Here is a 57671-nt window from a genome sequence, read left to right as displayed (position 1 = left end):
TCAATGAGTCATTGCTTTTCCCAAACGGCGTCATTCCTATACCGGTTACAGCAACACGAGTCATCCTTTCACACCCTCTTCATAGGACTTTTTTAATTCTCTTCTTAAGATCTTTCCATAAGGGCTTTTTGGTAAAGATGGAACAATTTCTATATATGCCGGTTTTTTATAACTTGCCATATGCTCCTTACAGTGAGATACGAGCTGACTTTCTTCCACAGTCATGTTGTTTTTTAAAACAACATGAGCATAAACGGACTCACCCCACTTCTCATTCTCGACACCAAAGACACAAGCCTCTTTTACTGCTTTATGAAGATTAAGTGCTTCTTCCACCTCTCTAGGGTAAATGTTCATACCACCACTAATAATGACATCGTTTTTCCGATCAATTAAATGCAAATGCCCAAAAGGATCGATCCAACCTAAATCCCCTGTATAAAACCAACCATCTTTTATAGCATTGCTTGTTGCCTCTTCATTTGCCCAGTATTTATCCATTACTAAAGGTCCTTTACATGTAATTTCTCCAACTTTACCTTGATGAACTTCATTTCCATCTTCATCACGGAGAATCATTTCCACCATTGGACCAACTGCACCACACGATGATAGGTAATGTGGAAGTTTGTGTTTTGGCATAATCGTAATGGCCATCGGCGCTTCCACCAACCCGTAAGTCTCAGCGAATATTGGACCCAGTTTGTCAAGAGCCACTTGTAATTTTTCAGAAGCGATTGGTGCTCCTGCCATATTGATTGATTTTAGAAAACGTAGCTTTCTAGGTTCAAAAGATTCCTCTTGAATCATTAAATTAACGATAGTCGGAACCATAAATATGGTTGTTACTCGCTCTTTTTCAAGCTGATCTACAATAAATTTCGAATCGAATTTGTCAAAAACGACTTGCTTTAGTCCAAAGAAAAGAGCACATTGCGCTAAGAAATTACTACCGTGAGTTAATGGGGCAACGTGACCAATGGTATCCTCATAACCCAGCTCGCATGCCATTATGAGTGATTGTGCAGAAGCGATAATAGCACGATGAGATAATACAGCTCCTTTAGGTCTACCTGTCGTTCCCGATGTATACATAATAGCAAAAGCATCTGTATCTATGACAGAACAATCTGGGTATTCAGAATCGGCGTTTGCTAAAAAGGATTTATAGTCGTTTTCGAACGTAACCCGATCTCCTGTGAAGTTAATAGTTTTTAATAAGGAGATTTCACCGATAACTAAATTCGCCTTGGCGTTCTCTAAAATAAATTGTATCTCTTTTGGATGAAGCTTTGTATTAATGGGTACTTTAATCAGTCCTGTCATGGCTACAGCAAGATCAATGACAATATGTTCGACTCGATTTGCTGATAAGATGCCAATTCGGTCTCCCTTTTGGAAGCCTCTAGATAGTAAAGCCGAAGCTAGTTGACATGCCTCTTCTTTTAGCTGTTGATACGTTAATTCACGTCGTTTATCAACAACAGCTATTTTTTCTGCATATTGGGTACATGTTTTTTTTATTATCTGTGAAAGCGTTATCAAAAAAGCGCCTCCCTTATGTAGATTTAGAAGTAAATGAGATGGTTTTATAATTTAAAGCAGCATTGTATTTACGTACGGCTGTTACATCATGTGAGTAGATGATTGTAAATTCGACAGTTATACAAACTTTATTAAAGCCTCTTAAAAAATGACCAGCATGAATACTTCCATCCATACGCTCGACAATACCGTGTAAATGCATATCAAGCTCGCCGCTCTCATCTTGACAAATAAATCCAGTCGCTTGGATTAACTCGACAGGCTCATCAATCATGAAAGGTTCCGCATAACCGTCTGGTTTATTTTTTTCATTTACTTTAAAGACAGTAAATCCAGTTGTATCTAAGGAACCAATACACGTAACCATTCCTGAATGAATGTGTTTTTCTTTACAAATGGCAAGGATGCCGTCCATTAAATCTTCTGCAACATCTAATGATCCATATACGACTTGATTGTTCATCGTTACTTGACTACTCATACGTGTATCCTCCCCCTATTGTTAGCCAATAGCAGAACCTCCACAAACTTTTAGAACTTCTCCTGTGACATAATCTGAATATGAAGAAGCAAAGTATACTACGGCACCGGCAATATCCTCTGGGTTTCCCATACGATTAATGACTTGATTACTTAAAGGATAATCAAGATCCTTTGTAATTTCGGTTTTGATTGGTCCTGGTGCAATACTATTACATGTAATGCCAAGTTCACCGACTTCTTTCGCAATCCATTTTGTTAACGCGATGACTCCGCCTTTAGAAGCAGCATAAGCAGGACCAGATCGGGCAGATTTTTTTCCATTGTTATAGGACAAAGGGCCACCCATAATACCTGAAATAGAACTGACATTAATAATTTTTCCGTAGCCTTGCCTTTTCATATAAGGATAAATAGCTGCTTTTGACATAAGGAACGTTCCACGTAAATTGGTATTAATGTCTCGATCCCACATCTCCTCTGTCATCTGTTCAAGGTCTAATCTTGAGCATGTACCTGCATTATTGACAACGACATCAATTGATCCAAACCGATCATAAACGTCTTTCATTAATTGTTCAATCATTTCACCATTTTTCACATCAAGACTTACACTCATCACTTCACTTTTGCTACTTTCTTGAAGCTGCTTTACTGTTTCTGCTGTCTCCTCACAATTTAATAGATCCACTAATACAACATGAGCACCTTCTTTTGCAAGTGCGATGGCAGAAGCCGCTCCAATTCCTCTCGATGCACCTGTAATGATTGCAACTTTTCCTAACAATGCCGCCATGCTTGTCATCCTCCACTGTCACGTATTGGTTGGACATCTAATCACTCCAACCAAGTGTGTATGATATTTTTTTTGCATAATTGACTAATTGATTAATGGTTGCTTCGGTCTTCTCGGGATCTAACCGCATTTCTACACCTGCAACACTTAATGCAGCTACCACCGTACCTGACGAATCATAAATGGGTGCTGCCATCCCCTTTAAACCAATCAAATATTCTTGATTATCAATGGCATACCCTTGCTTCCTAATTAACGCTAACTCGTCGAGTAATGGTTGTTTTTCTGTAATCGTGTTATTCGTCTTTTTCTCAAGCTGCACTGTACGTAGATACGTTTCTAGAAGCGATTCATTTAAATGTGCTAAAAATAGTTTGCCTGAAGCAACCGTATAAGAAGGCACTCGATCTCCAGGACCTAATACGATTCGAACGGTCTGCGAGCTTTCTACTTTCGATAAGTAGGATACAGAAAAATTGTGGAAAGTCGAGATTAGCACACTCTCGCCTGATTCCTTCGCAAGCGCTTCCAAAAAAGGACGTGAATCACCAACAAGGTCGTAATGATTTTCGGCCATTTTTCCTAAATCAATAAACTTATAAGACATTCGATACTTATTAGTAGGCAACTTTTCAACTATACCACTTTCAAGTAATGTAACTAAAAACCTGTGTAACGTGGTTTGGTTAAGCCCTAGCCCTCTAGCTAATTCAGTTGCTGTTTGCGGCTCTTCACAAAGCGATTCAATAATATCAAATGCCTTACCTAAACTTTTGTTTTGATACTGCATCGTCCACACTCTTTTCAAATAGTGAAAACATATTTTCTTTATATGAAAACCATAATACATAATGAATTATCTGTCAATATAAATATTCTGATTTATTGAAGAGCTAAAAAGCTTGTCAACATGAAGTTCACAAGCTTTGTTCATTTTTTATTGTGGCAATGTAGAGTTACTAAATAATCCCTTGAAAGGTTAGTACTATTTGTGCGATCACGGCAGAACCAATCAACGTTCCAAATAACACACAAGTTGAAACGATCATGGCTCTCCACCCCATGGAAACGAAGTCTGTCCATGAACGACCGATTGCAATTCCAGCATAGGCTAAAATCGGTGTAGCAATGGAAAGCAAATTAATTTCGTTTGTGAAGGCACTAACACTTTCTCCCCAAGGCGTTTGAGGTAGTGATGCAATGATTCCAATAGCAATGACATACACCACACTGGGAACGTTAATCGGGATAAGCTTATTTAATAATTGCCCAAGCCCTGCAATAACAATTAAAATAAGCATGCCTGCCATAGATTGTAGCGAAACCATTCCGTCTCCGATGACATTACCGACGTAAGCGACCGAGCCAACTACAAACATTAAAAGAAAGTATTCATGCAGATTTTTCATTCTTTTCCCTCTCCGCCTTTCCATTTTCTGAAGACTGTATAAAGTTTCTCGGTCATTGGTAATGCGATAAACATACTGACAAATAAGCCTGTAGAATAAGTTAGTAAATTACTGGCTCCAGCAAAGGCAACAATTTGTGGTTCTAGTTCCGGGTAAAGACCAACAAGCGATCCAACAGCAGCTGCCATCATACTTCCACTTCCAACGCCAGCCGCCATCGCGAGGCTTAGTGGGTGAAGAGGCGTAAAGCTTGCTAAAAAACCAGCAATTAACCCATAAAACATGGCACCAAATACTGTCCCAAAGATATAAACTGTGGTTACTCCTTTTCCTTCAGGTGATTCAAATCCGTATTTGTCATAGATTAACCCAAGATTCGGCTCTCGACCAACAGAGTGGGTCATGCCAATGGCTTCCCGCTTCATATTAAACAGTAATACTGCGATTGGCAGAGCTAAAAAAATAGTACCGAAATTTCCCACCTCTTGTAGCAATAGGGCTGGACCTGCGGCAATTAAATCTGCTAGACCAGGTCCAATCGTTACACCAATTTTTGCTATAAGCAGGGTTACACTTAACGTAATAATTGGTTCAGCATGTTTGGATTGTTTTTCTTTCACTAGAGGTGTGAAGAAAAGAAGTAAACCTATTACAATAGCAAACAACATAGGGAGTAGCATAATAACACCAGGACCGATCTCGATACGAATGGTACCAATAGTTTCTGCAATAAGGACGACTCCTAGCACTAATAGGTGAAGTCGCCAATCTTTAATAAGGTCCATCATGGCCAATCAACCTACCTCCTTACTTCGTTTGCAATAAGTGAATAAACAGCAGTTGAATCCAATGAAGCTTTTTTTTGTTGCAATGCCAGGCGATAAAGCTGACTTACAATTGAAGATACAGGCTGTGGGGTAGTCGATTGATTCGATAGTTTCATGTAAAGTTCAAGATCTTTCGCCATGTGTGCCAACGAGAATAAGACGTTATCAAAGGATTCGTCTTTTAAGTTCTCACCAAACACTTCCATAGCACGGGAATGTCCTGAACTTGCCTCTAATACAGAAAATAATGTTGAGGCTTCTACCCCTTGCCCCTCTGCTACAACCATTGTTTCACTAAGCAAGCTAATCATGCCTGCAACAATCATATTATTGCAAAGCTTAACCGTCTGACCTGCTCCAGATGAACCTATATAACGAATCTCTTCACCGATTACTTTTAAATAGGGCAAAGCAGCTTCATAGGCTTCTTTCTTTCCACCGACCATCACCGTCAATGTGCCAGCTTGAGCTCCAGCTGGTCCACCACTAACTGGACAATCAAGAAAATGAACGCCATACGCACTTGCTTCTTGCTGTAGGTTTTTCGCTGTATCCGTGTCCGACGTCCCTACATCAAATACAAAAGTGTCTGAGGAAAGATGAGCAAAAAGTCCGTCTTTTCCACTTAAACTATCAACAAGAAGCTTTGGCGTTGGTAGTGAAAGAAAAACCGCACGAACATCTGCTGCAAATGCCTTTGTACTCGAAACAAAGTGAGCACCTAACGATTCTAACTCCTTTTGGGCCTTACACATTGGGTCACTTACATAAACTGTATAATTAGCTGCTAGCAAGTTTTTCACCATACCAGCACCCATTGCACCACAACCAATCATTCCAATAGCTGTCATGTTCTTCCTCCCTTAAGGTTTCATATAAACTGCTTTTGTGTCTAACCAAAAATCAAGAGCTGTACTACCTTGTTCACGCAAACCAATACTGGACTGTTTCTTTCCGCCAAAAGGAAGTTGATTTTCATAATAATTTGATGGTATGTTTACATGAACAACCCCAACTTCAATTTGTTTAATAAATGCTTGAGCTTTCGCTAAATCATTTGTATAGATGGATGAAGATAAACCAAATGATGTATTATTCGCAAGTTGAATGGCTTCTTCATACGTTTGAACAATCATGACAGCCACTACAGGGCCGAATATTTCTTCTTGAGCAATCGCCATATCACTTGTTACGTGACTGACAACAGTAGGCGCTACAAAATATCCTTTATCAAGCCCATTTTCAGTGAGTCGTTTACCGCCACATTCGATCCTCGCCCCTGCTTCTTTCGCACTCTGAATATAGTGCAAATAGGTTTGCAGTTGTTTTTCATTGGCAACGGCACCATTATCAATTCCTTCCTCTTGTCCATATCCAACACGCACTGCTTGAGCGGCTGCTTTAAGCTTTTGTAACACGACTTCTGCAATCTCCTCTAGCACGATTACTCGGCTTGTTCCTGTACAGCTTTGGCCGTTGTTATACATACCACTAATGATAATGCCTTTAATGGCTTCATCAAGATCGGCATCTTCTAGGAGGATCGTTGCATTCTTCCCACCAAGTTCAGCTTGCATTTTTCCGCCACGTGCTGATACAGTTTGTCCAAGTTTTAGTCCAACTGCTGTGGAGCCTGTAAACGAAATTGCTTTTAATGAAGTGTTTTCGCCCATTTCTTTACCAACAATATTCCCATCACCAAAGACTACGTTTAATACTCCCGCTGGCATACCTGCTCGTTCAAATAGCTCAACTAGCTTAGCGGCAATACGCGCCGTATCATTTGGCGGCTTGTAAACCACTGTATTCCCTGCAAGCATAGCCGGTGCAATTTTATAGACACCTATACCTAATGGAAAATTGAAAGGCGTAATGACTCCTACTGCACCCAATGGTTCTTTAAGAGTATAGGTGAAATAATCCGGATCAATAGAAGGAAGAGTTTCTCCTGCTAGGCGATTCGCAGCACCGCTAAAATGTTTTAAAGCTTGAATTGTAGCATCTACTTCTTTTTCACCTGCGTGTATCGTCTTACCTACTTCTTTTGAAATTAAAAGGGCTACGTCTTTTTTCTCATCTTCTAGTAAGCGTATAAGTCGATAGAGAACATCAGCGCGCTGTATTGGTGTAATCGAACGCCAATAAGGGAACGTTTCTTCCGCTACTTTAATCGCAACGCGGGTATCATTTACAGTAGAATCGGGAAAGTAGCCAAGAATGTCGTCTGTGTTTCCAGGATTGATACTTGCAAAGGGTTTTTCACTTTCTGAAGGAATCCATTTTCCTCCTATGTAATTATGATATGTATCTGCCATATTCGTTTCACAACCTCCTAATTAAACATACACTTATCGTAATATTCAAATTAAATAAGATGTATAGAGATCGTCACAAAAAAAGATACGGATCTATAGGAACGTTCACATTGCAGAAACAAGTATAATCATTTATCATCTACAACGGTTTATTCTCGCAATTTACATAATTTCAATGCAACAACTAGATCTAACCAATCCTCTTCAACGTCAATGGATTTATAAGTAAGATCTTCGATTTTCTTAAATCGTTGGTATAACGTATTTGGATGAATGAACAAAGCATCTGCTGTCTCTTTTCGGTTTCGATTGTGATAAATAAACATCTCCAACGTCTCCATTAATATAGGGTAGTCATGTAACGTTCCAAGATGATCGCAGACAAACGATCGTTTGTGGGTCCCTTCTATTTGTGTTAAAAGTCTATTTAGACCGAGTAACGGGTAACACTTTATTTCTCCCTTTCCCGCTAATTTCCACGCATTCATCGCTTCTTGAAAAAGTTGTTTATAAAGCATGATCGGTGCAACACGACTAATTCCTAAACTGTCACTGTCACCTTTTATCAGCTTACCTAATGCATCTGGAACCGTTTGCTCTTTTTCTAAAAAGAGAACCCAACATTGGTCATACGAAATCAGTTTCCACTGTTTAGAGAAAGTCGATACAGATGATTGAATAGTTTGATGCTGGGAATACAAATTTCGTTCTTGCTTTTTCCAAACGACACACGTTACCAAAGTAACAGATGTCATTTCCCAAAAATCTTCAGCATAATCATTCGTCTCTAAAAAATGTTTGAACCGGTCTTCATTTTTTGCGAGTTTCGTCGTCAAATGTTTATCCTCATAGGTCATAAGGATTCCAATAGCTTTAGCAGCTTCTTCAATATAATAAAGCTCCTCAACTGTGGGCTGCTGTTTCATTAATAGCCAGCCTCTATGAGAATGGTAGCTTTTTATTGGAAATGAGACATATCCCTCCATTGCAGTTTCATTATAAAGTACGGAACGATCTTGTAGTAAACGAGATAAACGCCGTACAATTTTCTCTAGATTCCCACCTTCGTGAAGAACTTGATAAAAATAATTTTTTGCCTCTTGTTTCACCGTGTACGTATGAAGCTTACGTTTATGATGTTCAAATTCTTCTTCTTTTTCTAAGGCAATAAGCGCATACTCTAGCAACTCGGATACAAGGTATAGATCTTGTAAGGTAAATGAAGACAACGATTGACAACGATTGACTGTTAATGTGGCAAAACACTCTCCATGAAGAACAATGGGTATGCTCATAGAGCTGTAAACGGTCTGATAAGCAACGCCTTCAAGATAATATTTTCTATTAACATCTGAGATGTTTGACATGGCTCGCTCTACTTCTGTTGGTTTCAGGAAAAGTACCGGTGTTTGTTCGTTGTACACTGAACCAGTTATCGACTCTCCAGGAGAAAAGGCTACTTGATAAAGCTGTGGTGAATGATTTCCTATACTGCTCTTCAAACGTAAGACATGACTTTTTTTATCGTACGTATAAATTAATACCATATCTGTATCTTGAATAACCGTTGCTACTGCATTAGTCAAAACATGAAGAATCTGATCGACTCCCTGCGCTTTCATAAACGCTCGTCCAGCTTTTCGTAGCTCCTGCTCATATCCCACTTTAAATTTCCTCCCTTTCTCATTTCATGTTTATTTAAAGATATTTATTTATTATGAAGGATTACTGCTACAACATCTACTGAAATTCAAGTAAGTCTTAAACTGCCGATTGTGGACTTCCATTTATAGGCTAATTTGAACATTCCATTAGCCTACTTCATAGTATAAAAGAAATTAAAATAAGGAGACGATAAATTATGTATAACCATCATAGATCTTCACGCTTGCCTCATTTTCATCAACCTTATAGGATGGGCATGCCTTCATATTCGTATCAAACAAGGACAGACTTCGGAAACTCCCCTTTTACAGTAAATATATCAGACGCCGCTAAGCAAAATCAGTATTATCGAACAGCTCTTTGGACGGGAGAGCATTTACAGGTGACATTAATGAGTATAAATGTAGGTGATGATATCGGCCTCGAAATTCATCCAGATACAGATCAATTTTTACGAATTGAACAAGGTCAAGGTCTTGTTCAAATGGGGAGTAACCCAAACCACCTTCATTTTGAATCTGGTGTATCCGCTGATAGTGCTATTATGGTTCCTGCTAACACGTGGCATAATGTCATTAATACAGGTCCTGTTCCACTTAAATTGTATTCAATCTATGCACCTCCCCATCATCCCTTTGGAACGGTTCAGCCTACAAAGGCAGATGCAATGGAAACATAAAAGAAAAGGAGAAATGTTTCAGAAACATTTCTCCTTTTCTCTTTTTTATTTAATTTATAGACAAGCCTGCACTCGCATACCCTGCTACAGTATTCAATAACGTAACTCCGGCCGCAGTAGCCGAAAAGACGATTAATAAACGGTCTCCTGTCGTTACTGGGATAGATAAACCAGTTGCATTCCCTGTTGAAATCGCTCCAATCGCTAACGTACCCGTTAACGCTGGCGCTAGAGTAACAGAGGCTCCCGGTATTGCTGTAAGGGTATTTGTTGCTGCCGGCCCAGCCGAACGAAAGACTTGCGCTGTTATTGTAACGGTTGTGCCAATTAGTGTTAAAGCAGCAGTAGTACTAAATAATGCTGATAAAGAGGTAATCACACCGTCTCGTGGTACTAAAAATGCAAAGTTTAATAATGTGCCTGCAGCTCCAGTTAAATCAATGGTATTACCCCCAATTAAACTTAACCCCGTAACAGAGTTTCCAAATCCAACTAAACTCGTTGTACCGACTAAGCCACCTGCGATTGTTGTTAATGCCGTTGGTAATCCAGATGCAAATGGAATGATTGCACCTACACCATCTAAACCTGTCGCTCCTGTAGGTCCAGTCACGCCAGTTAATCCTGTTGCCCCTGTAGCACCAGTTACACCATCTAATCCTGTTGCTCCTGTAGGCCCCGTGACGCCAGCTAATCCAGTCGCTCCTGTTGCGCCAGTAACACCGTCTAATCCTGTTGCTCCTGTAGCACCAGTGACACCGTCTAACCCAGTTGCTCCTGTAGGTCCAGTCACGCCAGTTAACCCAGTTACTCCTGTTGCGCCAGTAACACCGTCTAATCCTGTTGCCCCTGTAGCACCAGTGACACCGTCTAACCCAGTTGCTCCTGTAGACCCCGTGACGCCAGCTAATCCAGTCGCTCCTGTTGCGCCAGTAACACCGTCTAATCCAGTCGCTCCTGTTGCGCCAGTAACACCGTCTAATCCTGTTGCTCCTGTAGCACCAGTGACACCGTCTAAACCTGTTGCTCCTGTAGCACCAGTGACACCGTCTAATCCTGTAGCTCCAGTAGGCCCGGTGACGCCAGCTAATCCAGTCGCTCCTGTTGCGCCAGTAACACCGTCTAATCCTGTTGCTCCTGTAGGTCCAGTAACACCGTCTAATCCTGTTGCTCCTGTAGCACCAGTGACGCCAGTTAACCCAGTCGCTCCTGTTGCACCAGTAACACCGTCTAATCCAGTCGCTCCTGTAGCACCAGTGACACCATCTAATCCTGTTGGCCCTGTAGGTCCAGTGATACCACTTCCTGGTCCAGTAGGCCCTGTCGGACCAGTTGGTCCGGTGATACCGGTTATTCCACCTGATGGTCCAGTAGGCCCAGTAGGTCCTGTTGGACCAATTAAGTTACCATCACCGCCGTTTGTGGCTGTTCGCATGAAATATTGAATGTTCGAACAAGGGTTGCCAAAATTGTATCTTGAGAATTTATACTTCATCATACCAATCTCCTTGAAAAACCTTTTTCATCTATCTTTATGAAAATCTGGTTTAAGTGGAACGCCATTAGCCCAATTTTAGTCCGTTTTTCTCTTTTTTCTGATGATAAAATAATAAATTTAAAAAAACGCTTGCAAAAAAAGCATACCTCCTCTATTATTTACTTACCGGTAGGTAAATAATAGAGGAGGGCTTTTTATGGGTAATAAAGAACAAACGTATCAAGATATTATGGAGACTGCTTTTAAGATGTTCTCAAAAAAAGGCTTTGATCAAACGAGCTTGACCAATATTGCCACAGAGGTAGGCATTTCGAAGCCAGCAATATACTATTATTTTAAATCGAAGGATGAACTAATTAAAACGTTGTTTGACACACTCGTAAAAGATATTCAATCCGTTACGTTAATCAAGGTAGAAAACATGACTGCTCAAAATGTTAAAGAGCTGATGTACGATATTGGAGAAAAGGCGATAGATCGGCAAGAAAAAGAGCGATCATTTAATCAATTGTTTAATCATTACATTTTGCTTGCTTCACGTGACGCTTATTATGCAGATCAACTTGTTCGTATTCAACACTATTTTTTCAATACCTTTTATGATGCACTCAAACATGCAGTCCAGATTAATGCTATTAAGGATGAGGCGATTTTAATTAAATCACAAGTACTTGCTTTACTTTTTGATAACATCACAAATTTCATCTTAACTGGTATGGAACTAGACTATAAAAAAATTTGGAAAGAAGCTGTAGATAATACATTAAGAGGTATTGAATAGAATGAGCAATAGTCGTCATACACGATTAGACGGACTAGACTTAGCTCGATCATTCGCGATGTTCGGCATGCTTATTATGAATTTTATCGTTGTTACAGGTGCACAAGGGAATGGACACTTCCTTTTAGTGTCCATGACAAATTTAGTCGAAGGCCGTGCAGCAGCAACCTTTGTCACATTAGCAGGCATCGGCATCTCTCTTATGACAAAAAAAGCTCGAGTCACTTCAGATCTACAGTTACGTAAAAATAATAAGATTTCTTTAGTGAAACGTTCTCTTTTCTTATATATAGTTGGCATGCTTTTATACACACTTGGATGGGACGGAGACATCTTGCATTATTACGGTGTATATATGGCATTCACTGTACTTATTCTTTTCTCATCACCAAAAACCATTATCACGATTTCAATTGTTTTTGCAGGTATTGCTCAGTTTTATCAAATTTTTTTCAATTACATGAACGGATGGCATCCTGATCATCCATTTCTAGCCTATCTCGATTTTTGGACGTTAAGTGGGTTTCTAAGGAATTTATTTCTAAATGGCTACCATCCCGTTTTTCCATGGATCTGCTTCTTAATGATTGGTTTGTTAATCGGAAGATTAAACTTACGTGACAACAAAATAAGAAATAAGATACTGCTTTACAGCACGACTTTGTTTATTATTTCCGAACTATTGTCTCGTCTACTTATTTCTTTCACAACAGATACCTTACTTGACGTGACGAGCGCAACATTTCTATTTGCAACTGGCCCCATCCCTCCAAATCTCTTTTATTTACTTTCAAACATAGCTACAGCACTTGTCATCATTGTTTTATCCTTATATATAGCTGAAGTCTATGCTGACAATTGGTTTATTCGTTCACTTATTTTTACTGGGCAACTAACGTTAACTCATTATGTAAGTCATGTGGTCATCGGCATTGGACTTCTGCTGATCTTTGATAAAGTCGTTCTCTTTAATGGGTTTGAAAGCCAGCCTCTTTCCTTTACCGTTCTTTACGCTTGTGTCTTTTTCGCAGCAAGCATTCTTTTTTCTACTTACTGGCGCTTACGATTTCGTCGTGGTCCTATTGAAATAGTCATGCGCAAATGGACATAAAAAAATGAGTAAAAAGCCACCCTGAATCGTTATGCACAATTAGGGTGGCTTAGATTTGTAAATACTAAAGCCTTTTCGTCTTGTTTATTCTTTAATTGACCAGTGTCGCATGGAGGATGTGAATCCGAACGGTCGTGTCTTTCGTTTGTTCGCTCACAATAGTCCAATTAGGTGAAAGCATTGATGTAAATTCCTGTAGTTGTTCTTGACTTAAGAGAATATCGTCAAAACGCGATTCTGTCATTTTGTAGTCCGTACCTTCTTCTAACCCATACTTTAATCTAAGCAAGCGTTTGATTCCAAAGTTAGAGGCAAATTTAATTTTATAGCCCGTTTGAATAGCTTCTTCTATCTGCGTAGCGTTTTCAGTAGCATATTCAACAAGGTCATGATAGTCAAAGGTTTGGTCGAATTCATTTAACCCTTCCGTGTCTTCGTGTTTAAGAAGTTCTAGAAGCTTTTCATTTTTCATTCCATTCGCACGGAGTGTTTCAATCATAAACGCATTCCATTGAGATATGGCGGGTAACGTCATTTCATTTCGTCCCTTCTATTCCGTTAATTCAATATCGTTCACATCATATAACTCGTCTAGCCTCGGTGTATAGTCTAACCGGTCATTGACACCATAACGCCCTTGAAGTTGGAATAAATAAACCGCTCCACGATCCTCAGCTAATAATTGTTGTACTTCCTGATACTGTTCAGTACGCTCAGCTTCATTCATATTATAAGCAGCCTCTTCTAACAATTCATCAATGTCTGGGTTTGTGTAGGGAGCAACACCACCATCTTTAAAAAATTCCAGTACGCTACCATCAAACATATCATTTCCCCAGCCCACAAAGATCGCCTCATCTAATTCTTGATTAAACAAGCGGTTTGCGAATTGACTTTGTTCAATTAGTTCTATGTTCGCGGTAATGCCGACATCGGAAAGCATGCCCCCCACCACTTCAGCCATTTCTGTATAGTAGTTATTGACAGACAAGTTAATGGTAACACCATCATCGTAGCCAGCCTCTTCTAATAGTTCTATTGCTCGATCTGGATCATATTCATACGTATCGTATAAAGATTCATCTGCCCCAACATTTCCTGGTGTAATATGAGTACGAGTTGCTGTTGCACTTCCATTTAAGATTTCATCAATGATGACTTGATTTTCAATGGCTAAATCGATTGCTTCTCTTACAGCAGGATCAGAAGTAGGCTCTCCTTCTTCATTTGACAGCCAGAGTTGAATAACCCGTTGAATTGGCTCAAGGGCTACATGGGTCCCTTCATTATTATCAATTCGATCCATATCAGCTGTAGGAATGTTGAAAGCAATATCAACCCCATTTGTTAAAAGCTCTGACACTCGAGTAGAATCTTCTGGCACAACGCTAAAACGAACACGCTCCCAGTTTGGTTCCCCTTCAAAGTAATCAGCATACTTGCTTAATTCGACAGCTTCATCTTGCTGCCAACTTTCGTATTGAAATGGACCTGTTCCTACTGGCGATTGGAAAAAGCTTTCTGCCCCAACCTCTTCAAAATAGTCTTTCGGTAAGATACTTGCAGCTGGAACAGAAAGGCGATTAAGTAGCTGAGGATCAGGCTCCGCTGTTGTTATTCTCACTGTATATTCGTCTACAACCTCAACCGTTTCAATCTGGTTAAACGTTGAATGCTGCTGGAGCGAAGTGTCATTTGCAACGCGTTCAAGTGAAAAAGCAACGTCATTAGCAGTGAAAGCATCACCGTTATGAAATGTCACATCATCACGAAGAACAAATTCCCATGTTGTTTCATCAATTGGCGTCCACTCTGTTGCTAAATCTGGAACGATATCACCTGACTCATCTCTTTGTACAAGTTTGCTGTAAAGATTAACTAATACAGCCGATGTTGTAATAACACTATTGTTATGCGGATCAAATGTTGTTATATCTGCTGGATTTGCAATCGTTATCAGTTCATAACCGTTGGCTTCTTCATTTGTTTCTGAAGTGTTTCCATTATCAGGATCATCAAAACCACATGCAGACAACGCAAGAATAGATAACAAGGTACTTGATAGAATCACTTTTTTCATTTTGTATTAACCTCCGATAGTAGTGTTTTGTGTCGATCTTTTGGGTGCGACGGTGGCACAGCTTGTAGTAACAATTTCGTATAGGCTTCAGTTGGTTCATGGAATATTTGTTCAGTTTGCCCAATTTCTATAAGCTCACCACTTTTCATAATGGCAACTCGATCACTAATATGGTTGACAACAGCCAAACCATGGGCAATAAAAAGGTAGGAAAGTCCATGGTTTTTCTGTAATTCTTTTAATAAATTTACTATTTGTGCTTGCGTTGAAACATCTAAAGCAGAAACCGCCTCATCGCATACAATGACATCCGGCTTTAACGCTATGGCTCTAGCTATACTTAGCCTTTGTCGCTGACCACCGCTAAATTCATGAGGATAGCGATTTAAATGCTGGCTACCAAGACCAACTTCTTCAAGTAAACCGAGAGCACGTTCGGTACGATCTTTATTCGCTAGCCCCTGGTGAATGGTTAATGGTTCTGTCACAATTTCCTTTGCTTTCATCCTAGGGTTAAGGGAGGCATACGGGTCTTGAAAAACAGCCTGGACGTTGGCTTTCATCTGTTTTCGTTCTCGTTTTGATAACGTGCTAATCTCTTTTCCTTGATAATAAATAGAACCGCTCGTTGGGTGAAGAAGTTGCAAAATCATTTTTGCAATCGTTGATTTACCAGAACCTGACTCACCAACAATCCCAAGCGTTTCACCTTTAAACAAGCTAAAGCTGACGTCATGAACGGCTTGAATCGTTCCATTCTGACGTTTACTGCTAATTGAAAACGTCTTGCTCAGTTGGTCCACTTTTAATAACGGTTCCGTCATTCAATCCCCTCCTTCTTCACGTGAATACAACGCACGTAATGAGTCGCCGCTTTTTCTTCTAAATCAGGTACGGCTTCTATACATGCTTCTGTGGCCCACGGGCATCGTGGGTGAAACGAACAACCGATTGGCAGGTTTACAATGTTAGGCGGATTCCCTTGAATGGCATGTAATCGCTCATTTTTTGTATCAAGGGTCGGCATGGCTTCCATTAATCCAATTGTATATGGATGCTTCGGTCGATCAAATAACTCATGTACCGTTGCTTCTTCAACAATTCTGCCCGCATACATCACGAGAACACGATCAGCCATTGTCGCTACCACACTTAAATCGTGGGTGACAAATACAACTCCTGTGCCATTTTGTTCATTCAATCGTTTTATTAACGATAAAATTTGTGCTTGTGTTGTTACGTCAAGTGCTGTTGTCGGCTCGTCTGCTATAAGCAATTTAGGATCACATGCTAATGCAATCGCGATCATAACTCGTTGACGCATGCCACCTGACAGCTGATGAGGAAAGCGCCTTGCTGTTTCTATTGGGTTGGGAATATCTACTTGTGTTAATAAATCGATCGTTTTTTCTTTTATTTTCGCTTTTGATATCGATGGGTAGTGAATGGTTAAAACTTCCCCAATTTGAGACTGAATACGTAACATAGGATTTAATGAAGACATTGGCTCTTGAAAAATCATCGACATTTCGGTCCCACGTAGCAACCGTCTTTCCTTCGAAGATAATGCATTTAGCTCTTGACCGTTATACAAAATAGAGCCGCTTACTGTAGCGTTTTTTCTCAATAACCCCATAATGGATAAAGAGGTTACACTTTTACCACTCCCTGATTCGCCAACTATCGCAACGACTTCACCAGGGTTCACATGGAAAGAAATGTCTTTCACGACAGTTGTTTCTCGTTTTCCTGCGCGAAAAGAAGTCGATAGATTTGTTACGGAAAGCAAAGGGTCACGCGGCTTCATTATCATCCCCTCCTTTTTTCAAGCGTGGATCAAGATAATCACGGAGCCAATCACCAACAAATGTGAAAGCAAGAACCGTTATCGTAATGGCAATACCTGGAAATGTAGCAATCCACCAGCTTGTGGCGATGTAATTTCGTCCATCGTTAAGCATACTTCCCCACGTAATACCTGGTGGCTGTACACCAAAACCAAGAAAACTTAATGACGATTCAGTTAAAATAGCTGTACCGACACCGATTGTAGCGATAACGGTGAAAGATGAAAGAACGTTCGGCAATATGTGTTTGCGAATAATGTACATACTACTCGCACCAAGTGTTTGAGCTGCTTGTACATATTCCCTTGCCTTCACTGCAAGAACGTCTCCACGAACGACTCGCGTATAATTCACCCAGCTCGTCAATCCGATAACGAGTATGAGGGTAATTAAATTTGCATCAAGCATGACCATCGCAACAAGAACAAGCAAAAGCGTTGGTATGGCTAACATTGCGTCTACTATTCGCATCGTTAATGCGTCAATCCAGCCCCCGAAATAACCAGAAACCAGTCCAAGGGATAACCCAATTAGAGCAGCAATCATAACAGAGATAACACCAACTAAAAGAGAAACTCTCGCCCCAAAAATGAGACGGCTAAACATGTCTCTACCTAAATGATCTGTACCAAGTAAATGTGCACTGGATCCATTCTCCATCCAAGAAGGTGGAATTAAGCGCGACGTCGCTGTAATTTGCGCCGGATCATAAGGCGCAATCCAAGGCGCAAACACCGCTAATAAGACAATAGAACCTATTATTAGTAAACCCAGTAGACCAAGTGGCGAGATAGAAAGTAAGAAGCGACGGCGGATTGTGTCATTTGTTTTTGTTAAAGCTGCCATATTCATCGCTCCTAGTTATATTTAATACGGGGATCAAGCACCCGGTATAGTAAATCTGTAAGTAAATTGATCACAATCGTAATGAGTGCTATGACAAAAACAATCGCTTGAATAACAGCCATGTCGCTGTTTTCCATTGCTGTAAGCAATAAACGCCCAATACCAGGCCAAGAAAAAACCGTTTCGACTACTATGGCTCCTCCTATTAACTGAGGGAATTGCAAACCGATGATCGTCACTACCGGAATAAGTGCGTTAAGAAAGACATGTTTTCCAATAACAATCCTTTCTTTTTGTCCTTTTGCTCGAGCAGTTTGAACATATTCTTGTTCAATTACTTCAAGTACACTTGCACGAGTTAACCGGGTCATTTCTGCTGCAAGTGCAATGCCTAACGTAAAGGCAGGCAATACAAAATGCAAAGGAGATGCGGCTCCTGATACAGGAAAAATTGGAAACAGAACAGCAAAAAATAATATAAGCATGATGCCAATCCAAAAGTTTGGCATAGCTTTTCCGACTATAGAAACCCCAGAAATCAGAAAATCTAACACCGTATTTCGCTTTAATGCTGCATAAATACCAAGGGGAATTGAAATCAAAATGGCAATGACCATTGCAATAAAGGAAAGTGTAAGTGTTGCTATTAAACGGCTAAACACTAAGTCACTAGCTGGCTGCTGGTATTGAAGCGACATGCCAAAATCACCTCTAAGTAAATCCCCTAAAAAACCGATGTATTGAGTAAGAAAAGGTTGGTTTAATCCGAGTGATTCTCTTAACGCTTCGCGATCAGCGGCAGTTGCATTTTCAGGGAGCATCATAGAAACAGGATCACCGGCAACATAAACAAGACAAAAAATAATAAAGGTTAAAATGAGTAAGCTTGGGATGACTTGCAGAAATACTTTCTTTAATAATGACATTCATTCACCTCCCTTAATGAGAATGAGACGACGGAAACCCTCGTAGTCCGAAAAATTCAAATGAAACGATTTGTTGTGCTACCTCTTCTGCAGTTAATGTCGTAACCGCATCACCTTCATGAAAAAGCCAGCGCTCAATTGTACCGAACACTAAGCTAGCAAGCATTGCAGCTAACGTCTGGTTAGAATAAGTGGTAGGAAGCATATGTAGTTCTTGAGCACGGGCAATGTTGCTCGCAAATGCTTGCTCTATCGCTTGTAGCGTAGACGCAATTTGGCTACGAATCTTTTCATCACTATCTTGCCCCGTTTTTAAAAGCAATTGCATATAATCCTTATTTGATTTTGCATACGTGAATAGCGTTATCATTAAATCTTGTGAGGAAGCTGTCATGTCGCTTAACGTTCCGACTTGTTTTCGGTAACCAGAATAAATGACGTTTAATAAATAGCGTTCCCCTTCTTTTAAAATGTGTAGAACAATCGCTTCTTTATTCTTAAAATGCCAATAGAATGTCCCCTGAGCAACACCGGCTTCTTTAACAATGTCCGATACCTTTGTTTTATGAAACCCTTTTTGTGCCAGCAATGGCAAAGCTGCATCCATTAATACTTGTTGATTTTCAGTCGTATTCATGTCTAATCCTTTCTCTTGATTGACGAGTCAGTCAATTATCCAATAATCCTAATATATTTACTCGGGTTTAGATTGTCAAGTATTTTATTCAATAGATGGATCAAATTTTTAAACAACGGAATCGACCACCATTTTAAGAAATAGGACTTGTTCTACAATTTTCTTAGACAGATGGTTGTTTTTAACGAGCGCTTTTACGTTAGGTGGAAAGCTCCTCGTTACCAACCGATCCCTCCTTATTCGGTATTACATGAAGTAAGTGCTTTTTTTAATCGCTTAATACCTTCTTGTATGTCTTCTTCATGTAAATGACCATACCCTAGCACTAGCTCGTTTAAATGGTGACCTTTTTTGATGGAAAAATCGTCTACTATGATGGCATTCACTTGGTGTTTTACTAAATCATCCGCCTGAATTCGTTTGCGATCATTAAAGCGAACGACTAAGTGCATCCCCGCTGCTTGACCTAAAATATCGCATTGTGAAAAGGTGGCGTTAATAGCCTCTACAAGGACCTTTCTTCTTTTAGCATACAGCTTTTTCATTCGTCTAATATGCTTTTCAAATAACCCCTCCTGAATAAAAGTGGCTAATGCTACTTGTTCTAATGAAGACGTGTGACGATCCGTAAACCACTTTTGCTTTCTTGCAGATTCTACTAAGTGAAATGGTAAAACCATATAACCAATACGCAAACTTGGCGATAAGATCTTGCTAAAGGTGCCTAAATAGATAACATGCTCTGTATCAAGGGATTGCATCGCTTGAACAGGTGTGCCTTCATAAATAAATTCACTATCATAATCATCTTCAATAATATAGGTTTCCATTTTTCGTGCATATTCAACTAACTCAATTCTTCTCTTAACTGGTAATATCGCGCCAAGGGGAAATTGATGCGATGGAATGGTGAAAACAAATCGTGGTTTATGATTTTTCGGAAGTTGAACTGGTTTAATTCCGTATTCATCTGTTTGAATCGGTTCAATCTGGGCACCAGCTTCTGTGAAAATGCTTCGCATTTCCTCTGTAACCGGGTCTTCCACACAAACCTTTTCTCCAACTGGCTGTAGCAATTTTGTTAAAAATGAAAGTGCCTGTGTAGCTCCTGTTGTAATAACAATTTGATCAGGTAGTGCTTCTACACCTCTTAAGCGCCCGAGGTAGTTAGCAATCGCCTCTCGGAGTTGGACATGGCCAAGTGCAGACTGATAACCAAATACCGTTTCATCTGCTGTAAGACATACCTGTTTGTACGTATTTGCCCACGCTTGTCTTGGGAAATAATCGAGGGCTGGCTGACTCGCTTTAAAGTCAATCATTGTTCCTTCCGACTGATGAATTTGTTTTTCAAACTGTGGTATGTGTCTTCGCTCTTTTTTAAATGCAAGCCCTTTAGATACGTACGTTCCTGACCGAGGAATACGGTATATATAGCCTTCCATTAGCAGTTGCTCATATGCTTCATTTACTGTATTACGTGATACACCTAATGAATGTGCTAATTCTCGTGACGATGGTAGCTTTTCATTTTCACGCAGTTGACTAGCCAATATTCTTTTTCTTAATTCCTCTTCAATTTGAACAGCTAGTGTCTGTTCTTCGTTTCGTGCTAATGCAAACCAAAGCATGGCATTCTCCTTCTGGTACTATTAAACTAAGCTAGATGTGGATCTTCATTGGTCCAGTATATCATGGTACGCTTTGATTAAGATGAATAAAAAGGAGCGTACGACTGATGAAAACAATCGGTTTAATTGGGGGCTTGAGTTGGGAATCTTCGGTTTCTTACTATCAATATATTAATCAATATGTAAAAAAAACATACGGCGGGCTTCATTCTGCAAAATGCTTATTGTATTCCTTTGACTTTCAAGAGATCGTTAATTTACAAAAAGCTGGAGAATGGGCAGAAGCGACTGAGCGAATGATTGAAGCAGGGAATAAATTAAAAGCAGGTGGAGCCGACATGCTTGTTATTTGTACAAATACCATGCATTTAATGGCTGACGAAGTAGAAGCTGCGACGAGTCTTCCTGTTATTCATATTGTTGATGCACTAGCAGAAGCCATTAAAGCACAGGATTTGAAATCAATTGGTTTAGTAGGTACACAGTTCACAATGGAAAAACCTTTTTACCGTGAACGAATGGCTCGGCATGGTATTGAACTAATAGTTCCAAATGAAGACGACCGTAAAAAGGTCCACGATATTATTTTTAACGAACTATGCGTTGGAACAATTTGTCCAAATTCTAAGCATTACTACTTATCTGTTATTGATCAGCTTGCCGCAAAAGGCGCAGAAGGTGTGATACTTGGTTGTACCGAAATACCACTACTGATTAATCAAAACGATTGTGCACTTCCATTATTTGATTCGACACAACTCCATGCTGAAAAAGCCGTTTCACATGCTCTTGAGCTTAATGAAAAAAAAGACCATTGATGGTAGTGACCCCAAAAAGTTAAAGTTTTATTATGAAGCTGACTGGCTGGCTTGAGTGCGGTATTGTACCGGGCTTAAACCAGCCAGTTTTAGTTTTATTCGATCGTTATTGTAGTAAGCTATGTATGCCTCAATTCTTTGCTTCAACTCTCCGTAAGGTAAAAGATCTTCTCCATAATACATCTCTTGCTTCATAATCCCGAAGAAGTTCTCCATTGAAGCGTTATCTGCGCAAGTCGCTTTCCTAGACATACTCTGAAACATTCTGTGTTTCTTTAATGTTTTTACCCATCGATTGTGCTGATAGTGCCACCCTTGATCAGAATGGAGTGTAGTCCGATAGGGAGCATCTTTCTTAATGATAGGGATCGCTTTTTCAAGGGATGCAAGCACAAATTCGAGTGTTGGTCGTTTGGACATGCTACTTGAGATAACCTCGCCATTACTTAAATCCATGATCGGACTAAAATAGAGTTTCTCTCCATCTGTGCACTTAAATTCGGTGACATCCGTTGTTAGTTTTTGTAGATGTACAGGCGTGTTAAATCGTCGATTTAACCGATTCTCTGCCACTTTACCCGTTGTTCCTTTGTACGATTTGTAGCGTGATTTTCGCATGAATTTTTCTGACTTTAAACCAAGTTCGTTCATTAGTCGTTGAACCTTTTTGTGATTGATGATGTACCCATTTGACCGTAATTGTAGATGAATCCGACGATACCCATAGTTTCCATCGTGTTGCTCAAATATCAGTTGAATGTCTTTCTTTAGAGCCTTGTCTGGATCTTCATTCTCAAGTCGTTTCAAGTGATAGTAATACGTTGCTTCTGGAAGATCGACTCGAATCAATACATCCTTTAATCGGAATTCTTCATTGAGCTCGAATGCCAGCGCTGTTTGTGCTTTTCGAGAGATCCTTCCGGATCCTCTCGAAAAGCTTTCAACTTTTTTAAATAGGCAATCTCCAAACGGAGAAGCTCATTTTCACGCTCTAATTTTTGTTCTCTCGTTTGGCTGTTCTCTTTATTTAATTGTTTCTTATGGGAGTTTTTAGACATGGATGGTCGTCCTTTCGGTTTGTGTTCCAGTCCTTCCAACCCAAGTCTCTCAAAAGAGAGTCTCCAACTGACAATCAGGGATGGATTATTGATCCCAAACTGATTCGCTGCTTCTTGGAGAGAAGCTCCTGTATGCTTCATAAAGTTTAATACATCTTTTTTGAAATGAACAGGATAAACGGTTTGTGTTTGTTTTCGAGTAAGTCCGTTTGGACCCAAAGTACGATAAGCGCTGACCCAACGAAGGATAACAGATTTCGAGGGGATCCCATGCTTCTTTGCCAGCAGTTTATACCCTAAAGATCCTTGATGGTATTCTTCAACGATTCTTCGTTTAAATTCGTCACTATATTTTGCCATAGAAAAAACACCCCAGTCGTTAGATTTCTCTCTAACATTTGGGGTGCAGCACCTGATTTGGTCTTTTTTTCTACTTAAAATGAAACTCATATAAGAGACTTATTCTTCCTTTTTGGCCATTTGTCTATTCATAGCATGAATGTGTTTCATACCTTCAAAAAATAAATATTCTTGACGTAAAGTCATTTCAAACTCTTTATCGTCTTTAGTCAGCTGAGCTAAATATCTATTAGAGGAACGCAATCTTTTATCAAGTTCCTCTTTTTTGCAAGTAACTGAACCATGCCCAGGTACATGAATAGCTATCGTATGCTGATTTAAAATGGTTTCAGCTAACACCATTGTTTGCAGGTAGTCTTGGTAGCTACTAAATATAAAGGGAAACTCAACATCAGACAAGTAATCTCCAGAAAGAAAGATCCCTTCTGGTTCAATAACGGTAAAAAGAGAATCATCTGTATGACCAGGGGCGTGATAAAATGTTATTGTTTGTGAACCTAATCGTAGCTGTTGTTTATTATGTGTTACCACAACTTCAATAGTAGGATAGGTAGGTTTGTAGCTCCGGTTTAAATAATACGTTTGATCAAACGCTATTATTTTTTCTAAAATGGCTTCTTTTTCTGGGTTGGTGACAAATTGACTAGTCGCTACTCCTTTTGCTTCTGGGAATGCTCCAGCACCAATAATATGGTCAAAATCACTATGAGTATAAATAATATAGAGTGGTTTGTTTCCAAAATTGAGTTTAAGATAATCCTTTATTTGATCCACTTCAGTCGGTAACCAGTTGGGATCTGTCATGATAATGGCATCATTCGTTTCCACAATCGCTGCGTTTGTCTTATATAGTGCACTTTGGAACACTGTTAGATTGCCTGTCTTGTATTGAATCATCTAAGCCCCCGCTATTCCTTTTTCGCCCGATGGACTTTTAACTTCTTCCCCTTCACCGTTGCTGTCCGTAAATGCTCAAGAACATAAGTCCCTTTATTATTTAGAATATCAACAAAGCTTGCTGTTTGTTCAACGCTTATAACACCAATATCGTTAGCATCTACGTTTGGTATAGAGGTGATGGTACCAACAATGTCTCCAGGACGAATCTTCTTTTGTTTTCCACCATTTAAATAAAGTTTTGTAATCCCTTCGTCAATCCGCTTCTTATTCGTCGAAACGTGAACGTTCTTTTTCTCTTGGTAAAAACTCAATTGCTGTTCCACGGAGACAATCGGCTTCACTTGTTCAACAAATGAAAAACCAAGCTCTTCTTCAAGTAATAGACGAGCTTCCTTTTCCACAGGTTTCATTAATAAAATGGATTTACCTATAGCGCCGTTTCTTCCAGTTCTGCCTGTTCGGTGAATATAGTCTTCAACCGTTTGTGGAAAACTTGCATGTATGACAAGGTCTAATCCATGTACATCAATTCCGCGAGCCGATAAATTGGTTGAGATTAAATAACGACACGAACCTGCTTTAAATTGAGACATAGCCTGTAGTCGTTTTTCTTGCCTCATCCCACCATGAAGTTTTGCCAAAGCAGGAATAGAAGTATGTAACGTACGATAAAGTTGATCAACGTCTCTTTGTGTCTCACAAAAGATTAGTGCATGATCCGGTCGTTCAGCGCTAAGCACATGGCGTATCAGTATGTCCATCGGTTTAGTCGACTCAACAACTGCATGGTGAATGGCCGGAGTCACTTCTTTCTCTTCATTTACAAGAAAGTGTGGTTCACTTAATGCTCGTTCTATTAACTGCTGCAATGCATCTGGAAAGGTTGCTGAAAACAGCAGGTTTGTTCGCGTTTCTGGTAAAAATTGAATAATTCCCTCTAGTTGATCAAGAAAACCACGATTAAACAGCTCGTCCGCTTCATCGATAACGAGATACTGTAGTTTTGATACATCCAGCGTCCCTTTTTGCAAGTGATCGAGGATACGCCCAGGGGTTCCAACTACAACATGGGTTTTTTGCTTTAAACTCCACTTTTGTTTTTCAAACGACTGCTTCCCAAAAATTTCTTTTACTTGAAGTCGTTTAAATCGACCGATAGCTGTTAGATCCTCTTTTACTTGAACGGCAAGTTCTCTCGTTGGTGTTAGAATCAATGAATGGACTTTGTTCTCGTCCCAATCAATTTTATCGCATAGTGGAATTCCATATGCAGCGGTCTTTCCACTACCTGTTTGGGATTGCACAACATAATCTTGATTTTCATTTCTTATGACCAACGGAATCACTTTCTGCTGTATAGCTGTCGGGTTTATATACTGTAAAGAAGTCAATGCGCGCTTGATTTCCGCGCTTATAGGATACGTAGAAAATCGTTTGTCTTTCATGGAACACCTCATTCTCTTAAGCATACGCTCTTTTCCATAAAACAGGAAAAGGGCTTTACTTATACTTGTGTAGCAACGCTTTCGGTATGTGACATTGATCATTCGGATGTTTGTCTAGTCGATCTTGATGCTCTTCAGCACTCTTTACATAGTTTTGGAGAGGGCTTACTTCAACCATAATTCGACTAGCATCAGCTCTTGCGGCAATAAATTCTCGTGCTTCGTTTACATGCTCGATTTTTTCACTATAGACACCTGTTCTATATTTCACTCCACTATCTATACCTTGTTTATTCACACTATACGGGTCAATGATTTCAAAGAAATAATCCATTAAATCAGTCACGGATACAACAGTAGGATCGAATGTCGTTTTTACACATTCAGCGTAGCCATCATAGGGCCCTTTAAGAGACTGACTTGTTCCGTTTGCCCTCCCAGCTTCTGTTCCGTATACACCTGGTAATGTTTTAATAAATGCTTGCACACCCCACAAGCAGCCACCTGCAAAATAAATCACTTCCACTGACTACTCTCTCCTTTTTACATTCTGTTTTATTCGAATGTCCCTTACAAGATTACCATAAGACGTTAAGAAGACGAAAAAAAACATTAAGAGCCCTTGCATAAGACGTACCGTCACCATCTAGAATGAACTGTATTCTAGTTGAAAAGGATGATTCTCCATGGAAAAACCATTAATTAAAAATTACCCCTTTATCTTTTTATTTATTGCCAGTTTCTTAGCGATTATTGGCTTTAGTACGTTTTTTATGACCACAACATGGTTTGTTATTGCTGAGCTAGGTTCAGCGAGTTCTCTCGGTATTATTCTTATTGCAATCACAGTACCACGTATTTTAATGATGGCGTTTGGAGGGGTTCTAGCCGATAAATTTAAGAAAACCACGATTATGTTTAGCACGAGTACCATTCAAGGCTTCCTCTTACTGATCGTATTTTTGTTGCATGCTACGGACCAACTAAGTTTTAGCTATCTTCTGATAATAGGCTTTTTATTTGGAACGTTAGATGCGTTTTCAGGGCCAGCAGGAACCTCATTAATACCAAAAATGGTTGAAAAAAATCAAATCAAACAAGCCAATGCCATTATCCAAGGATTAGGCCAAATTGGCTTTGTAGTCGGTCCTATTGTTGCAGGAACCATCATGGAGTTTGGTGGTATCACTTCGAGCTACTTAACAGCAATGATCATCGTTTTTTTGTCTGCTTTCTTTATGTTTCCACGATTTTTAAAAGAGGGTCCTGTTGAAAATACCGTTAAGCAAACACCTTTTAGAGATCTTCTTGAAGGCTTTTCTTATGTAAAAGCAAATTCCTTTTTAGTAACAGGAATTTTCATTTTAATTACGTTAAACTTTTTTGCCTTCGGTGCGATTTCCATTGCCATACCGATTTTAGTTGAAACGTATGGAGGATCACCCATTAACCTTAGCTATATTGAAGCCTCTTTAGCTATTGGCATGCTCGTAAGCACAGTCATAATCGGCACTGTTAAACTTCGTAACCGAGGGTTAACATCAATCCTCGGGTTGATCGCAACATTGATTGTCGCATTAGCCTTTAGCCAAATTCCTAATTTAACAGCTGTAACCATCTTAGCATTTATGCTTGGATTCACCATGACGTTTGTCGCCATTCCATTCTTTTCTTCTGCGCAAGAAGATACGGATCCTCGTATTATGGGGAGAGTAATGAGCATTATTTTTCTCGCTATGAACGGCTTTGATCCACTTGCATATGCAGGGGTGACACTACTCGTATCAAGGGGAATAGACATTCAAACGATTATTTTCGTTTTTTCTGTCATTGGGCTACTAATAGCTTTGCTTTTATTTTGGAAAGGAAGAACGTATCGATCGTACCGGTCAAACATTTAACGTTACTGGGTGGATTTGAAACAACCATTTCGTAGGTTCTGGAACGGATAAACAAACAAGAGGAAAGAGCTGAAACTGTATCACATATTCAGTGATCCTCTTTTTGTTTAAAGGTTGAGCCTCTTGATTCATGGGCATCGATAATAGTGAAAAAAGCATGTTTATCAACTTCATAAATCGCTTTTTTCAACTGAATAACTTCCATTCGTTTTACAACAACATAAAGCACATCTTTTTTATCCCCTTCGTAACCTCCTTGCGCTTTTAAGCGTGTTACCCCTTTTCCTAACCGCTGTGTAATAATCGTTGTTAATTCTTCGTAATGACTCGACACAATCATCACCGCTTTTGTTGCATCTAGCCCTTCAACAACTGTGTCAATTGCCTTTGCGGCAACATAATACGTTAAAACGGAATACATAGCGTTCTCAATTCCGAAAACAAAGGCCGCCCAAGCAAAAACAAAAAGGTTAAAAACAAGAACGCACTCACCAACAGTGAACGGTAATCGTTTTGTAAGAATTAATGATAAGATTTCAGTTCCATCCATGGCCCCGCCATTTCGTATAACGATCCCAACACCAATTCCTAATAACAGCCCTCCAAAGATTGTTGCTAATAAAGGTGTATCAGTAATTGGAGCAAAATGAAACTGATGTAAAATCGCCTCTGTAACGGCTAGTCCGACAATACCTAGTAGAGAGTAAATAAAAAAACCTTTCCCTAAATGTTTATAACCAATGTATAAAAAAGGAAGGTTGATGATAAAAACGAGTAGTCCAAAATTGATTGCTGAGAGACGATTTAGAATTAGCGATATGCCTATTATTCCGCCATCTATAATATGATTCGGCAACAAAAATAATTCAATTGCAACAGCAGCAATGATAGCTCCAATCACAACAAATAGCCATCGTAACGAGAAATAAACCATTTGTATACACCTCTTCCTCTCCTCTACTATGGACAATTGGAGAATTATTATGCAATTTTACCCATATTATCGTCATTCTTTAGACTCAATTCTTGTGAACAAACAATGAAATCAAGTATGAACCTTCAATGTGGAATCATTTCAACCGATTTAAATGGTGAGACGTATTCTTAAATTAACATTAAAAGGAGACATACATGGATAAGTCATCATTCATTGGTATATTTTTTGGTATTTGTACACTCGTGCTTGGTATGCTTTTAAAAGGTTCAAGTCTTGAGGTTTTGTTAAATCCTGCCGCCATCGTCATAATTGTGCTAGGAACATTTGCTTGCGTTTTTATTGCATTCCCTTTTGCAGATATAAAACGAATCCCTAAGTTATTTCGGGTTCTTTTTTCAGATAGAAAGGGTATGACTCAGCAGGAAATTATCGAACAGTTCGTTGATTATGCTTCGATTTCGAGACGAGACGGTATGCTCGCGTTAGAAGGAAAAATTGATGAGATTGAAGATCCTTTTTTTAAGCAAGCCATTCGAATGATGATTGATGGACAAGATCCTGATTACATTCGTCATTCTTTACATGAACGAATTGACGCTATGCAAGAGCGTCATGCTTCTGGAGCGGCGATATTTAGTCAAGCCGGAACATATTCTCCCAGTCTTGGTGTGTTAGGAGCTGTTTTAGGTCTCATTGCTGCGCTAGGAAACCTAGATGATATTACTATGTTAGGCGAGTCTATAGCGGCAGCGTTCGTGGCAACATTACTCGGTATTTTCTTTGGATATGTGCTTTGGCATCCTTTTGCAAACAAATTAAAGCGAAAATCAACTATGGAAGTATTGCATCAGCACATGATTATTGAAGGCACAGTTGCCATTATTGGAGGAAGTTCTCCTCGTTCAGTTGAAGAATATTTAAGTGTATATCTAGAAGAAAAGGAACAACAACGAGGAAAAGGAGGCGTGAGAAGAGACGATGTCGCAGAAGCGGAGATTTAAATCTCGGTCTGAGGAACATGTGGATGAATCTTGGCTCCTCCCTTATGCAGATATGTTAACATTGCTTGTTGCTCTATTTATTGTTTTATTTGCTATGGGTCAAGTCGATCAAGCTAAATACGATGAGCTCCGGGTTGTTCTCTCAGAAACGTTAGGTGGAAAAGGTGTTCTTGATTACCAAGACTCAATTGTTGAAGACGAAAGTCCGACACAAGAATCGACAGAATCGGTTGAAGCTTTACTAAGTGAAGCAGCAGAAACTGAAAAAACGGAGTTAGAAGAGTTACAATCCCGCCTAAATGGGTATATTGAAGAGAAAGCACTTGCTGATCGGTTACAAACAGAACTTGGTGCTTCAGGTCTGCTTATTACCATTAATGATGGCATTCTTTTTGATTCTGGTAGTGCCGAATTGAGACAGAATTCTCATGAGTTAATGGACCAATTGTCCGCTATGCTTGCTTCCGATCCCCCACGCTATATTCAAATTTCTGGTCACACTGATGATGTTCCGATGGGTGGCGCAAATTTTGAATCAAATTGGGATTTAAGTGGAGCACGTGCATATAATGTAATGAAGCTATTCTTAGAATCTGACTATTTAAAGCCCGGTCAGCTTTCCTATTCAGGCTACGGTGAATACCACCCTGTTGCTACTAACGAAACAACAGAAGGAAGAGAACAGAACCGTCGCGTTGAAGTTCTTGTTCTCCCGTTAGAAAACCTTGCTGAACCAGCTCTATAAAGATGTCAGTATTGTTCACACCGCTACGTTTCCTTTGACGTGCGGTGTTTTGCTTACCTGTCTGGATTTGACAGTAAAATAAGCACTCTTATACAATAAAGGATAGAAAGAAAGCTTACACGATGTTGGAAGAAGGTGTGTCTTTGTCTAAAGAAGTTGGTTGGATGGCGTTACGAACACTCATCATCATCCTATTTCTTATACTTTTTGGTTGGCTTGTTGCTAGAGTCTTTTCACTTACATATCCATTCTGGTTTGCGGCTTTGTTTGCATGGATGCTCCAGCCTGTAGCACGATTTTTTCAGTATAAGTTGAAATTTAACAAAGGGTTTGCCAGTCTATTTGGTTTACTTGGCGGCATATTAGCGATAAGTGCTGTTTTAACTGGTATTGTTTTTCTTGTTTACTTTAGCTTGCGTGAGTTTTTTGAACAAGTCCCTATGTGGATAGAAGAAGGGGCCGCTAAAATTCAGCTTTACTTTAACGAGACCATTTTGCCATTATGGCATGAATTTCTTCGCACAATCGATCAGTTTGATTCAGGCGGCACAAGCCCACTATCAGAGGGGATAAATCAGCTTGGAACGTCGATTAGCAATATTGTTGGTAACATCGGACAGGCTGCTTTAGATGTGGTAGCCAATATCTTAATTGGTTTGCCTAGTTTTCTTGTTGCGTTTCTATTTATCATCTTAAGTATTTATTTCATGGGGAAAAGCTGGAGTTTTTATCAGTCTGTTTACGATCGACATGTTCCTCGTAAAGTTCGTTCTAAAGGGAAAGAATTTGTCCAAGCGACTCGTATTCGTTTGTTTGGCTTTATACGTGCTCAACTAATATTAATGGTTGTTACCGCGTTAATTGTTTTTATTGGCTTGCTCATTCTTAATGTTGAAAATGCATGGATGCTAGCCATTGTTGTAGGGATTGCAGAGTTACTTCCTTATCTTGGAACAGGCACTATTTTAATCCCGTGGTTCATTTACCTATTTGTAACAGGAGATATGTCTGGTGGCCTTGGTATTGCGATTCTCTATGTCATTATCGTGATCGTTCGTCAAATGCTTGAGCCAAAAGTTCTTTCTTCCAATATGAACTTAAATCCAGTTGCTGTACTCATTTCACTTTTTGCAGGATTACAATTGTTCGGCGCTTTTGGTCTGTTCTTAGGTCCTGTTTTGCTGGTGCTCATCGTTATTTTAAATGACATTGGCTTTTTCCGCACCGTCATTTACTTTATACGGTTTGGTTTTGAGGATACTAATAGTAAGTAAATAAAAAACCTCTATTCGTTGAAGAACGAATAGAGGTTTTAACTATTGATTGCTTTGTTCATCTGTTTTCTCATCATAATGATGTTCTGCATCGACTTCACTAGAATGTTCGTCGGCATCTTGCTCTCTGGCTAATTCTCTAGTGGTCTCTGTGTCACGATCCAGTTGCGCATGATGCAAACCAACAGCACGATCTTCTTCACTACTATCCGCAAAAGGCTCTTCCGCTTCTTCTTGAGCTTCTGTTGTACGTTTCGCATACGGCAATGCTTCTAATCGCTCATATGGAATTTCCTTGCCTGTATCAATACAAGTACCGTAGCTACCATCTTCCATTCGCTCCAAAGCTTCATTAATTTCGGCTAATCGATGTTCATCGGCTTCATTGATGGTTTGTGTTCGTACTCGATCCTCATATTCTGACGCTGTTTCTGCTAAGTGATTGTCTACTCCGCGAGCAATATCGCCTCTCATTTCTGACATTTCCCCTTCAGGTGTAGACGTTCGCTTCTCTATTGACTCTTTCATCGAATGTAATTCTTTTTTCAAATAGTTTAATTGATCCTTTGTTAATGACATCATCGTTCCTCCAATCATTCGTTATCCTACTCTTTCCCTTACAATGCGCACTTTAAACAGGTACAAGGAAAACAAATAAGCACTGCTACCCTTAAAGCGATAGCAGTGCTATGTTTTATTCGTGATCGGTGGTGTCCACGACCACTTTTAATTGTCGCGCTTTCCCGCGATCGTTTTCATCAAATGCATAGGATCCATTCGAATAGCGATCCGCTTTTCGATACTTAGTCGGATCAACAAAAATCTGTTCATCTTGATCGGTTTCTACTAAAAACAACGTTGTGTCCGGAGTGATTTTTTTAAACCCAACAAGGCGGTGGGGATTTGATTTCAACTCACGAAGTAAAACCGATCCACGTTTATTTCGACTTGATTTTTCAAATTCAGTAATGGCCATTCGTTTAACAGAGCCACGCTGCGTGACACAGAGGAATTCGACTGTATCTTCTAATTCGAAAGTTTCAAAGCCAACGACGTAGTCCCCAGGCTTAATGTTCATCCCTTTTACACCTGCTGCGCGTTGACCAACGAGGGAGATATCATTTTCTGAGAACCAGAGCCCATAGCCAAAATGTGTGGCAGCAAATAACTCTTTTTTTCCATTCGTTTTTTCAACTGATACGAGAGAATCGTCTTCTTTTATCTTTAAAGCCATTAGTGGTTTAGAGTTACGTTGTGCTTGATAAAGCTTTAACTCGGTCCGTTTGATCATCCCGTTTCGGGTCATAAACAAAAGTGACTCATCAGTATCAAAAGAAGAGATAACAAGGGTTGTTACTAATTCGTCATCAGAATCGATGGGAATGATGTTGGCGATATGCTGACCATCATCCTTCCAGCGAATATCTGGCAGCTGATGAATCGGTAAGTACAAGTAGTTTCCCTTCTTTGTAAAAAGAAGAAGGACGTCAGTGGTGGACGCAACAAGAGATTGAAGCACTGTATCACCGGCTTTCATTCCAGGAGCATCTTTACTAGATGCTGTGTACGAACGAATACTCGTTCGTTTGACGTAGCCTGCGTGAGTAATCGTCACACGTACATCTTCTGTTGCCACCAGTTGATCCATATTGATCTTTAACTCTTCTATTTCTTCCTTAATGACCGTTCGTCTTTCAGAATGAAACTGTTTTTTTACTTGGACTAATTCTTTTTTTATAACTTGAATGAGCTTTTTTTCACTTGCTAGTATGGCTTCTAATTCCGCAATTCGCTTTTTCAGTTCGTCCGCTTCTTTTTCAAGGGTCGTAATATCCGTGTTTGTTAAACGATACAATTGCAAGTTTACAATTGCTTCAGACTGAGGCTCTGTAAACGCAAATTGTTCTTGCAAATTAAGTTTTGCGTCTTTTTTATCTTTTGAACCGCGAATCACAGCAATCACTTCATCAAGAATGGAAACTGCTTTTATTAACCCCTCAACAATATGAGCACGCTCTTGCGCTTTTTTAAGCTCAAACTGTGATTTTCTTGTGAAAACATCTTTTTGATGATCAATATAAGCTTGAAGAAGCGCTTTTAACCCCATCAATTGTGGTGTTTTATTATAAATGGCAACCATATTAAAATGGTACATCACCTGCAAATCAGTATGTTTAAACAAATAGTTTAAAATAGCATTTGCTTCTGCATCTTTTTTTAATTCTACGACAATGCGCATTCCAGTCCGATCAGTATCATCACGCACTTCTGCAATCCCATCTACTTTTTTATCAAAGCGGATTTCGTCCATTTTCTTTACGAGGTTTGCTTTTACTACTTCATAAGGGAGCTCCGTTATAACAATTTGCGTTCTTCCACCTCGAACTTCTTCAAATGCTGTTTTCGCTCGTACGACAACTTTTCCCTTGCCTGTCTCGTACGCCTTCCGAATTCCATCTAAGCCTTGAACGATACCGCCAGTTGGGAAATCTGGCCCTTTTATAATGGTTAGAAGTTCATCAATGGTTGTTGACGGTTTTTCCATTAAACGAACGGCACCATCAATGATTTCAGGTAAGTGATGAGGTGGAATATCGGTTGCATAACCTGCAGAGATACCCGTAGAACCGTTAACCAGCAAGTTTGGATACATGGCTGGCAATACAACAGGTTCTTCTATGGAGTCATCGAAGTTCGGAATGTAATCAACCGTTCCTTTATCCAAATCACGCATAAGCTCAGCACTTATCTTCGAAAGCCTTGCTTCGGTATAACGCATCGCAGCTGGAGGGTCGCCATCAATCGATCCATTGTTTCCATGCATATCAATTAAAAGCTGACGTACTTTCCATTCTTGACTCATCCGTACCATGGCATCATAAACAGAACTATCACCGTGTGGGTGATAGTTTCCGATCACGTTCCCAACGGTTTTCGCTGCTTTACGATACGGTTTGTCGGCCGTATTACCATCTGTGTACATGGCGTACAAGATACGTCGTTGTACCGGTTTTAATCCATCTCGCGCATCAGGAAGTGCACGTTCTTGAATAATGTATTTACTATAGCGACTAAATCGATCTCCTATGACATCTTCTAAGGGGAGATCAAGATACTTTTCTGCTTTTGCCAATTAGGATTCCTCCCCTACATGAAGGTTTTCATTTTCTAGGATGTTTGTTTCTTCCTCTAAACCAAATGCTACATGGCTCTCAATCCACTTTCTACGTGGTTCCACTTTGTCACCCATTAACGTAGCCACATGCTTTTCTGCTCGCGCGGCATCTTCTAATCGAACTCGGATAAGGGTCCTCGTTTCAGGGTCCATCGTTGTCTCCCAAAGCTGAGTAGCGTTCATTTCACCTAATCCTTTGTACCGTTGTACGGTTGATCCTTTTCCAATTGCTTTTAATGCTTGTTGAAGTTCCGTCTCTTCCCACGCATACTGGACTTTTTCTTTTGCTCCTGAGCCTTTACTTACTTTATAAAGCGGTGGTAAGGCAATATAAATCTTACCAGCGTCAATTAGTGGTTTCATATAGCGATAGAAAAAGGTTAATAATAGCACTTGAATATGGGCACCATCTGTATCCGCATCGGTCATAATGACCACTTTGTCATAGTTGCAGTCAGATAAATCAAAATCTGCTCCAACGCCAGCTCCGATCGTATGAATGATCGTCCGAATCTCTTCATTCTTCATAATATCATCGAGCTTTGCTTTTTCAGTGTTAATGACTTTCCCGCGTAACGGAAGAACCGCTTGGAATTTCCGATCTCGTCCTTGCTTCGCAGAACCACCAGCAGAGTCTCCCTCTACTAAATACAGTTCGTTTCGGTCTGGGTTGCGGGACTGAGCAGGTGTTAGTTTTCCGCTTAATAGAACGTCTTTCCGTTTATTTTTTTTGCCATTTCTCGCGTCTTCCCGGGCTTTTCGGGCTGCTTCTCGGGCTTGAGCGGCTTTAATTGATTTCTTAATTAAGGTTGTAGCGACCATTGGATTTTCTTCTAAGTAGTACGAGAGCTTTTCGGATATGATTGCATCAACAGCTGAGCGTGCTTCAGCAGTACCGAGTTTGCTTTTAGTCTGTCCCTCAAACTGAAGTTTTGCTTCTGGAACGCGAACCGATATAACGGCTGTAAAGCCTTCACGAATGTCAGAGCCATCAAGCTTTTTGTCTTTTTCTTTTAACAAGCCGACTTTTTTAGCATGCTCATTCATCATTCGAGTAACTGCCGTTTTCGCTCCTAGCTCATGAGTTCCGCCATCCCGTGTACGAACATTATTTACAAACGAGAGCACATTTTCCGTATAAGCGTCATGAAACTGAAACGAGAAGTCCATTTCAATCTCGTTTGCTTGACCTGAAAATGATACAACTGGATGGAGAGGTTCTTTCCCTTCATTTAAATAGTCAACAAAAGCTTCCAGTCCGGTCTCAAACTGAAAGAGCTCTTCCATTTCCTTGCCTGGTCGTTCGTCTTTTAACGTAATTGCGACACCTCTTAATAAAAACGCGGCTTCTCGTAAACGTTCCGACAAGGTTTCTGTATTAAAATTCACCGTAGAAAAGATCGAGTCGTCTGGCATAAAACGAACGAGCGTACCTGCACCTCTCGTCTTTCCCTTCTTCTCAAGGGTCGTTACTGGCTTACCACCGTCTTCAAATCGCTGGGTATAGCGATAGCCGTCACGCTTAATGTCGACTTCTAGCCACGACGAGAGCGCATTCACAACAGAAGCGCCAACACCATGTAACCCTCCGCTTGTAGCATAACCACCTTGCCCAAACTTCCCCCCTGCGTGTAATACGGTAAAAATGACCTCAGGTGTCGGTTTACCAGAGCGGTGCATCCCGACAGGCATTCCTCTTCCCTCGTCTTGAATGGAGACACTACCATCTTTATGAATGGTTACATAAATTGAAGCACCGTGACCTCCTAACGCTTCATCGACTGCGTTGTCGACAATTTCATATACAAGATGATGCAAACCACGGGTATCTGTAGAACCAATATACATTCCTGGTCGCTTCCGAACGGCTTCTAACCCCTCTAGTACCTGAATGGAATCATCATTATAGTCATGTTGTTTTGCCATTCCGTTCCCCTTCCTAATACCCTTACACACATAAGTACAAGTGTTCTGTTAAAAGAATATACTCCATCTTTATTTTAGTCAATGTTTTCCTTGATGCAACAGTTTTTTCTAATAAAACCTTATCATGCCTGTTTCGTCTCTGCAAATTTTTCCACAAAAAAGACCGTACTGCTCACGTTTGCAGTACGGAAATAGCCTTATTTAAATTTAGCGTGCTCTACTTTAATACAGCGATCCATAATGGTTTCGACATGATTTTCTTGTAAAAACGAATAGGCTTCTTCGCTCACAACACCAAGCTGTGACCAGAAGATAGGGATACCTGCTTGTACGGTTTCTTTTGCAAGCTCGGGTAAGAATTCGCTTCTACGAAATATATTTACCATATCTACCTCTTGATCTAAATCCGAGATGGAAGCATATGATTTTTCTCCTAAAACGGTGTCCACATTTGGATTGATTGGAATGATTGTGTACCCTGCGTCTTGCATTGCTTTAGAAACCATGTAGCTTGTTCGATCTGGGTTATTTGAAAGCCCAACTACAGCAATACGTTTTTTTGTATGAAGAATTTCTTTTATTCGTTGATCTGATGGATTTTTCATCGTTCATTCTCTCCTTTTTAATTGGTAAGTAGTCCTTTTTCGTTTAAAAAGTCACGAGCCACTGCGGCTGGATCTTCGTCATTAATATCAACGCGATAATTCAACTCAGAAATTTCATCTTCTGAGCCTATTCCTGCTAATTGGTTTAAAATGGCTTCAAGTTCTGGGTATTCACTTATAGCATGATTGCTTACCAGCGGAGCTGCTTGATAAGGTGGAAACAATGTTGCATCATCTTCTAACACAACCATATCGTACTCGACAATTTGTGGATCTGTTGAGAACACGTCACTTAATTGAATACTACCATTGGAAATGGCTTGATACCGAGTGGACACATCAATCGTTGTTACGTTGCTAAACGAAAAGCCATACACATCCTCAAATCCAGCATACCCATCTTCTCGATCGGCAAACTCAAATGTAAAACCAGCTTCTAGCTCGTTTGCATAAGGTTCTAAATCCGATATTGTCTCTACTTCAAGCTCCTCGGCTAATGCTCTAGGCATGGCAATGGCATACGTATTTTGAAAACCCATTGGTTCTAGCAGCGTGTGCCCTAATTGTTCGTACATTTCGTCTCGTGCTTGTTCAAAAGACTCCCGTTCATCATAGCTAAAGTTCTCAATGTTTAATAAATCAGCCAATACAGTCCCTGTAAATTCAGGATAGATGGCGATATCACCAACTTCTAATGCATTAAAGTTTACACTTGTTGTGCCCAGTGGTGCAATGACTTCGACTTCTAAATCGGTTTCTTGTTCAATTAACTCTTTATACATATTGGCTAAGATAGGTGGTTCCGGCCCCATTTTCCCGCCAATAACGATATCTGCTTGGCCAACACCTCGTACTGCATTGACAGTTGGAGGGATAGTCACGATAAGGAGGGCAATTAACACAACCGCTAACATAGGCTTATAGGATCCTGTTCCCTTTTTCTCCGAACGTCGCTCCGTAAAGCGTAAAACAAAATCAAAAAAGAGCGCGAGCAGCGTAGCAGGTAGTGCGCCAAATAAAATGTATTCGTTACTCGTTCGTTGAATACCAAGCATAATAATTTGTCCAAGTCCTCCTCCTCCAACGAGAGCAGCGAGGGTGGCTGTTCCAACTATTAAGACCATGGAGGTACGAATACCTGCCATAACCGTAGGCATAGCAAGGGGTAACTCTACTTTTAATAAACGTTTACGAGAATTCATTCCCATCCCTCTTGCTGCCTCCACAAGCGCAGGATCCACTTCTTTTATTCCTGTGTATGTATTTCGAAGGACAGGCAAAAGCGCGTAAGCCGTTAACGCTATAATGGCAGGCGTTGTTCCGATTCCAACAAATAAAACAAGAAACCCGAGTAACGCAAGCGAAGGAATGGTTTGCAAAACAGCAGCGATGCCAATAACATACTCAGAATAGCGTGTATAGCGGGTAAGTACAATTCCAATTGGTATGGCAATCGCTACAGCAATAAGTAATGAGATAAGAGATAACTGTAAATGCTCCCAAAACGATTGCAATAATAAATCTGAACGTTCTTCAAAAAGTGTAAAATAAGATGACCAAAAAGATTCCATAACAAAATAAGTGCAATCGAACGTGTATCACGCACCCTGACGATTCACTTTTCCTTTCCATTACATTAGGGTTATGCGTGATGTAGTGCCGGTTGAATAGCTAACTTAGCAAGATTTTGATAAGAAACAACGCCTATACATTTATCGCCCTTTATAACAGGGAGCGCCGGAAATGGACATTGTTCTAACTGATGGTACGTTTGTTCAAGAGTATCGCTATCATTAATGGTTTGATAGTGTTCAATGGATTTTCCAAGATACTGTACATCTTTTAGCTGATTATCGTTCGAAAGAACAAATTGTAGCTCGTTCTTGGACTGATGTTCTCCTGATGTCACATACTCACTATCTTCAATAGGAGTAAGAATCGAGCCAACGGTTGGCATTGATGTTTGCTCTACTCCATCGGAATGGCGTAAGAAGCGGGTGACTGATGGAGAAGCTGGATTTTCTATCAATTCTTGTACTGTGCCAATTTGGAGCACATGTCCGTCTTCCATCATCCCAATGCGATCTCCTAAGAACTTTGCTTCCTCCATGTCATGGGTAACGAATACAATGGTTTTTTTAATATTTTGTTGTAGTGCCTTAATGTCTTTTTGCAGCGAAGCTCTTGCTACTGGATCGAGCGCACTAAACGGTTCATCCATTAATAAAATGTCAGGGTCTGCTGCTAGAGCTCGAGCTACTCCTACTCGCTGTTGTTGACCTCCAGACAAATCCGTTGGTAATCGATGCCGGTAAATTTCTGGGTCTAGTCCTACTAACGATAATAGTTCGTCAACCCTAGCATTTGTTTTGTCTCGATCCCAACCTTTTAATTCTGGGACAATAGCTATGTTAGCAGCAACGGTCATATGCGGAAACAACGCTATTTGTTGAAGTACGTAGCCAATGTTCCATCGCAATTGATCGATATTGACTTTGCTCGTATTGACATCATTAATGAATAATTCTCCTGCTGTAGGCGGGATTAAACGATTAATCATTTTTAATGTTGTTGTTTTCCCACAGCCACTCGGTCCAATTAAAACAAAGAACTCACCTTTATCAATTGTGAAATTGGCGTTTGCTACCGCTTTTGTTCCGTCTTCGTACTGCTTTGATACTTGCTTAAATGTGATCAACTCTTTCGCCACTCCTTCTATACAAAAACGCTCTTTATTCATACCCGTTATTGTGCCTATTTTAACCTGAATCGCATAAAAAAAACACGCGATAAGAAACGCGTGTTATTGTTGAAATGCGGCCGCTCCTGTTAAGAAGCCTGATTGACCAATTGATTGACCACCGTCAATAGTAATGCATGTACCATTAATATACGAGCCCTCTGTTGAAAGAAGATAATGGGCAAGACGAGCTACCTCTTCTCCTTTGCCAAACCGTTTCATCGGAATGCTCCTTAATGCCATCTGATGAGCTTTTTCACTTTGAATTAGCTTGTCTACACCGCCTGTGTCCTCAATTGGTCCAGGGGCAATAGCATTGACGCGTATACCATAGGACGCACCCCATTCCACCGCAAGTGTTTTTGTCATGGCAAGTACCCCTGCTTTTGCACTCGCAGAATGAACAACACCAGGTCCACCTGTATCAGCATACGTTGCCACAATATTAACCATTGCGCCTGCTTGCTTTTCTTGAATCCATCGCTTCGCAACCGTTTGAGTCATATGCCATGTACCATTTAAGACGATGTCAATAACCGAATGCCAACCATTTTCAGTTAAGTCTTCAGATGGACAAAGGAAATTTCCAGCAGCATTATTGACAACAGCTGTAATCGGGCCCACTGTTTCGTACACGTCGTTGACCATTGCTTCTATATCCCCTCGATTTCGAATATCTAAAGCAAAGGTCGTAATTTGCTCAGGAAATGTTTCTAATTCCTGTTTCGTTTGAATTAATCGTTCTTCGTTACGTGCACAAACAACAACTCGAGCACCAGCATTTGCAAAATGTCGTACCATCGCTTTACCCATACCGCTACTACCGCCAGTGACAACAATGATCTCTTCCTTCATCTGCTTTTCCCTCCAACCTCATAGCAAGCCGTTCTCCTCCTCTTTATTATGCAAAAATTCACGTCGTAATGAAAGGGTTTACACAATAAAAATCTAGTTGTTCTTTCATTTAATCTACATTGCGCTGAGCAACAAGGTTATCCAAACCAGCTTTTTTCATTGCAAAATAAACGTTCCATGAAATAATCATTTCACAGAACGTTTATTTTGCGGTAAACTACTAAAGAGGTGATCCAATGTCAATCTTTGCGAAAATTAATCAGCATCAACGTTCACATGAAAAGCAACAACATCCTATTGAAAAGCAGCCCTACCGTCGACTTGACGACTTGCCTGTTTTTATCCAGACGTACATTCAACACATCCGTTCTCTTGGATACAGCCAAGGGACCATTCAACGCTACATTTATGATTTCCTTGATTTCTTTCACTTTGTTGAACGTCAAAGTGGAGAAGAATCGTTTAGAGCTAAAGACAGTACCCTCTCCGATTTTTCACAACTTAACCAACAAGGAATTGAAAACTATGTTCATTATTTAGCAATGGAATTGGAAAATGAAGCAAAGACAATTAATCGAAAGTTATCAGCCCTTCAATCATTATTTCATTATTTAATGAAACAATATCATTTAAAAGAAAACCCTGTTCAAGCGGTCACAAGACCAAAAGTAAAAAAAAGAGAGCCTGTTTATTTATCGATTGAAGAAATGAAAGCTGTTATGGCGCTAACTCTTAATGATGAGGGCTTAACCTTACGCCAAAAAAAGTACCACCGTTTATTAGCTTTACGAGACTTAACGGCTATTACTCTACTCGTTCGCACGGGTTTGCGTGTATCAGAACTAGCATCTTTAAAGCGTTCACAGCTTCATATTGATCGAAAAGAAATACAGGTACTTGGTAAGGGCAACAAACAACGAACCATCCCACTTACAGAAGAGGTGCTTGATGTTATTCAACACTATATTCAGTCTTTACCTGATACGATTCAACCGAAACAAGACAATACTCTGTTAGTCGGTTTTGACTTTCGGACGATGACGTATACGCACTCGATCAGCGTTAGCGCCCTTCAGAAAATGATTCAACGTCTGTTTGAACGGGCTAAAAAAGTCATACCATCTCTCCAAAATCGTACGATCACTGCACATAAGCTTCGCCACAGCTTTGCGACGGCCTTAATTCGAAACGGAGTAAATGTGTTAACGTTACAGCAACTTCTTGGTCATGAGTCTGTTGCTACCACTCAAGTGTATGCACACGTTGATTACGAAGCGAAAATAAAAGCAATTCAATCATGGTAAAAAGATCGAATTGCTTCACCTTGTTTTGTTTACATAATATGTATTACGTTAATCATTATTTTTACACATTTCCTCATGATTTTCCCTTGCCAAATTCTAAGAAAATATGTATAGTCTTCCTCTTCTCGGATAAACTACAAGCAAATTACGACACAACCGCTAGAAATACTGTTTAAGCGAGCAAAGGAGTGAGATTCATGTTTTCGTTTTTCATTCATTCATTTACCTCCATTTTTTCTGTCACTTATCCCATCTTTTTTAACCATATGAGCAAGCCAAAAAAAACGATTGAAGGCGAAGAATTTGTATCTGGAACAGTCTTATTTACAGTTGCAATTAGTATCTTCATTCTTTTGGTCGGTCAAGTCGCCTTTTCTTGGACATATATCCCGATTGGATTCATGCAAATACTTGGAGGCGTCGTTATTCTATCTATAGCGATTACATTAATGCGTAAAAAAAGTCCCGTCACCTTAAGCTGGAATGAATGGTTTGGTATGGATTCTTTTGAGATTGGGTTTACTCGAATGAAAGACATGTTCCGCCCTGTGAAGGAGCTAACTTCAGATCAACCCAAATCGGCAACCGCTTATGTGACTTACCTTGCTTTCTTTATTGTTTACTGTGTCGCTTACTCTGTACATCTGCTCGTTTGTTGGATATACGGCCAAATGAATACCCGTTCTTTATTCTTTCTCACCAAATTTACTGGGCTTCTGTTAACATTTTTTGCTCTGGAGATGCTGCTATTCGGTTTTATGGATGTCATTCAATTAATTGATCAACGTGCATCTTAATTCATAGAAGAAGGGTAACTGGCCATTGATAGCCAATTACCCTTCTTCTCTTATAGTTGATACAAGCGTGTATATTTTTCTGTTAAATAGTGAATCAATGGCTGTGGGTCGATCCCGCCACCAGTCATTGCTGCGATTAATTCTTTCGGTTTTTTCACAGCGCCATACTGATGGATTTGTTCTGTTAGCCACTCTCTAATCGGTTCAAGATTTTCAGAACGGATGAGATCGTCAACATCTGGAATCTCTTTTCTTATTACTTGATTGATTTGAGCCGCGTAAATGAACCCTAGTGCATAGGAAGGGAAGTAGCCAAAGTCTCCTGATGACCAATGAACATCTTGTAGTACCCCTTCTCCATTATGATCTGGTCGAATACCAAGATACTCTTCCATTTTGTCATTCCAAAGCTTTGGTAGTTCATCCACTTCAATCGTTCCTTCAAATAATCCTTTTTCCAATTCGTAACGAAGAATAATATGTAAGCAGTAAGTAAGCTCATCTGCTTCAATTCGAATCAATGATGGCTTTGCTTCGTTTAGTGCAAAGTAAAAATCGTCTAATGGAACCTGATCAAATTGACCTGTTCCATGAGCTGCTAGTTCTTTGTACATCACTTCCCAAAACGAATACGATTGACCAATAAATTTTTCCCAAAAAAGGGATTGAGACTCATGAATCCCCATTGAAGTCCCTCTTGCAAGGTTGTACGGGATAAGATTCTCATCAATATGCTGCTCGTAAAGTGCGTGTCCGCCTTCATGGATCGTTCCTAGTAATGCAACCCGGAAATCGTTTTCATTGTACTTTGTTGTTACCCGCACATCTGAAGGATTTATACCAATGGCAAATGGATGAACGCTCTCATCTAAGCGTCCTTTTGTAAAGTCATAGCCCATTGTTTTAAGGAACGAAATGCTTAATTTCTCTTGATCACTTTTTGGAAAGTGCTTAAATAGACATGTGGTTTCTGGTTGATGCTTTGAAGCAGAAACACGTTGAATAAGTGGAATAAGGTGGCTTTTCAACTCTGAGAAGACCGCATCTAGTGTATCTGTAAAAACCCCAGGTTCAAAATCATCTAAAAGTGTATTATAAGGATGCTTTTCATACCCCAAATAAGTAATAAAACGTTTTTTAAACGCTACTAATTCTTTTAAGTACGGTTTGAAAATATCAAAATCATTTTCTCTCTTTGCTTCTTCCCATTTTGCTTCTGCATTCGTCTGTAATCTCACAAATGCCGCATATTCATCAGCTGGAATTTTTGTGTTACGATTGTATGCTTTTTCTGCCTCTTCGACTGCTCGGTTTAACACAGCTGAATGATCCTTCTTGGTTTTCAATTCGTCGATAAGCTCTTTTAATTCAGGAGATGTCGTCATTGAAAAGATGTCGCTTGAAATTGTGCTCATTACATCTGCTCTCTGCTCTACTGCCCCTGTAGGTGCACCAGTCCGAGCATCCCATATCATCAAACCTACTAATTGCTCATAGTGGTTTTTTCGTTTTAAATAATCAGTAAATTTTTCTTCTGCTTGTTTCATATTGGTTCGCCACCTTTCATTCTCAGCATACTAGCATATACGAGTTTAAACAACACCTAAGATGAAAAGAAGCTTCATATGATACACTAGTTCTGTAGGAGTGATGAAATGAATGTACTAATAACGAAAGAAGCTGTTCAATTTTATCGTCAAGAAATGCATTTAGTAGATGGCGATGAGCTTCGATTATTTGTTCGTGTTGGTGGTGTTGGTTCTGGTGGTTTCTCTGTTGGTGTTACAAGAGAAATAGAAGGTTTTGATTACGAAACCATTCAGCAAGAAGGCATTTTATTTTACGTATCAAAAGATGATTTATGGTACATTGATGGCATGCACATTGACTATAATGACGACTTAGATATGGTTTTGTTTAAACAGGGTAAATTTGACAATCTTGACCATCCATTATTTATAGAAAAAACGTGAGCCAACAAAGGCTCACGTTTTCTTAACGATAGTCATCTTGTGCCTCTTCTAATTGGTGAGTGGCTTGGTCTAAAAGTGCAGAAGAATGGGCGAAAAAGGCTTCATCTATATTTCCTTGATAAGCAAGTGCTTGTTTAAATTGTGCTTCAGCTTGCTCAAGAGCTGCTGTTGCTGCTTGTAATTGCTCACTATCCATACTATGAGTTGCTTGGCCAACCATATGTTGTGCAGCTTTTATCGCCAGTTCAATTTGTTCTAAATTTTTGTAACCATCTTCATAACTCATTATGTAACCTCCCTTTTTGCTTTACTATTTACAAAAAAGGTAAGCTTTATACTTAGTTTACATAATAAAATTATGGTTAACTTAATTGTCAACGACTAATTCTGGAAATACTGGCTCTAACTGATTGTAAAGGACTTGATACAGTTCACATTTTTTCTTATACACATGATAGTCTCGATTATTTGGTTCAAATTGAGCCATAAATGTTTGTTCGCCCTGTTCCAAGTCATTATGAGCTAGTCGAATGGCACCTAATGATGACGCATGATGTGTTTCTTGGATTCGAACAGTCTTACCTGAAATGTCAGCGAGTAGTTGAACCCACTGCTTAGACCTTGCGAAACCTCCTGATGCATGAATTCGCTTAATTGACCCGACAGACTCCTCTAACGATGTTAAGACAGATTGTAAACTATAAAGAATTCCCTCAAGAACGGCTCGACTAAAATGCGCTCGATTATGAGTTCGTCTCATGCCGATAAACGCCCCACTTGCTTCACCATTCCAATACGGTGCACGCTCTCCATTAATAAAAGGTAAAAAGAGTAGTCCTTCCGCACCTGGCTTAACTGTGAAGGCCTCTTCAATAATCTCACTTACAGTGGCTCCTTTCGCAAAATGCTCGATATACCAAGTCAGTGCAATGCCGCCATTGTTTGTTGCTCCGCCGGCGATCCATGTAGACTCATTTAAAACATAGCAAAACGTACGCATAGCGCTATCCGTTAACGGTTCTTTAATCGTCACTCTTACTGCCCCACTTGTTCCTATTGTCAGTGTGGCAACCTGGTCTAATAAACCTCCTGCTCCAACATTTGCGAGCACACCATCACTAGCACCGATATGGTATATACAATTGTGCGAGAAAGAAAACGCCTGCATGACGTTTGTTGGTGTTGTAAAGCAATAATCGGTTCCAACCACCGTTGATAATTTTTCTGTGGTTATGTGCAAGAATGCTAGAATACTATCGTCCCAATCTTTTGTTTTTAAGTTATATAGCCCTGTGCTACTTGCAATCGATTGATCAACAACGTATTCTCCAAATAAATCAAAGCATATAAACTCTTTAATTGATATAAATTTATTTGCTTGCGTATAGAGATCTGGCCAATTCTCTTCCATCCATTTCATTTTTCCGATCCATGACATAGGATGAATGGGTGTGCCGGTTTTTTCATAGAATTGCTTTCCCTGATCGGTTTCTTTTAACATCGTTGTGATTGATTGAGCACGAGTATCTGCCCATGTTAGTAACTGTGTTAATGGGCGGCCCTCTTCATCAACCGCCACTAATGAATGCATGGCGGCTGAGAAAGATATCGTTGTTACGTTTTTAGATTCAATACTTGTTTGCCCCAATAATTGTTGCAAACTATGTAAAACAGCATCACGAATGACAATTGGATCTTGTTCTGCATAAGATGGTTTTTCTTGGAGTAATGGATAAGCCGTTTCGTGATCAGCTTTATAACGGTAGTCTTTTGAAAATAAAACAACTTTAGCACTTGTGGTACCAATATCAATGGCAATGGAATACATGTTCAGTCTCCTCACATTAAAGCATCCGTTTTGCCCCTAAGTCATAAAACCATTTTGAATCACCACTTTCCAGCGCAACATGCTGCAATGCGTGATAATCTATATCTTCTAAATGACTTTCCACAGGGATGATGTCTTTGTAGTATATTAAAATCGGTTCTTTTGATCGTCTCTTGTCTATTGTATAAAAAAAATACGTTTGATACATACCCTCACGGCAAATACAGGCAGGATTTTTTTCGATCCAACCGAGTACGTGCTGAATGCCTCTTTGAAGATAGATCCATGTACCGTCATTGACCATGTCTACACCTCTTTATTGTTAGTGTATCTTTTATTTTTTATTTTATGTGTATCAATACGGTAAGTGAAATTATATGATGGTTAAGCACTCGTTCACTCGAAAAAGGCGAAAAATCTGATGATCTGTCATCAGTCTCTTCGCCTTTTACTCACATGTATGTGCCCATTTAATGGCCTATTTTTCACACGCTTTTTTTTATGCTCTTGGAGGTCTAGGACCGAAAAATTGATAGTAGTCGGTTTTTATATTGCCATTGTATAATTTACGCTTCTTACTTGCCTGCTTGCCGTACAAGGCTTCAAAACCCTCATGAGAAGTCAATACATATACTGACCATGTCTCAAACGACTTCATTACCTGACCCATGTCTCTGTACATCTCTTCTACCTCAGCTTGTTCACCAATTCGTTCTCCATATGGTGGATTAGCAACAAGAACACCGTACTGAGCACGATGGCTAAAGTCTCGAATTTGCATCTGCTTAAAGGAAATAAGATCGGCAAATCCTGCCTCTGCTGCATTGTTTTTCGCAAGTTCAATAGAGCGATGATCAATATCTGATCCAACAATATCGAGGGCTTGATCATACTTTGCTAAATCTTCTACTTCTTGACGAGCACGGTCCCATTTTTCTTGACCAATCCAATGCCACTGTTCTGATACAAAGTCTCGATTAAACCCAGGTGCGATATTTTGTCCAATAAGCGCTGCTTCGATAGCAAGGGTTCCAGATCCGCAAAATGGATCAGCAAATGGGCGATCCACATTCCACGTTGTGAGCTGAACCATTGCAGCCGCTAGTGTCTCTTTTAACGGAGCTTGATTATGTAAGGCCCTGTATCCTCTTTGATGTAATCCGACGCCACTAGAATCAATAGTTAGCTGCGCTTGGTCTTTTAATAAAGCTACTTCAATTCGATACAGAGGTCCATCTTCATCAAACCAGCCACGTTTGTACTGTTTTTTTAAGCTTTCAACAACCGCTTTTTTCACAATAGCTTGGCAATCGGAAACACTAAACAACGTTGATTTAACTGAGCGTCCGATAACAGGGAATTCTGCATGGGGAGGCAATAGGTCCGCCCACGGCAATGCTTTCGTTTTCTCAAACAGTTCATCAAACGTGAACGCTTTAAATGAACCGACAAGAATTTTTATTCGATCTGCCGTTCTTAACCATAAATTTGCACGTGGAATGGCGTCAACAGTTGATGTAAATACGACTCGTCCATTTTCAACTGTAACGTCTTCGTAGCCAAGTGCTTTTACTTCTCTTGCACAGATTGCCTCTAATCCCATCGTCGTTGTTGCAATTAATGTTACTTTATTCATTCTGTTCACTCCTTATTGTTACAGTAAGTAGCCCCCACCTTGTGTTTCAGCAATAAACGCACCAACAATGGCGACTAAACCAAATATAAGGGCAAGTAAAGTAGCTAGACGTTTGGCTGAACGGTGATAAAGAAATACTGCAAGCATATATAATGCAAATACGGCTATTAGAAAAATGCCCCCTAAACCAATTAAATACCCTTGAATGGCAAATCCAATTACATTTAAAAGAAATAACACGGCTCCAAGCCCGTACATTACCTTTGCTTGTGACATGACAATCCCTCTTTTCTTGTCTTTTTTGTTAGTGTACCAGAAACAAAATAAAAAAACCCTCAAAAGGGTTTTTACTCGTTTATAAATCCATCTGCATGCCAGTCATAAGCCATGTTCTGTTCTTTTGTACTGCAAACGGTGATGAACCTCGTACTCCAGTAACAACCATCTATCTACGAATAATCGTCCTTATAGCTCCGTTCATTTTCGGACTATAAAATGCCCCTACCATTGTTTGGGTTTCTCGCTCGTGGGGTTTACCTCGTTCCACTCTACTCGTTTCCAAGTAGACTCCGTCACTGTGGCACTTTCAAAGAGTGTATCCCATGTCGTTAACGATTTAGGGAAGCCTCTTGCCGTCAGTTATCACTAACTGCCCTAGCTTATGAATTGGCTAGGCACGATCACTACCGGCGTCGCAGCCAGTGCGAGCATGGACTTTCCTCTACACTAAGTGCAGCGGTTGTTTCATGACATGCTCATTCATAAACGACTTGTTCATTATAGCGTACAATGTAACAGATTACAATGCTTCTTTAAAGATTCGCTTTGGCTCACGAATGGCTAATCGAGCTAACTCGTCCGCTTTTTTATTTTGCTTACTCGGAACCCATTTAATAAAAAACAAATCAAATGCCTCTATAAGCTCCTGTGCTTTCTTCACATACGGATCGAATTGCTTTCGCTTCACATAACGCTTTTCAATTGCTTCGCTCACTAAACGAGAATCGGTTTGGACGAGTAAATGGCCTAACTGCTTTTGCTTAGCAATTGTCAGGGCAACGATAAACGCTTCAAATTCCGCTTCATGATTGTTGTGCAATCCTATATGGTAGCGAAATTCTTCCGTCTGTCCGTTATCAAATACAAGTAAGATCCCTATACCAGAAGGGCCCGGGTCTCCTGCGCTAGCTCCATCAATTGACATTCGGTTCATTCGTACATTTTGCTCCCGAAGACTTTTTTCTCTAAATTAGAAAGACGCTGTAAAATATCATAATTTGTACTCCCTGCTGATTGAGGTGCACTTTGATTTCGAGTAGGTCGATCTGTTTGTCGCTTCATTTCCTGTCTAAGTTCTTCATTTTCTTTCAATAATTGATCGACTCTGCGTTGATATGCTTCGTAGTCTTGAATGACAACATCTAAAAATTTGTCTACTTCATCTTGATTATACCCTCTCATGCCAGTCTTGAAATCTTTATCTAGAATTTCCTTGGCATTTAACTTAATCTCCACTGAACTCATTTCTATCACCTCATGTTCAATTCCCGTTACATCCTATTCTTCCAAAAGTCTGCTATAAAGTCAATTTAAACCCGGTGCTTTTGTTATTTTTAAGAAATCTACTAAAAATCATCTAATGCTTCCCTTCTTGCTTCTTCTATTTCTTCTGGGGAGATAATAAAAATAGGCTTGTCCATTGATCGAGCAACTTTTATATAAAAAAGAGGTGAGCCTTCCTTCTCCTCATCAAACAATACGAGCAAACCATCTGTTTTCTGCACTAAAAAATCGTTTTTTACTTTTAATTGCATGGGGTTTTCATAAGGTCGCTTCGAAATTGAATCAACAAAGTCTGCTTTACTCACTCGCTCATGGTAGAGCTCCTTCAATCGCTCATTCCATTTTGATTCTTGTTCTTCAAATGGCGTTAATAGCCCTAATTGTATGTGAGTATAGATTTCCTTTAATTCGTCGACAACATCCATTGCCCATTGTTCAACACCTAGCTGACCACTCGTAATAAACCAAGTTGCGCCTTCTTCAATAAGTGCTATCATTCTTTTCTTTAAAACAAACTTAATCCATTTAATCCCTTCATGAGACTCATTAAACACGCCAAGCTCATGCATTTTATAGCCTGTGACGAGGACAGCATTCACGTTTGATCCTCTCCTAAAAAAGAAAGCGAGCTTTTTGCTCGCTCCTTAAGATTATTTCTTAAAGCCGCTATATGGCGATACATTAGACGGCTTCATGTTTGTTGGTGCTGTGTTTGTCGGTTTTACGTTGTTTGTTGGTTTCATGTTGTTCGCTGGTGCAACATTATTCATTGGTGCCATATTGTTCGGCTTCATATTCGCTGGAGATACATTTGATGGCATATTGTTCATTGGCTTCTCGCAATATTGTTCATTCATAACATTCTCTTGCACGCTGTCAGTGTGCGGGTAATGATGAACGTGCTTATAAACGTGATTTTTCACGTGAGTAGTGTGTGTAGGATGAATTTCAGGAACAATATACTCTTGCGTGCTTTCTACTACATTATGCTGAGTTGGATGAACAACTGCTGGTAGCTCTTGTGAACATGTCGGCATCGTCATATTCGGCTTATGATTTCCACCACATGGATCACACATTGGTCTTGGGGGGCAACAGTGATTTGGTCTTTTATGAAACATAGTTAAAGTCCTCCTTTAATTTTAAGTCACTATTACCTTATGTATCTCCCCACCCACGTGTACTAGTTGATTAACCCAATTTTAGGTGTTTTATCATTGTCCGATGAATAAAGTCGATTTATCTGTTATTCCTCGCGATAAACGTCGACTTATGCGCTTCCCCAGGAAATAATGATTATTTCCGCTTTAAACGATGAATTCTTTTAAGTGCCTGCAGGCGCTCTTTCTCTACAGTTGCAAACGATAACGCTTGATTCGCATACGTGCATGCCTTTGTGAAATCTTTTAAGTAATGTTCATACATAAGCGCTAATTCAATCGCACTTTTAAAACGAAACGTGTCAACCTTAAGGGCTTCTTTGAAATCTTCAATCGCTTGTTTATATAATTTCTTTTTCTTAAAGACGTAGCCTCGATAGAAATAAGCTTCGGCCTTTGCACTACCCTGCTCCTGCAGATGATGAATGCTACTTGTTAACATAGTCGTAGCCATTTCTAACTCCCCATTCAGTTGATGCCATTTTGCTAGTTCCAATCTCTCATTAAGAGAAGTCCGCTCTTCCCATTTAATAACGGTTTCTGTTATTTGAGCATAGAGAGCAATTAACGAAAGTACATCTTGCTCATGATGCTCAAATACACTCGCTATTAGAGCAGGATCTTGTTCCCGAACGAAATCAAAATAGAATAATGGCACGAGATGAGACGGAGTATCCTCATCTCTCCTAATCCCAAGCTTCTCTTCTTCTAATATGCTCAGTTTGCATGACGGTAGTTCATTCTTCCACAATCGTCTTGCGCTGTGAAGCAAATCAAAATGACCAAACTGAGGTAATTGTGGAACTGTTTCTCTTAAATAAGCATGACGTGTCTTTAAGCGTGGCCAATCAAATGCTTTACCATTAAAACTAACAAGGTGTTCCAACTGACCAACATCTTTCAAAAAAAAGTGATATAAAGCAGACTCTGCGTCTGGAGATGGTAGTAGGTATTGACGAACCACCACTTCATGTTCTTCAAAACAAGCAAAACCAAGTAAAAACATTTGCGTCCCTGCCCCTGCGCTTAAACCAGTTGTTTCAGTATCAAAGAAGATTAGTTTATTTATCGGAACAGACCTTCTTGAAAGCGGATGAGAAAACGATTGGTTGTCCCATTGCATAAGGTCGTCTCTATATGTGCGGAAGGTTTTAAAACCATACTGTGTATCAAGCGAATGTCTTACTTCACGAATATAGCAAACGTGCTCATCAAATGTATGGGCTACAGTAGCAAGTGATGCCCAGCTCTTCGAAGTTGAATGATTCGCTTCATGTTGTTCAATCACAGGCTTTGTTTCTTGTTTCATATGGACTTCCATTCGTTTTAACTTTGCTTTTAGTGACATAAATTCTCCTTTCTTTTTTAAGTACGGTATGTGAAATTATGAGACTCTTCTTTACAAATCGCTTATGATTGTCATCATTTTTTTCTTAAATCGTCTGTCTTCTTTTACCTCTCCAACACATGCTGGACACCCTTGTTCGCACAAACAACTTGTAATGAGCTTACTCATATGATTTAAAATTGTATCAAGACGGTCATATACTTCTTTAGCAAGTCCAATACCTCCTGGATACGCGTCATAAATAAACACAGTCGGTTTTCCTGATACATCTGCTTTCACTTGTGGGGTTACATGAATATCACTTCGTTCACACATTAGATGGAGAGGTGCAACATGATGGAGCAACGTTGCAAAGCTCATCAGGATATCTTCTATCTCTTTAGGTTCAGCAAATTCTGCTGGAAACGTTAGCCACACTCCGTTCGTGTGCATCTCTTCTTCAGGTAAGTGGACAGGGCCAGAACCAACGTTCTCCATCGTTGTTAACCGAATTTTTTTAAAGATCGTGACTTTCCCTGTCACAGATACATCTCCATAGGAAAGCTGTGCCAATCCTCGCTGGCTAGATGCATCCTCTTCTAAAATAGTTAAAGAGACGGCTAAGTTGGCATCCGTAAAATAATCAACCTTTACTTCTCTCACGAACGCTTTCTTTTCATCCCAATCCAAATATTCTACTTGAAACTGAATGCCTTGATGCAGATAAATGGCTTCGTCGTGTAATAATGTCATGGCACTAAACCGATCCATTTCCCCAATTACTTTATGAGTTGTTATATCACTTTGATCAATAATCACAACATTTTCTTGAGAGGCAGAACGTAGACTTATCCCATGGGCAGGAAAAGCATCACTCATCCAGTACCAGCGATCTTTCTTTTGTAGAAGCACTTGCTTTTCAGTTAAATAGGTTAAATAGTCGTCGACTACTTCACCTAAAAATGAATCCCCAACTTGAAATGGCAGTTCATAAGCTGCACACTTTAAATGATCTAAATAAATGATCAAATTTAAAGGATTTACTCGTGCTGTCTCTGGGTTACGATTAAAAAAGTATTCTGGATGGTTTATAATATATTGATCAATTGGTGAAGACGACGCGACCATAATAATTGCCGCTTCATTTTGTCTTCTGCCAGCTCGACCAGCTTGCTGCCAGGCGCTCGCTATTGAACCTGGATACCCGGTCAAGATACATACTTCGAGTTGACCAATATCCACACCTAACTCAAGAGCATTTGTGGAAACGACACCAATGATTTCACCACTACGAAGCCCTTTTTCAATCGCTCGTCGCTGATTAGGTAAATAGCCACCACGATAACCAGCAATGGTTTTTTTTCCGAACGTATGCTTAATCATTTGCTGTAACTTTGTTAAGATGAGTTCTACTCTTACTCGACTTCTAGCAAATAGAATGGTCTGAATCCCTTCACGGAGAAACCCTTCTGCTAATTCTTGTGCTGAACGCATCGCACTTTGCCTAATTTGCAATGGTTCGTTAACGACTGGAGGGTTGTAAAACAGAAAATGTTTTTTTCCAGAAGGTGCACCATTCTGATTAATAACGTGAAACGATTCACGAACTAATGTTTCAGCTAATTCCTTTGGATTGGCTATCGTTGCGGATGTACATATAAAAGTTGGATTCGAACCGTAGTACGCACAAATTCGTTTCAGTCGCCCAATAACATTTGCTACGTGGCTTCCAAATACTCCTCTATAAGTATGGAGCTCATCAATGACGATATAATCTAAGCGTTCAAAAAAAGCAACCCATTTCGTATGATGAGGCAAAATCGCTGAATGGAGCATGTCGGGATTTGTTATAACAACATTGCCCGACTGTCGCACATTTGAACGAATCTGGGGCGCTGTGTCACCGTCATAGGTATGACACTTTAGTGAAACCCCAACATCACCAATCATTTCATTTAATTCTGCCATTTGGTCTTGTGCCAACGCTTTTGTTGGGAATAAGTAAAGAGCACGGCTAGACGAGTCCTTTAAAAAAGATGTCAACACCGGAAGATGGTAGCAGAGTGACTTTCCAGATGCAGTCGGTGTCACAGTAACAAAATGGTCTCCTTTCCGGCTGCACTCAAGAGCCTCCTTTTGGTGACTATAAAGTTCACTAATTCCTCGTTTACGCAAGCCATGGCAAATACGCATATCAAGCCACTCAGGAAACGGCTCTGTTTTTGCATCTTTTGCCTCTATTTCATGCCAATATGTGATCTGTTTATCTTGCTTTAATCCCTGTAATTTTTGTTGTAATGTTTTTTTAAACATGATCCACCTCAAAAACGTCTTCTTTCTCTATTTTAGCGAATGGTTGTTCTGTTGGCTACTAGCAATTTATCACTCTATTTTTTCTGAACTAGTGTAAATGGTTTTTCTTTATTGTATACTAATAGATATTTCGATTTACGAAGTTTAAGGAGGTAGGCACAATGACACTTACACAACGACAAGCGATTCCAGCCGAGGAAATGTGGGATTTAAACGATCTCTTCTTATCAGATGAAGACTGGGAACAAGCACGTCAGCATGTCGAAAAAGAAGCAGAGAAATTATCTTTATTTACAGAAAAAATTGGTGAACGGGCAGAGAATCTAGCGAATGCTTTGCAGGCAAGGGAAGCCTTAATGGAAAAGCTAGTACCGGTTATCACCTATGCAACGTTATCTTTATCAAGCGATGGAACAAGCTCATCCGCTCAAGGAAACGCAAGCCTTGCTCAAAGCACGCAAGCTCTTGTCCAAGCTGAATTAGCAAAGCTTGAAGCAGAAATCATTAAACTACCTGAAGCTGTCATTGAACAGTTTCAACAAGAGAGCGAACAACTTCAATCCTTCCACGTTTTTTTGGAAAAGTTAATTGAATCAAAACCCTTTTCACTCTCTTCTGAAACCGAAGAAGTGCTTGCTTCTCTGACACCCATTTTAACAAATCCTTATTCTACTTATTTAACAAGTAAAGCTGCTGATATGACTTTTCCAGATTTCATTGGTGCAAATGGAGAACAAAAACCACTTTCTTTTGCTAGGTTTGAAGACCAATATGAGCTTTCTGCTCACACGGAAGAGCGACGAAATGCCTTTATTGCATTTGATGATACCCTCCAGCAGTACGAGCATACATATGCGAAACTTTATGCTGGAGAAGTAATGAAACAAGTAACACTCGCACGCTTACGTGGCTATGATTCTGTTGAGCATATGCTATTGCACAGTCAACAAGTGACCCCAACGATGTACCACAACCAGATAGATATAATTTATAAAGAACTAGCACCACATATGCAGCGCTATGCGAAATTAAAAAAAGACGTTTTAGGTCTTGAATCTTTTGGCTTTTCTGATTTAAAAGCCCCTCTCGACCCTGAATTTGAACCGCCTACAACATACGACCAAGCATATGAGACGATTATAGAAGCCCTCAAACCACTTGGCGAAGCGTATAAACATATGCTGATGCGTGCTAAGAATGAACGCTGGGTAGACCGAGCAGACAATATTGGCAAGGCTACTGGCGCCTTTTGCTCAAGTCCGTATGGCTATCATCCATATATTTTATTAACATGGAAAGATACAATGCGCGGGGCCTTTATTTTAGCTCATGAGCTTGGACATGCTGGCCATTTTTATAACGCAAACGATGCACAACCGCTACATGCAACACGTCCATCAACATATTGTATTGAAGCACCGTCTACAATGAATGAGCTATTTCTTGGAAATCATCTTTTAGCATCAACTGACGATCCGCGAATGAAACGTTGGGTAATTCTTCAATTTATCGGAACGTACTACCATAATTTCGTCACCCACTTATTAGAAGGTGAATTTCAACGCAGGGTTTATGCACTTGCCGAGAGTGGCACACCATTAACTGCCATTACATTGAGGGAAACAAAACAAGCGGTTCTCTCTGGTTTTTGGGGAGATGCGGTTGAAATTACAGAACGAGCTGGGCGAACATGGATGCGTCAACCTCATTATTATATGGGTCTATACCCATACACTTATTCTGCTGGGTTAACGGCGGCAACGAAAGCTTACACCCTCTATCAAGAGCAAGGTCAACCAGTCATTGACCAGTGGCTTAAAATGCTGCGAGCCGGCGGCACGCTTCAACCACTTGATCTGTTTAAAGTGGCTGGAGTTGATATGGAAAAGAAAGAAACGATTCAAGATGCCGTTGCGTATGTCGGTTCTCTTATTTCAGACCTTGAAAATAGCTATAAATAAATAAAACGGGATGCATATGCATCCCGTTTTTATTTATCTTCTTCGTTTGCTTGAAGCAGTGCTTTATAGCCAGATCGTGTTAGTTGATTTTCTTCATCAATATAGTTCGAGCTGGCAAGTGATTGATTACTCTCTTTTGATAAACGTGGGAGTAAACGTTGAATTTCTTCATTTAGAGCAGCAAATGAGCCTGATTCTAAAATGGCCGGGTCCATTGAAGCCGCAATTTCCCGCATTGGCGATTGTTTAATAAATAACTTCTTTGTGCCTTTAACAACATTCATCAAGCGATTGGAGGCATTGAGCCATTCTTGACGAACCCGCGATGTTTCAGTGTCGGTTTGTTCAAGACGTTCACGAATTTTTTCTTTTTCAAGCTCTGCTAACTCTGTTTTACTTAACAGCTCTTCAAACAATTGAGTTCGATCCAAATCAAGCTTTTGTAGTTGATATTCTTTTTCTTGTAACGCAACAAGATCATGTTCTTTTGTTTTTTCGTGCTCATGATCGAGCTCTACTTTTTCAACTTCATCTTTTTTTATAAATTGATCGAGCTTCTCTTCTAATCGTTTTGTTTTTAAAACAAGAAACACAAACAAAGCGATTAAAGCAAATAGGACGACAATTTGATACCATAAATGGCTCAGTAGCGCTAAACAAAATACACCGACTAAAACCACTCCAGCGAGTGCATAAAGCCAACTGTTTCTTTGTTCTTTCAACCTACATTCAACCTTTCTTTATTGCTTATCGTTTAAAAGCAGTTTAACGAAGATTTGATTTCTTGTCCACTTTTAATAAGAAAGGCTTTTGCTTACATGGCAAACTGAATTAGCCGCGTAACGTATCATACCAACGTTTCGCTTCGTCTACTTCCTCACGTAACAATTGATGGCCACCTGTTGTCCAATAGCTTTCAACAGATGCACCTGCTTGTTGTAAATCTGTAATGAGGGTGTTCGTTTGGTCAGCTGGAATCATCGGATCATTCTTGCC

General features: G+C 39.8%; 58 protein-coding genes and 1 other RNA gene (2 of these 59 running past the window's edge). 12 read left to right on the top strand and 47 right to left on the bottom strand.

The window, feature by feature from the left end:
* From BK583_RS10705 to BK583_RS10660, 10 genes are all read right to left on the bottom strand, one after another.
* Nucleotides 1-64, bottom strand: the 5' end (the start) of a protein-coding gene (locus BK583_RS10705) for a thiolase C-terminal domain-containing protein (protein WP_078440130.1). The gene continues 1076 nt to the left of window position 1, outside the view; only the first 64 of its 1140 coding nucleotides appear in the window; its start codon is at nt 62-64; its stop codon lies beyond the left edge, outside the window.
* A complete protein-coding gene (locus BK583_RS10700; RefSeq protein WP_078440129.1) occupies nt 61-1545 on the bottom strand; it encodes a class I adenylate-forming enzyme family protein in 1485 nt (494 codons plus the stop codon). The genes BK583_RS10705 and BK583_RS10700 overlap by 4 nt, the downstream gene beginning before the upstream one ends.
* Nucleotides 1546-1558: 13 nt before the next feature.
* A complete protein-coding gene (locus tag BK583_RS10695) occupies nt 1559-2026 on the bottom strand; it encodes a PPC domain-containing DNA-binding protein (RefSeq protein WP_078440128.1) in 468 nt (155 codons plus the stop codon).
* A gap of 21 nt (nt 2027-2047) precedes the next feature.
* Complete coding sequence (locus BK583_RS10690; protein WP_078440127.1) at nt 2048-2821, bottom strand: SDR family NAD(P)-dependent oxidoreductase; 774 nt, start codon at nt 2819-2821, stop codon at nt 2048-2050.
* Nucleotides 2822-2858: 37 nt separating this feature from the next.
* Nucleotides 2859-3611, bottom strand: a complete 753-nt coding sequence (locus BK583_RS10685) for an IclR family transcriptional regulator (protein WP_169836824.1) — start codon at nt 3609-3611, stop codon at nt 2859-2861.
* A 169-nt stretch (nt 3612-3780) separates the two neighbouring features.
* Nucleotides 3781-4230, bottom strand: coding sequence for a hypothetical protein (locus tag BK583_RS10680; RefSeq protein ID WP_078440125.1), 450 nt, complete (start codon nt 4228-4230; stop codon nt 3781-3783).
* Complete coding sequence (locus BK583_RS10675; protein ID WP_038485650.1) at nt 4227-5018, bottom strand: DUF3100 domain-containing protein; 792 nt, start codon at nt 5016-5018, stop codon at nt 4227-4229. The genes BK583_RS10680 and BK583_RS10675 overlap by 4 nt, the downstream gene beginning before the upstream one ends.
* A gap of 11 nt (nt 5019-5029) precedes the next feature.
* A complete protein-coding gene (locus BK583_RS10670) occupies nt 5030-5908 on the bottom strand; it encodes an NAD(P)-dependent oxidoreductase (RefSeq protein WP_078440124.1) in 879 nt (292 codons plus the stop codon).
* 12 nt (nt 5909-5920) lie between these two features.
* A complete protein-coding gene (locus tag BK583_RS10665) occupies nt 5921-7372 on the bottom strand; it encodes an aldehyde dehydrogenase family protein (RefSeq protein ID WP_078440123.1) in 1452 nt (483 codons plus the stop codon).
* Between the two features lie 149 nt (nt 7373-7521).
* Nucleotides 7522-9036 (bottom strand): helix-turn-helix domain-containing protein, encoded by a 1515-nt coding sequence (locus BK583_RS10660; protein WP_078440122.1) that lies wholly within the window; start codon nt 9034-9036, stop codon nt 7522-7524.
* Nucleotides 9037-9287: 251 nt separating this feature from the next.
* On the opposite strand from BK583_RS10660, the gene BK583_RS10655 reads away from it, so the two are divergent.
* On the top strand, nt 9288-9716 hold the full coding sequence (locus BK583_RS10655) for a cupin domain-containing protein (RefSeq protein ID WP_241741995.1): 429 nt from the start codon (nt 9288-9290) through the stop codon (nt 9714-9716).
* A gap of 49 nt (nt 9717-9765) precedes the next feature.
* On the opposite strand, the gene BK583_RS21285 is transcribed toward BK583_RS10655, so the two are convergent.
* Nucleotides 9766-11214 (bottom strand): exosporium glycoprotein BclB-related protein, encoded by a 1449-nt coding sequence (locus BK583_RS21285; protein ID WP_078440120.1) that lies wholly within the window; start codon nt 11212-11214, stop codon nt 9766-9768.
* 196 nt (nt 11215-11410) lie between these two features.
* Between BK583_RS21285 and BK583_RS10645 the strand changes: the two genes are divergently transcribed.
* Both BK583_RS10645 and BK583_RS10640 read left to right on the top strand, forming a co-directional pair.
* Nucleotides 11411-11995, top strand: coding sequence for a TetR/AcrR family transcriptional regulator (locus BK583_RS10645; RefSeq protein WP_055737198.1), 585 nt, complete (start codon nt 11411-11413; stop codon nt 11993-11995).
* A gap of 1 nt (nt 11996) precedes the next feature.
* Nucleotides 11997-13106 (top strand): DUF418 domain-containing protein, encoded by a 1110-nt coding sequence (locus tag BK583_RS10640; protein ID WP_055737199.1) that lies wholly within the window; start codon nt 11997-11999, stop codon nt 13104-13106.
* A gap of 91 nt (nt 13107-13197) precedes the next feature.
* On the opposite strand, the gene BK583_RS10635 is transcribed toward BK583_RS10640, so the two are convergent.
* From BK583_RS10635 to pdxR, 8 genes are all read right to left on the bottom strand, one after another.
* Complete coding sequence (locus BK583_RS10635) at nt 13198-13641, bottom strand: hypothetical protein (protein WP_038479953.1); 444 nt, start codon at nt 13639-13641, stop codon at nt 13198-13200.
* Between the two features lie 15 nt (nt 13642-13656).
* A complete protein-coding gene (locus tag BK583_RS10630; protein ID WP_055737200.1) occupies nt 13657-15186 on the bottom strand; it encodes an ABC transporter substrate-binding protein in 1530 nt (509 codons plus the stop codon).
* Nucleotides 15183-16010, bottom strand: a complete 828-nt coding sequence (locus BK583_RS10625; RefSeq protein WP_055737201.1) for an ATP-binding cassette domain-containing protein — start codon at nt 16008-16010, stop codon at nt 15183-15185. The genes BK583_RS10630 and BK583_RS10625 overlap by 4 nt, the downstream gene beginning before the upstream one ends.
* Entirely contained in the window at nt 16007-16993 is a 987-nt protein-coding gene (locus tag BK583_RS10620) for an ABC transporter ATP-binding protein (RefSeq protein ID WP_055737202.1), read from the bottom strand. The genes BK583_RS10625 and BK583_RS10620 overlap by 4 nt, the downstream gene beginning before the upstream one ends.
* The gene (locus tag BK583_RS10615) at nt 16980-17879 is read right to left on the bottom strand and encodes an ABC transporter permease (protein WP_038479962.1); all 900 of its coding nucleotides are present in this window, start codon (nt 17877-17879) and stop codon (nt 16980-16982) included. Before BK583_RS10615 ends, BK583_RS10620 begins: the two co-directional genes overlap by 14 nt.
* An 11-nt stretch (nt 17880-17890) precedes the next feature.
* Complete coding sequence (locus tag BK583_RS10610; RefSeq protein WP_038479965.1) at nt 17891-18805, bottom strand: ABC transporter permease; 915 nt, start codon at nt 18803-18805, stop codon at nt 17891-17893.
* Between the two features lie 13 nt (nt 18806-18818).
* Entirely contained in the window at nt 18819-19442 is a 624-nt protein-coding gene (locus BK583_RS10605) for a TetR/AcrR family transcriptional regulator (protein WP_038479968.1), read from the bottom strand.
* A 236-nt stretch (nt 19443-19678) separates the two neighbouring features.
* A complete protein-coding gene (pdxR, locus tag BK583_RS10600) occupies nt 19679-21073 on the bottom strand; it encodes a MocR-like pyridoxine biosynthesis transcription factor PdxR (RefSeq protein ID WP_055737203.1) in 1395 nt (464 codons plus the stop codon).
* 107 nt (nt 21074-21180) lie between these two features.
* Between pdxR and BK583_RS10595 the strand changes: the two genes are divergently transcribed.
* Entirely contained in the window at nt 21181-21891 is a 711-nt protein-coding gene (locus BK583_RS10595; RefSeq protein ID WP_055737204.1) for an aspartate/glutamate racemase family protein, read from the top strand.
* Nucleotides 21892-21921: 30 nt separating this feature from the next.
* On the opposite strand, the gene BK583_RS10590 is transcribed toward BK583_RS10595, so the two are convergent.
* From BK583_RS10590 to BK583_RS10570, 5 genes are all read right to left on the bottom strand, one after another.
* The gene (locus BK583_RS10590; RefSeq protein ID WP_139366183.1) at nt 21922-22806 is read right to left on the bottom strand and encodes an IS3 family transposase; all 885 of its coding nucleotides are present in this window, start codon (nt 22804-22806) and stop codon (nt 21922-21924) included.
* Nucleotides 22749-23309, bottom strand: coding sequence for a helix-turn-helix domain-containing protein (locus BK583_RS10585; RefSeq protein WP_055736938.1), 561 nt, complete (start codon nt 23307-23309; stop codon nt 22749-22751). Before BK583_RS10585 ends, BK583_RS10590 begins: the two co-directional genes overlap by 58 nt.
* 99 nt (nt 23310-23408) lie before the next feature.
* On the bottom strand, nt 23409-24206 hold the full coding sequence (locus tag BK583_RS10580; RefSeq protein ID WP_055737708.1) for an MBL fold metallo-hydrolase: 798 nt from the start codon (nt 24204-24206) through the stop codon (nt 23409-23411).
* An 11-nt stretch (nt 24207-24217) separates the two neighbouring features.
* Nucleotides 24218-25654, bottom strand: coding sequence for a DEAD/DEAH box helicase (locus BK583_RS10575; protein WP_055737707.1), 1437 nt, complete (start codon nt 25652-25654; stop codon nt 24218-24220).
* Nucleotides 25655-25709: 55 nt separating this feature from the next.
* Nucleotides 25710-26180 carry a peptide-methionine (S)-S-oxide reductase gene (locus tag BK583_RS10570; protein WP_055737706.1) on the bottom strand — a complete coding sequence of 157 codons (471 nt, stop codon included), beginning with the start codon at nt 26178-26180 and terminating at the stop codon, nt 25710-25712.
* 160 nt (nt 26181-26340) lie between these two features.
* Here BK583_RS10570 and BK583_RS10565 point away from each other — a divergent pair, with 160 nt between their 5' ends.
* Nucleotides 26341-27555: an MFS transporter gene (locus BK583_RS10565; protein ID WP_055737705.1), complete on the top strand. Its 1215-nt coding sequence runs from the start codon at nt 26341-26343 to the stop codon at nt 27553-27555.
* An 88-nt stretch (nt 27556-27643) separates the two neighbouring features.
* On the opposite strand, the gene BK583_RS10560 is transcribed toward BK583_RS10565, so the two are convergent.
* Entirely contained in the window at nt 27644-28489 is an 846-nt protein-coding gene (locus BK583_RS10560; protein ID WP_038479989.1) for a YitT family protein, read from the bottom strand.
* A gap of 197 nt (nt 28490-28686) precedes the next feature.
* Between BK583_RS10560 and motA the strand changes: the two genes are divergently transcribed.
* The 3 genes from motA to ytvI all read left to right on the top strand — a co-directional run bounded on the left by motA (nt 28687) and on the right by ytvI (nt 31512).
* The gene (gene motA, locus BK583_RS10555) at nt 28687-29493 is read left to right on the top strand and encodes a flagellar motor stator protein MotA (protein ID WP_055737704.1); all 807 of its coding nucleotides are present in this window, start codon (nt 28687-28689) and stop codon (nt 29491-29493) included.
* Complete coding sequence (locus BK583_RS10550) at nt 29471-30238, top strand: OmpA family protein (RefSeq protein ID WP_038479995.1); 768 nt, start codon at nt 29471-29473, stop codon at nt 30236-30238. The genes motA and BK583_RS10550 overlap by 23 nt, the downstream gene beginning before the upstream one ends.
* Before the next feature lie 143 nt (nt 30239-30381).
* On the top strand, nt 30382-31512 hold the full coding sequence (gene ytvI / locus BK583_RS10545; RefSeq protein WP_038485659.1) for a sporulation integral membrane protein YtvI: 1131 nt from the start codon (nt 30382-30384) through the stop codon (nt 31510-31512).
* A 42-nt stretch (nt 31513-31554) separates the two neighbouring features.
* Here ytvI and BK583_RS10540 read toward each other — a convergent pair whose 3' ends face one another.
* The 7 genes from BK583_RS10540 to fadH all read right to left on the bottom strand — a co-directional run bounded on the left by BK583_RS10540 (nt 31555) and on the right by fadH (nt 40813).
* Nucleotides 31555-32109 (bottom strand): TraR/DksA family transcriptional regulator, encoded by a 555-nt coding sequence (locus BK583_RS10540; protein ID WP_241741929.1) that lies wholly within the window; start codon nt 32107-32109, stop codon nt 31555-31557.
* Between the two features lie 97 nt (nt 32110-32206).
* Nucleotides 32207-34645 (bottom strand): DNA topoisomerase IV subunit A, encoded by a 2439-nt coding sequence (parC, locus tag BK583_RS10535; protein ID WP_038479999.1) that lies wholly within the window; start codon nt 34643-34645, stop codon nt 32207-32209.
* Nucleotides 34646-36613, bottom strand: a complete 1968-nt coding sequence (gene parE, locus BK583_RS10530; RefSeq protein WP_038480002.1) for a DNA topoisomerase IV subunit B — start codon at nt 36611-36613, stop codon at nt 34646-34648.
* A 197-nt stretch (nt 36614-36810) separates the two neighbouring features.
* Nucleotides 36811-37218 carry a CoA-binding protein gene (locus BK583_RS10525; protein ID WP_055737703.1) on the bottom strand — a complete coding sequence of 136 codons (408 nt, stop codon included), beginning with the start codon at nt 37216-37218 and terminating at the stop codon, nt 36811-36813.
* Between the two features lie 17 nt (nt 37219-37235).
* Nucleotides 37236-38789, bottom strand: coding sequence for an ABC transporter permease/substrate-binding protein (locus BK583_RS10520; protein WP_055737702.1), 1554 nt, complete (start codon nt 38787-38789; stop codon nt 37236-37238).
* A 71-nt stretch (nt 38790-38860) separates the two neighbouring features.
* A complete protein-coding gene (locus BK583_RS10515) occupies nt 38861-39916 on the bottom strand; it encodes an ABC transporter ATP-binding protein (RefSeq protein ID WP_055737701.1) in 1056 nt (351 codons plus the stop codon).
* 105 nt (nt 39917-40021) lie between these two features.
* Nucleotides 40022-40813 (bottom strand): 2,4-dienoyl-CoA reductase, encoded by a 792-nt coding sequence (gene fadH / locus BK583_RS10510; RefSeq protein WP_055737700.1) that lies wholly within the window; start codon nt 40811-40813, stop codon nt 40022-40024.
* Between the two features lie 236 nt (nt 40814-41049).
* Here fadH and BK583_RS10505 point away from each other — a divergent pair, with 236 nt between their 5' ends.
* Complete coding sequence (locus BK583_RS10505) at nt 41050-42117, top strand: tyrosine-type recombinase/integrase (protein WP_055737699.1); 1068 nt, start codon at nt 41050-41052, stop codon at nt 42115-42117.
* A gap of 197 nt (nt 42118-42314) precedes the next feature.
* Nucleotides 42315-42914, top strand: coding sequence for a hypothetical protein (locus BK583_RS10500; RefSeq protein ID WP_038480017.1), 600 nt, complete (start codon nt 42315-42317; stop codon nt 42912-42914).
* A gap of 50 nt (nt 42915-42964) precedes the next feature.
* On the opposite strand, the gene BK583_RS10495 is transcribed toward BK583_RS10500, so the two are convergent.
* On the bottom strand, nt 42965-44461 hold the full coding sequence (locus BK583_RS10495; protein ID WP_055737698.1) for a carboxypeptidase M32: 1497 nt from the start codon (nt 44459-44461) through the stop codon (nt 42965-42967).
* A gap of 108 nt (nt 44462-44569) precedes the next feature.
* On the opposite strand from BK583_RS10495, the gene BK583_RS10490 reads away from it, so the two are divergent.
* Nucleotides 44570-44887, top strand: a complete 318-nt coding sequence (locus BK583_RS10490) for an iron-sulfur cluster biosynthesis family protein (RefSeq protein WP_055737697.1) — start codon at nt 44570-44572, stop codon at nt 44885-44887.
* A gap of 22 nt (nt 44888-44909) precedes the next feature.
* On the opposite strand, the gene BK583_RS10485 is transcribed toward BK583_RS10490, so the two are convergent.
* From BK583_RS10485 to BK583_RS10430, 12 genes are all read right to left on the bottom strand, one after another.
* Nucleotides 44910-45173: a DUF2564 family protein gene (locus tag BK583_RS10485; protein WP_055737696.1), complete on the bottom strand. Its 264-nt coding sequence runs from the start codon at nt 45171-45173 to the stop codon at nt 44910-44912.
* A gap of 81 nt (nt 45174-45254) precedes the next feature.
* Nucleotides 45255-46715 (bottom strand): gluconokinase, encoded by a 1461-nt coding sequence (locus tag BK583_RS10480; RefSeq protein WP_055737695.1) that lies wholly within the window; start codon nt 46713-46715, stop codon nt 45255-45257.
* Between the two features lie 16 nt (nt 46716-46731).
* Nucleotides 46732-47019 (bottom strand): hypothetical protein, encoded by a 288-nt coding sequence (locus BK583_RS10475; protein WP_038480032.1) that lies wholly within the window; start codon nt 47017-47019, stop codon nt 46732-46734.
* Between the two features lie 195 nt (nt 47020-47214).
* Nucleotides 47215-48351 (bottom strand): THUMP domain-containing class I SAM-dependent RNA methyltransferase, encoded by a 1137-nt coding sequence (locus BK583_RS10470; protein ID WP_038480035.1) that lies wholly within the window; start codon nt 48349-48351, stop codon nt 47215-47217.
* Between the two features lie 18 nt (nt 48352-48369).
* Entirely contained in the window at nt 48370-48627 is a 258-nt protein-coding gene (locus BK583_RS10465) for a hypothetical protein (RefSeq protein WP_038480038.1), read from the bottom strand.
* Nucleotides 48628-48727: 100 nt separating this feature from the next.
* Nucleotides 48728-49102, bottom strand: an RNA gene (gene rnpB, locus BK583_RS10460) — RNase P RNA component class B.
* A 48-nt stretch (nt 49103-49150) separates the two neighbouring features.
* Nucleotides 49151-49564 (bottom strand): ribonuclease HI family protein, encoded by a 414-nt coding sequence (locus BK583_RS10455; protein WP_038480041.1) that lies wholly within the window; start codon nt 49562-49564, stop codon nt 49151-49153.
* Nucleotides 49561-49875, bottom strand: coding sequence for a cell division regulator GpsB (gene gpsB / locus BK583_RS10450; protein ID WP_055737694.1), 315 nt, complete (start codon nt 49873-49875; stop codon nt 49561-49563). Before gpsB ends, BK583_RS10455 begins: the two co-directional genes overlap by 4 nt.
* A 101-nt stretch (nt 49876-49976) precedes the next feature.
* Entirely contained in the window at nt 49977-50513 is a 537-nt protein-coding gene (locus BK583_RS10445) for an SLOG family protein (RefSeq protein WP_139366182.1), read from the bottom strand.
* Nucleotides 50514-50564: 51 nt separating this feature from the next.
* The gene (locus tag BK583_RS10440) at nt 50565-51035 is read right to left on the bottom strand and encodes a spore coat protein (protein WP_078440116.1); all 471 of its coding nucleotides are present in this window, start codon (nt 51033-51035) and stop codon (nt 50565-50567) included.
* Nucleotides 51036-51210: 175 nt separating this feature from the next.
* Nucleotides 51211-52422: a ribonuclease H-like domain-containing protein gene (locus tag BK583_RS10435; protein ID WP_055737693.1), complete on the bottom strand. Its 1212-nt coding sequence runs from the start codon at nt 52420-52422 to the stop codon at nt 51211-51213.
* A gap of 51 nt (nt 52423-52473) precedes the next feature.
* Entirely contained in the window at nt 52474-54714 is a 2241-nt protein-coding gene (locus BK583_RS10430; protein WP_055737692.1) for a DEAD/DEAH box helicase, read from the bottom strand.
* Nucleotides 54715-54875: 161 nt separating this feature from the next.
* Here BK583_RS10430 and pepF point away from each other — a divergent pair, with 161 nt between their 5' ends.
* Nucleotides 54876-56675 (top strand): oligoendopeptidase F, encoded by a 1800-nt coding sequence (gene pepF / locus BK583_RS10425; protein WP_055737691.1) that lies wholly within the window; start codon nt 54876-54878, stop codon nt 56673-56675.
* Between the two features lie 29 nt (nt 56676-56704).
* Here pepF and BK583_RS10420 read toward each other — a convergent pair whose 3' ends face one another.
* Both BK583_RS10420 and BK583_RS10415 read right to left on the bottom strand, forming a co-directional pair.
* Nucleotides 56705-57397 (bottom strand): hypothetical protein, encoded by a 693-nt coding sequence (locus tag BK583_RS10420; protein ID WP_038480058.1) that lies wholly within the window; start codon nt 57395-57397, stop codon nt 56705-56707.
* A gap of 109 nt (nt 57398-57506) precedes the next feature.
* A protein-coding gene (locus BK583_RS10415; RefSeq protein ID WP_038480061.1) for an alpha/beta hydrolase crosses the window boundary here: on the bottom strand, nt 57507-57671 show its 3' portion. 450 nt of this gene lie beyond the right edge of the window; only the last 165 of its 615 coding nucleotides appear in the window; its start codon lies beyond the right edge, outside the window — the gene reads right to left on this strand; its stop codon occupies nt 57507-57509.

The organism is Shouchella oshimensis, assembly GCF_002019765.1.
GTDB classification, from domain to species: domain Bacteria; phylum Bacillota; class Bacilli; order Bacillales; family Bacillaceae_D; genus Shouchella; species Shouchella oshimensis.
Note: the sequence above shows the minus strand (reverse complement) of the source record. Positions and strands in the feature narration are given on the sequence as shown.

Coding starts and splice junctions, on each gene's coding strand:
- BK583_RS10695 (WP_078440128.1), bottom strand. CDS start 2,026: ATGAGTAGTCAAGTAACGATGAACAATCAAGTCGTATATGGATCATTA.
- BK583_RS10690 (WP_078440127.1), bottom strand. CDS start 2,821: ATGGCGGCATTGTTAGGAAAAGTTGCAATCATTACAGGTGCATCGAGA.
- BK583_RS10685 (WP_169836824.1), bottom strand. CDS start 3,611: ATGCAGTATCAAAACAAAAGTTTAGGTAAGGCATTTGATATTATTGAA.
- BK583_RS10680 (WP_078440125.1), bottom strand. CDS start 4,230: ATGAAAAATCTGCATGAATACTTTCTTTTAATGTTTGTAGTTGGCTCG.
- BK583_RS10675 (WP_038485650.1), bottom strand. CDS start 5,018: ATGATGGACCTTATTAAAGATTGGCGACTTCACCTATTAGTGCTAGGA.
- BK583_RS10670 (WP_078440124.1), bottom strand. CDS start 5,908: ATGACAGCTATTGGAATGATTGGTTGTGGTGCAATGGGTGCTGGTATG.
- BK583_RS10665 (WP_078440123.1), bottom strand. CDS start 7,372: ATGGCAGATACATATCATAATTACATAGGAGGAAAATGGATTCCTTCA.
- BK583_RS10655 (WP_241741995.1), top strand. CDS start 9,288: ATGGGCATGCCTTCATATTCGTATCAAACAAGGACAGACTTCGGAAAC.
- BK583_RS21285 (WP_078440120.1), bottom strand. CDS start 11,214: ATGATGAAGTATAAATTCTCAAGATACAATTTTGGCAACCCTTGTTCG.
- BK583_RS10645 (WP_055737198.1), top strand. CDS start 11,411: ATGGGTAATAAAGAACAAACGTATCAAGATATTATGGAGACTGCTTTT.
- BK583_RS10640 (WP_055737199.1), top strand. CDS start 11,997: ATGAGCAATAGTCGTCATACACGATTAGACGGACTAGACTTAGCTCGA.
- BK583_RS10635 (WP_038479953.1), bottom strand. CDS start 13,641: ATGACGTTACCCGCCATATCTCAATGGAATGCGTTTATGATTGAAACA.
- BK583_RS10630 (WP_055737200.1), bottom strand. CDS start 15,186: ATGAAAAAAGTGATTCTATCAAGTACCTTGTTATCTATTCTTGCGTTG.
- BK583_RS10625 (WP_055737201.1), bottom strand. CDS start 16,010: ATGACGGAACCGTTATTAAAAGTGGACCAACTGAGCAAGACGTTTTCA.
- BK583_RS10620 (WP_055737202.1), bottom strand. CDS start 16,993: ATGAAGCCGCGTGACCCTTTGCTTTCCGTAACAAATCTATCGACTTCT.
- BK583_RS10615 (WP_038479962.1), bottom strand. CDS start 17,879: ATGGCAGCTTTAACAAAAACAAATGACACAATCCGCCGTCGCTTCTTA.
- BK583_RS10610 (WP_038479965.1), bottom strand. CDS start 18,805: ATGTCATTATTAAAGAAAGTATTTCTGCAAGTCATCCCAAGCTTACTC.
- BK583_RS10605 (WP_038479968.1), bottom strand. CDS start 19,442: ATGAATACGACTGAAAATCAACAAGTATTAATGGATGCAGCTTTGCCA.
- pdxR (WP_055737203.1), bottom strand. CDS start 21,073: ATGCTTTGGTTTGCATTAGCACGAAACGAAGAACAGACACTAGCTGTT.
- BK583_RS10595 (WP_055737204.1), top strand. CDS start 21,181: ATGAAAACAATCGGTTTAATTGGGGGCTTGAGTTGGGAATCTTCGGTT.
- BK583_RS10585 (WP_055736938.1), bottom strand. CDS start 23,309: ATGGCAAAATATAGTGACGAATTTAAACGAAGAATCGTTGAAGAATAC.
- BK583_RS10580 (WP_055737708.1), bottom strand. CDS start 24,206: ATGATTCAATACAAGACAGGCAATCTAACAGTGTTCCAAAGTGCACTA.
- BK583_RS10575 (WP_055737707.1), bottom strand. CDS start 25,654: ATGAAAGACAAACGATTTTCTACGTATCCTATAAGCGCGGAAATCAAG.
- BK583_RS10565 (WP_055737705.1), top strand. CDS start 26,341: ATGGAAAAACCATTAATTAAAAATTACCCCTTTATCTTTTTATTTATT.
- BK583_RS10560 (WP_038479989.1), bottom strand. CDS start 28,489: ATGGTTTATTTCTCGTTACGATGGCTATTTGTTGTGATTGGAGCTATC.
- motA (WP_055737704.1), top strand. CDS start 28,687: ATGGATAAGTCATCATTCATTGGTATATTTTTTGGTATTTGTACACTC.
- BK583_RS10550 (WP_038479995.1), top strand. CDS start 29,471: ATGTCGCAGAAGCGGAGATTTAAATCTCGGTCTGAGGAACATGTGGAT.
- BK583_RS10540 (WP_241741929.1), bottom strand. CDS start 32,109: ATGATTGGAGGAACGATGATGTCATTAACAAAGGATCAATTAAACTAT.
- parE (WP_038480002.1), bottom strand. CDS start 36,613: ATGGCAAAACAACATGACTATAATGATGATTCCATTCAGGTACTAGAG.
- BK583_RS10525 (WP_055737703.1), bottom strand. CDS start 37,218: ATGAAAAATCCATCAGATCAACGAATAAAAGAAATTCTTCATACAAAA.
- BK583_RS10520 (WP_055737702.1), bottom strand. CDS start 38,789: ATGGAATCTTTTTGGTCATCTTATTTTACACTTTTTGAAGAACGTTCA.
- fadH (WP_055737700.1), bottom strand. CDS start 40,813: ATGAAGGAAGAGATCATTGTTGTCACTGGCGGTAGTAGCGGTATGGGT.
- BK583_RS10505 (WP_055737699.1), top strand. CDS start 41,050: ATGTCAATCTTTGCGAAAATTAATCAGCATCAACGTTCACATGAAAAG.
- BK583_RS10500 (WP_038480017.1), top strand. CDS start 42,315: ATGTTTTCGTTTTTCATTCATTCATTTACCTCCATTTTTTCTGTCACT.
- BK583_RS10495 (WP_055737698.1), bottom strand. CDS start 44,461: ATGAAACAAGCAGAAGAAAAATTTACTGATTATTTAAAACGAAAAAAC.
- BK583_RS10490 (WP_055737697.1), top strand. CDS start 44,570: ATGAATGTACTAATAACGAAAGAAGCTGTTCAATTTTATCGTCAAGAA.
- BK583_RS10485 (WP_055737696.1), bottom strand. CDS start 45,173: ATGAGTTATGAAGATGGTTACAAAAATTTAGAACAAATTGAACTGGCG.
- BK583_RS10480 (WP_055737695.1), bottom strand. CDS start 46,715: ATGTATTCCATTGCCATTGATATTGGTACCACAAGTGCTAAAGTTGTT.
- BK583_RS10475 (WP_038480032.1), bottom strand. CDS start 47,019: ATGGTCAATGACGGTACATGGATCTATCTTCAAAGAGGCATTCAGCAC.
- BK583_RS10470 (WP_038480035.1), bottom strand. CDS start 48,351: ATGAATAAAGTAACATTAATTGCAACAACGACGATGGGATTAGAGGCA.
- BK583_RS10465 (WP_038480038.1), bottom strand. CDS start 48,627: ATGTCACAAGCAAAGGTAATGTACGGGCTTGGAGCCGTGTTATTTCTT.
- BK583_RS10455 (WP_038480041.1), bottom strand. CDS start 49,564: ATGAACCGAATGTCAATTGATGGAGCTAGCGCAGGAGACCCGGGCCCT.
- gpsB (WP_055737694.1), bottom strand. CDS start 49,875: ATGAGTTCAGTGGAGATTAAGTTAAATGCCAAGGAAATTCTAGATAAA.
- BK583_RS10440 (WP_078440116.1), bottom strand. CDS start 51,035: ATGTTTCATAAAAGACCAAATCACTGTTGCCCCCCAAGACCAATGTGT.
- BK583_RS10435 (WP_055737693.1), bottom strand. CDS start 52,422: ATGTCACTAAAAGCAAAGTTAAAACGAATGGAAGTCCATATGAAACAA.
- BK583_RS10430 (WP_055737692.1), bottom strand. CDS start 54,714: ATGTTTAAAAAAACATTACAACAAAAATTACAGGGATTAAAGCAAGAT.
- pepF (WP_055737691.1), top strand. CDS start 54,876: ATGACACTTACACAACGACAAGCGATTCCAGCCGAGGAAATGTGGGAT.